Annotated in this window: 44 protein-coding genes, 2 tRNA genes and 1 riboswitch; of the genes, 21 read left to right on the forward strand and 25 right to left on the reverse strand. The window is 46.8% G+C overall.

What is annotated here, in order from left to right:
• Nucleotides 1-2,215 precede the first annotated feature (2,215 nt).
• Both ACTQ33_RS13585 and ACTQ33_RS13590 read right to left on the reverse strand, forming a co-directional pair.
• Nucleotides 2,216-4,960: an S-layer homology domain-containing protein gene (locus ACTQ33_RS13585; protein ID WP_441465131.1), complete on the reverse strand. Its 2,745-nt coding sequence runs from the start codon at nt 4,958-4,960 to the stop codon at nt 2,216-2,218.
• Between the two features lie 116 nt (nt 4,961-5,076).
• Nucleotides 5,077-7,146 carry a VWA domain-containing protein gene (locus ACTQ33_RS13590; RefSeq protein WP_441465132.1) on the reverse strand — a complete coding sequence of 690 codons (2,070 nt, stop codon included), beginning with the start codon at nt 7,144-7,146 and terminating at the stop codon, nt 5,077-5,079.
• A 433-nt stretch (nt 7,147-7,579) separates the two neighbouring features.
• Between ACTQ33_RS13590 and ACTQ33_RS13595 the strand changes: the two genes are divergently transcribed.
• The 4 genes from ACTQ33_RS13595 (at nt 7,580) to ACTQ33_RS13610 (ending at nt 11,343) form a co-directional block, all read left to right on the forward strand.
• Nucleotides 7,580-8,561, forward strand: a protein-coding gene (locus tag ACTQ33_RS13595) for an IS5 family transposase (protein WP_441465133.1) whose coding sequence is annotated in 2 segments (ribosomal slippage) — nt 7,580-8,484 and nt 8,483-8,561 — 984 coding nt in all. Because the reading frame shifts where the segments join, the coding sequence is not laid out codon by codon here.
• Between the two features lie 362 nt (nt 8,562-8,923).
• Nucleotides 8,924-9,253 (forward strand): hypothetical protein, encoded by a 330-nt coding sequence (locus ACTQ33_RS13600; protein ID WP_441465134.1) that lies wholly within the window; start codon nt 8,924-8,926, stop codon nt 9,251-9,253.
• Nucleotides 9,254-9,285: 32 nt separating this feature from the next.
• Nucleotides 9,286-9,702, forward strand: a complete 417-nt coding sequence (locus ACTQ33_RS13605; protein WP_441465135.1) for a single-stranded DNA-binding protein — start codon at nt 9,286-9,288, stop codon at nt 9,700-9,702.
• 60 nt (nt 9,703-9,762) lie between these two features.
• Nucleotides 9,763-11,343, forward strand: coding sequence for a vWA domain-containing protein (locus tag ACTQ33_RS13610; RefSeq protein ID WP_441465136.1), 1,581 nt, complete (start codon nt 9,763-9,765; stop codon nt 11,341-11,343).
• A gap of 56 nt (nt 11,344-11,399) precedes the next feature.
• Here ACTQ33_RS13610 and ACTQ33_RS13615 read toward each other — a convergent pair whose 3' ends face one another.
• Entirely contained in the window at nt 11,400-11,642 is a 243-nt protein-coding gene (locus tag ACTQ33_RS13615; protein ID WP_441465137.1) for a helix-turn-helix domain-containing protein, read from the reverse strand.
• Between the two features lie 119 nt (nt 11,643-11,761).
• Between ACTQ33_RS13615 and ACTQ33_RS13620 the strand changes: the two genes are divergently transcribed.
• Complete coding sequence (locus ACTQ33_RS13620; RefSeq protein WP_441465138.1) at nt 11,762-12,196, forward strand: hypothetical protein; 435 nt, start codon at nt 11,762-11,764, stop codon at nt 12,194-12,196.
• A gap of 292 nt (nt 12,197-12,488) precedes the next feature.
• Here ACTQ33_RS13620 and ACTQ33_RS13625 read toward each other — a convergent pair whose 3' ends face one another.
• The 4 genes from ACTQ33_RS13625 to ACTQ33_RS13640 form a co-directional block, all read right to left on the reverse strand.
• The gene (locus tag ACTQ33_RS13625; protein WP_441465139.1) at nt 12,489-15,644 is read right to left on the reverse strand and encodes a type III restriction-modification system endonuclease; all 3,156 of its coding nucleotides are present in this window, start codon (nt 15,642-15,644) and stop codon (nt 12,489-12,491) included.
• Between the two features lie 217 nt (nt 15,645-15,861).
• A complete protein-coding gene (locus ACTQ33_RS13630) occupies nt 15,862-17,823 on the reverse strand; it encodes a site-specific DNA-methyltransferase (RefSeq protein ID WP_441465140.1) in 1,962 nt (653 codons plus the stop codon).
• Nucleotides 17,816-18,376: a potassium channel family protein gene (locus ACTQ33_RS13635; RefSeq protein WP_441465141.1), complete on the reverse strand. Its 561-nt coding sequence runs from the start codon at nt 18,374-18,376 to the stop codon at nt 17,816-17,818. The genes ACTQ33_RS13630 and ACTQ33_RS13635 overlap by 8 nt, the downstream gene beginning before the upstream one ends.
• Nucleotides 18,345-21,023, reverse strand: coding sequence for an SNF2-related protein (locus ACTQ33_RS13640; protein WP_441465142.1), 2,679 nt, complete (start codon nt 21,021-21,023; stop codon nt 18,345-18,347). The genes ACTQ33_RS13635 and ACTQ33_RS13640 overlap by 32 nt, the downstream gene beginning before the upstream one ends.
• A 121-nt stretch (nt 21,024-21,144) precedes the next feature.
• Between ACTQ33_RS13640 and ACTQ33_RS13645 the strand changes: the two genes are divergently transcribed.
• The gene (locus tag ACTQ33_RS13645) at nt 21,145-21,477 is read left to right on the forward strand and encodes a hypothetical protein (protein ID WP_441465143.1); all 333 of its coding nucleotides are present in this window, start codon (nt 21,145-21,147) and stop codon (nt 21,475-21,477) included.
• Nucleotides 21,478-21,535: 58 nt separating this feature from the next.
• Nucleotides 21,536-21,892 (forward strand): TIGR04076 family protein, encoded by a 357-nt coding sequence (locus ACTQ33_RS13650; protein WP_441465144.1) that lies wholly within the window; start codon nt 21,536-21,538, stop codon nt 21,890-21,892.
• 229 nt (nt 21,893-22,121) lie between these two features.
• Here the strand turns inward: ACTQ33_RS13650 and ACTQ33_RS13655 are convergent, their stop codons facing one another.
• Together ACTQ33_RS13655 and ACTQ33_RS13660 are read right to left on the reverse strand one after the other, a co-directional pair.
• The gene (locus ACTQ33_RS13655) at nt 22,122-22,355 is read right to left on the reverse strand and encodes a hypothetical protein (protein WP_441465145.1); all 234 of its coding nucleotides are present in this window, start codon (nt 22,353-22,355) and stop codon (nt 22,122-22,124) included.
• 131 nt (nt 22,356-22,486) lie between these two features.
• The gene (locus tag ACTQ33_RS13660; protein WP_441465146.1) at nt 22,487-22,810 is read right to left on the reverse strand and encodes a hypothetical protein; all 324 of its coding nucleotides are present in this window, start codon (nt 22,808-22,810) and stop codon (nt 22,487-22,489) included.
• A 253-nt stretch (nt 22,811-23,063) separates the two neighbouring features.
• On the opposite strand from ACTQ33_RS13660, the gene ACTQ33_RS13665 reads away from it, so the two are divergent.
• Nucleotides 23,064-23,854 (forward strand): IS5 family transposase gene (locus ACTQ33_RS13665; RefSeq protein WP_441465147.1). Its coding sequence is split into 2 segments (ribosomal slippage): nt 23,064-23,385 and nt 23,385-23,854, totalling 792 coding nucleotides; the frame shifts between segments, so codons are not numbered across the junction.
• Between the two features lie 176 nt (nt 23,855-24,030).
• Nucleotides 24,031-24,474: a hypothetical protein gene (locus tag ACTQ33_RS13670; RefSeq protein WP_441465148.1), complete on the forward strand. Its 444-nt coding sequence runs from the start codon at nt 24,031-24,033 to the stop codon at nt 24,472-24,474.
• A 206-nt stretch (nt 24,475-24,680) separates the two neighbouring features.
• Here the strand turns inward: ACTQ33_RS13670 and ACTQ33_RS13675 are convergent, their stop codons facing one another.
• On the reverse strand, nt 24,681-25,160 hold the full coding sequence (locus ACTQ33_RS13675; RefSeq protein WP_441465149.1) for a flavodoxin: 480 nt from the start codon (nt 25,158-25,160) through the stop codon (nt 24,681-24,683).
• A gap of 548 nt (nt 25,161-25,708) precedes the next feature.
• On the opposite strand from ACTQ33_RS13675, the gene ACTQ33_RS13680 reads away from it, so the two are divergent.
• The 7 genes from ACTQ33_RS13680 (at nt 25,709) to ACTQ33_RS13710 (ending at nt 31,020) form a co-directional block, all read left to right on the forward strand.
• Nucleotides 25,709-26,962: a hypothetical protein gene (locus tag ACTQ33_RS13680; protein WP_441465150.1), complete on the forward strand. Its 1,254-nt coding sequence runs from the start codon at nt 25,709-25,711 to the stop codon at nt 26,960-26,962.
• The gene (locus ACTQ33_RS13685) at nt 26,959-27,741 is read left to right on the forward strand and encodes a ThiF family adenylyltransferase (RefSeq protein ID WP_441465151.1); all 783 of its coding nucleotides are present in this window, start codon (nt 26,959-26,961) and stop codon (nt 27,739-27,741) included. The genes ACTQ33_RS13680 and ACTQ33_RS13685 overlap by 4 nt, the downstream gene beginning before the upstream one ends.
• Nucleotides 27,742-27,758: 17 nt before the next feature.
• The gene (locus ACTQ33_RS13690) at nt 27,759-28,454 is read left to right on the forward strand and encodes a hypothetical protein (RefSeq protein WP_441465152.1); all 696 of its coding nucleotides are present in this window, start codon (nt 27,759-27,761) and stop codon (nt 28,452-28,454) included.
• A 62-nt stretch (nt 28,455-28,516) separates the two neighbouring features.
• On the forward strand, nt 28,517-28,969 hold the full coding sequence (locus ACTQ33_RS13695; protein WP_441465153.1) for a hypothetical protein: 453 nt from the start codon (nt 28,517-28,519) through the stop codon (nt 28,967-28,969).
• Complete coding sequence (locus ACTQ33_RS13700) at nt 28,953-30,362, forward strand: DUF6094 domain-containing protein (RefSeq protein ID WP_441465154.1); 1,410 nt, start codon at nt 28,953-28,955, stop codon at nt 30,360-30,362. Before ACTQ33_RS13695 ends, ACTQ33_RS13700 begins: the two co-directional genes overlap by 17 nt.
• Nucleotides 30,363-30,381: 19 nt before the next feature.
• On the forward strand, nt 30,382-30,666 hold the full coding sequence (locus ACTQ33_RS13705; protein WP_441465155.1) for a hypothetical protein: 285 nt from the start codon (nt 30,382-30,384) through the stop codon (nt 30,664-30,666).
• Between the two features lie 18 nt (nt 30,667-30,684).
• A complete protein-coding gene (locus tag ACTQ33_RS13710; protein WP_441465156.1) occupies nt 30,685-31,020 on the forward strand; it encodes a hypothetical protein in 336 nt (111 codons plus the stop codon).
• 366 nt (nt 31,021-31,386) lie between these two features.
• Here the strand turns inward: ACTQ33_RS13710 and ACTQ33_RS13715 are convergent, their stop codons facing one another.
• The 9 genes from ACTQ33_RS13715 to ACTQ33_RS13755 all read right to left on the reverse strand — a co-directional run bounded on the left by ACTQ33_RS13715 (nt 31,387) and on the right by ACTQ33_RS13755 (nt 39,277).
• Nucleotides 31,387-31,674 (reverse strand): helix-turn-helix domain-containing protein, encoded by a 288-nt coding sequence (locus tag ACTQ33_RS13715; protein ID WP_171332339.1) that lies wholly within the window; start codon nt 31,672-31,674, stop codon nt 31,387-31,389.
• A 358-nt stretch (nt 31,675-32,032) separates the two neighbouring features.
• Nucleotides 32,033-33,442: an AfsR/SARP family transcriptional regulator gene (locus ACTQ33_RS13720; protein ID WP_427758033.1), complete on the reverse strand. Its 1,410-nt coding sequence runs from the start codon at nt 33,440-33,442 to the stop codon at nt 32,033-32,035.
• A gap of 74 nt (nt 33,443-33,516) precedes the next feature.
• Nucleotides 33,517-33,592: riboswitch (cyclic di-GMP riboswitch) on the reverse strand.
• A 7-nt stretch (nt 33,593-33,599) separates the two neighbouring features.
• Nucleotides 33,600-33,959, reverse strand: a complete 360-nt coding sequence (locus tag ACTQ33_RS13725; protein ID WP_171332342.1) for a helix-turn-helix domain-containing protein — start codon at nt 33,957-33,959, stop codon at nt 33,600-33,602.
• Between the two features lie 203 nt (nt 33,960-34,162).
• Nucleotides 34,163-35,044: a sensor histidine kinase gene (locus ACTQ33_RS13730; protein ID WP_221400432.1), complete on the reverse strand. Its 882-nt coding sequence runs from the start codon at nt 35,042-35,044 to the stop codon at nt 34,163-34,165.
• A gap of 10 nt (nt 35,045-35,054) precedes the next feature.
• The gene (locus tag ACTQ33_RS13735; RefSeq protein ID WP_171332344.1) at nt 35,055-35,897 is read right to left on the reverse strand and encodes an ABC transporter permease subunit; all 843 of its coding nucleotides are present in this window, start codon (nt 35,895-35,897) and stop codon (nt 35,055-35,057) included.
• Nucleotides 35,898-35,907: 10 nt separating this feature from the next.
• Nucleotides 35,908-36,741 (reverse strand): ABC transporter permease, encoded by an 834-nt coding sequence (locus tag ACTQ33_RS13740; RefSeq protein WP_171332345.1) that lies wholly within the window; start codon nt 36,739-36,741, stop codon nt 35,908-35,910.
• Nucleotides 36,734-37,648 (reverse strand): ATP-binding cassette domain-containing protein, encoded by a 915-nt coding sequence (locus tag ACTQ33_RS13745; RefSeq protein ID WP_171332346.1) that lies wholly within the window; start codon nt 37,646-37,648, stop codon nt 36,734-36,736. Before ACTQ33_RS13745 ends, ACTQ33_RS13740 begins: the two co-directional genes overlap by 8 nt.
• Nucleotides 37,649-37,797: 149 nt before the next feature.
• Complete coding sequence (locus ACTQ33_RS13750; RefSeq protein WP_171332347.1) at nt 37,798-38,499, reverse strand: hypothetical protein; 702 nt, start codon at nt 38,497-38,499, stop codon at nt 37,798-37,800.
• 112 nt (nt 38,500-38,611) lie between these two features.
• Nucleotides 38,612-39,277, reverse strand: coding sequence for a response regulator transcription factor (locus ACTQ33_RS13755; protein ID WP_441050113.1), 666 nt, complete (start codon nt 39,275-39,277; stop codon nt 38,612-38,614).
• 495 nt (nt 39,278-39,772) lie between these two features.
• Between ACTQ33_RS13755 and ACTQ33_RS13760 the strand changes: the two genes are divergently transcribed.
• The 5 genes from ACTQ33_RS13760 (at nt 39,773) to ACTQ33_RS13780 (ending at nt 44,012) form a co-directional block, all read left to right on the forward strand.
• Nucleotides 39,773-40,876 (forward strand): 23S rRNA (adenine(2503)-C(2))-methyltransferase RlmN, encoded by a 1,104-nt coding sequence (locus tag ACTQ33_RS13760; protein WP_118408992.1) that lies wholly within the window; start codon nt 39,773-39,775, stop codon nt 40,874-40,876.
• A 369-nt stretch (nt 40,877-41,245) separates the two neighbouring features.
• Nucleotides 41,246-42,076, forward strand: coding sequence for a methyltransferase domain-containing protein (locus ACTQ33_RS13765; protein WP_083655179.1), 831 nt, complete (start codon nt 41,246-41,248; stop codon nt 42,074-42,076).
• 129 nt (nt 42,077-42,205) lie between these two features.
• Nucleotides 42,206-43,384, forward strand: a complete 1,179-nt coding sequence (locus ACTQ33_RS13770) for a hypothetical protein (RefSeq protein WP_171332418.1) — start codon at nt 42,206-42,208, stop codon at nt 43,382-43,384.
• Nucleotides 43,384-43,761 (forward strand): hypothetical protein, encoded by a 378-nt coding sequence (locus tag ACTQ33_RS13775; RefSeq protein ID WP_209345886.1) that lies wholly within the window; start codon nt 43,384-43,386, stop codon nt 43,759-43,761. Before ACTQ33_RS13770 ends, ACTQ33_RS13775 begins: the two co-directional genes overlap by 1 nt.
• A gap of 38 nt (nt 43,762-43,799) precedes the next feature.
• The gene (locus ACTQ33_RS13780; protein ID WP_221400448.1) at nt 43,800-44,012 is read left to right on the forward strand and encodes a DUF6070 family protein; all 213 of its coding nucleotides are present in this window, start codon (nt 43,800-43,802) and stop codon (nt 44,010-44,012) included.
• Nucleotides 44,013-44,103: 91 nt separating this feature from the next.
• Here the strand turns inward: ACTQ33_RS13780 and ACTQ33_RS13785 are convergent, their stop codons facing one another.
• The 6 genes from ACTQ33_RS13785 to ACTQ33_RS13810 all read right to left on the reverse strand — a co-directional run bounded on the left by ACTQ33_RS13785 (nt 44,104) and on the right by ACTQ33_RS13810 (nt 49,147).
• A complete protein-coding gene (locus ACTQ33_RS13785; protein ID WP_171332420.1) occupies nt 44,104-44,448 on the reverse strand; it encodes a hypothetical protein in 345 nt (114 codons plus the stop codon).
• A 59-nt stretch (nt 44,449-44,507) separates the two neighbouring features.
• Entirely contained in the window at nt 44,508-45,620 is a 1,113-nt protein-coding gene (locus tag ACTQ33_RS13790; RefSeq protein WP_441465157.1) for a hypothetical protein, read from the reverse strand.
• A 425-nt stretch (nt 45,621-46,045) separates the two neighbouring features.
• Nucleotides 46,046-47,458 carry a relaxase/mobilization nuclease domain-containing protein gene (locus ACTQ33_RS13795; protein ID WP_002578945.1) on the reverse strand — a complete coding sequence of 471 codons (1,413 nt, stop codon included), beginning with the start codon at nt 47,456-47,458 and terminating at the stop codon, nt 46,046-46,048.
• 62 nt (nt 47,459-47,520) lie between these two features.
• Nucleotides 47,521-47,805 carry a hypothetical protein gene (locus tag ACTQ33_RS13800; RefSeq protein WP_002578946.1) on the reverse strand — a complete coding sequence of 95 codons (285 nt, stop codon included), beginning with the start codon at nt 47,803-47,805 and terminating at the stop codon, nt 47,521-47,523.
• 714 nt (nt 47,806-48,519) lie between these two features.
• Nucleotides 48,520-48,596 (reverse strand) — tRNA-Arg (locus tag ACTQ33_RS13805).
• A 459-nt stretch (nt 48,597-49,055) separates the two neighbouring features.
• Nucleotides 49,056-49,147: transfer RNA gene (locus tag ACTQ33_RS13810), tRNA-Ser, on the reverse strand.
• Between the last annotated feature and the right edge of the window lie 223 nt (nt 49,148-49,370).

Genomic DNA, 49,370 nt, shown 5'->3' on the forward strand with positions numbered 1-49,370 from the left:
GCTTGAAGTTGTGCGCTCTCGCGAAGAAATGCGCCGGGAAGCCTATGGTTTCCTGCCTGATGGGTGATTCGACAGCGCTTGCCTCAGCAATTGTGCGGTGCTGCCTTAAATTTCCATCATTTATAACAAATGGAAATTCTATAAATATAGCATTGCAAACAGATCCAGTTTATGTGAAAGATATATACGCCAGGCAATTAGTGCCTGTATGGCTGAAACCAAAATGTAGGTCCTCACGCTAATTAGGGCCTACTAAAAAACGATGATCATCCTAAAAAATCCCCAAAATTGCACAAACCATCGACGCAGTCTGTAAGCTGTGTTCATGGCTAAAAGATTGAAATGACTACTCTTTTTGCGTTCCCACCCAGCTTGTAAAAAAAGAGCTCAAAGCAGAATTTACGCTTTAGGTTTCCATTGCGTCCCGCGATGGCCTTCCCGCTCACCGCTATCACGCATCATCTGGCATTTTTTTCTCTCAAAGTACCTACCTCGTTTATGTCCAAGTGCCAGACCGCTTAAATGGATGCCAAACTCTAAACAATAGCTGTTGAAATTGTTCCATCTGGTCTGCTCCAGAAAAGTATGACCACCTGCCACAAATAATTGAAGTTTCTTTCTAAATTTTGTGGAAACTGGTTATTTCCCACGGTTGATTGGGCCGATGCAGGGTTGCTAAGCACTGATGATCTGGTCCTCACAGACATGAGCTTTACGATTAAACATATACTTTTGATGCTCAAAAACCAGCAGAATCACAGACAGCCAATCCCAGAGCCAGCTGGGTATTGGATTTAAATGGGCAGACATCTGCAGCAGCAACTGGTTTAGGCATACTCCGGCTCTGAACATCCAATCTAGCTGCTTCCTAATTGCCTTGTGTGCTTAACCCTCCACTTCTTGGATTTGATCAAGCTGAGATAGGATTTCCGGGCATACTTCCGGCTGTAGGGCAGTTTATGGCCTGTACAACGCGTATCGTTCCACAGCAAACCAATTGCCGTTTCCAGATACTCTCTGCATTGGTTCAGTAGATCGATGTGGGTAGATGCTTAACATCCATAGGAAAAATGGTTTCATTCAGAATAAGCCTTCCACATTTTTTTTAGCCTTCTTCTGTCTTATTTGCTTTTCTTTACGGTATTTGAATTTTCCTTTCTATTACCTGGTTTATCACTGGAGCACTTCTAGTCATCGTCGTTCGGATTATTTCAATCCACATAGTGAATTATCTCCAGCCATACACCTTCACACAGAGGCTTGTCGATTTTGGCCACTTACTGCGCGGAAAACAATTACAAAAATATACCATCACCCACCAATGGTTCGAGCAGTGGCACTGTTTGAAACTCCTCCAAGCCCTGAAAATACTGTATGTAGTTTTTTCCTAAGCGGGTGCAACCGTTCCACATCGGTGAAATTCTCCGATTCCTTAATGAAAAGTTCACCAAACGCAATGCAGGCTGGGACTGCATTACGACCATTTTCCCAGCACATAGACTGGGCATATATCTCTTCTATCTGTGCCCATTACATCCAATTTGACATCTACACCCATCGGTTCCCTGCCGACAGATGCGTCCCAAACGACATCTGAAACCATCTTCATTTTTATCTGTTCCAAAGCTCGTTTCTGATACATTCCTACACCCCATAATCGTACATTTCAAAGTAAAAGTGCCTGTTTTGTCTACTTGTAGTATACCACAGAAGTAACCAATTGGGAATGTTCCTTTACATTTTTGCATACAGGTCTCGGTGTTTTGCTAGCGTTGGGAGCTCTCGACCATATTCTATTAAAAGTATCGAACCAAGCATTGTAAAAAACATGCGAGCCAATAGATTATAGTTTCAAAATATCTATAAGGCGACGTATTCTGCGCTCCTCAGGTGTAAAATATCGATTTAGCCCATATAAGCTATAATTTCACAGAAAGAATATTTCAGATCAGAAATTTAATAATTTTCTCCAAATTCACTGGTAATTTCTGCCGGATTGATGCAAATATCTTTCGGTATTCTTTTGTATTTCACAGATTTATTATATCACCAAATAATTAATTTTCCCAGGATCTCATCCGTTTTTTGAAAGCAAGGAGTCCACCCGCTAGGGAGGACTCCTGTTCATTTTGGGCCTGTTTTTCACAATCCCATTTATAAACCTAATGACACCATCAAATCCGCCGCAGAATTTCTCGATTCTGCAGCGGGCCCATTATTTTCTCTTTTTCCGATAAAGCCAACCGCCACCGACGGCGGCGGCAACCACCAGAACGCCTGCTGCAATCGCCACAGCTGGCGCGCCCTGTTCTTCCCTGTCGAAGTCCATTTCCCATGCCGACGCCGCGTCGCCTGCCGCTGTCAACTTGACGGCAGGCGGTTCATATAGCAGCATAAACAGTCGGTACAGCATCAATGCCGCTTCTGCCCGAGTGATCTCTCCCTGGGGATTTAACACGCCGTTTCCCGTCAGGAGTTGCTCTCGAACAGCCAGCGCCGTCGTTTCCAGCGCCCAGTCGGAAATGGCGTCACAGTCGCTGTACTGTAAATACATAGTCGTATCCGTCGGATAACTGTATCCTTTCTGGTCTGCCAGTGTGCGGCTGCACAGGGCAATGAGCTGCTCCCGCACCACATTCTGCTCTCCGCGGAAGGTCTGATTCTCATAACCCAACAGAATATTCCGCTGCTGACCGGATGCCACATACGGATAATATATGCTGTCCGTTTCCACATCCGTAAAATCCGTGGTCAGCCCCCGATCCAGTGCAAAGAACATGCTGACCAGCGCCTTGCTGAAGTCATATCGTTTCAGCGGCCCATCCGGACGAAATGCCCCGGTTTCATCGACGGTAAAATACCCTTTGGATACCATAAACGCAATCGCATTCGCCGTTTCCTCGTCTACCGTCCCCAAATCTGTGATTTCCACCGCATTCTCCACCACCTCATAGGTGCCAGTATAGGGCGTGGAGAAGGAAAGGGCGCCGTTGATCGCGTCGTACTGTCCGCCCCAGTTGTCGCTGCCGCCTGTATAAGTCACCAGAATTGTTGCCGTCTCACTGGCCGCAGGCAAGGAAAGCGTGATGCCCACGGGCAAATGCGCGAGGGCATTGCCTTCACCATCGCTGAAGGTGATCTCATACTTGCCATCAGTCTGCACGATCTGGAGCACCACCACCGTTGTTGATTCCAGCAGCGCCGTCAGCGTTTCCCGGGTGACTGTCACAGTGTGCTGACCATCTCCCAGCAACAATTGCAGCCCGTCCACGGCTTCCATGGCCTCCAGTAAGTCTGCATCCAGTTTCCACGCCACAGGCGTTTCCCAGGATTGGAGCGGCGCAAATATCTGTAGCGTCACCGTCACCGGCTTGTTGAGCATCGTATCACCTAGCACGTCCATCATGGACTGCAACAGTTCCTCCGCCTGCAAGATCGCCTGCTGTAATTGCGCCAAATCCACCTGGATCAGACCGTCCTCCACGGCAGCATAGCTCTGCGTCAACTGACGCAGCATATTTTCCATGTACAGAACAATCTCCTGTTTGGCCGCATCGTTCACTTCCGTACCGTCAATGTTCTCCAGCGCTGTTTGCAATTGCCCGGCAGGGTCTTGGAGCCCGGCATTGAAATCCAGCGTAAGATTTGGCGTTTGCTGATCGGCTGCGGCCTGCTGCTGTAGCTGCGCTTCCTCGACCGGTTCCTCATGGGTGACAACCACCCGTACGCCGTTTACCGTTTCCTTCACCACCGCGCCGCCGCTGACTTGATCTTCCACATAGACAATCACATAATAGAGATCTGGCCCCAGTCGGTAGATCTCCCCTACCGTTCCATTAATCTGCTGCGCCAGTGCCTGCGCGATTTGCTCCACCTGAGCTGGCGTCAAGCTGCCGGATACCTCTTCAAACGTATAACTGGGCCGACCCACCAGATCCGCGTATGAACGCAAAGTGGCGGCAATGTTAGAGGACGCAACATAGCTCTGCTGCATCAGCCCACCCAATGGTTCTGTACTGGGATCGGCATATGGTTCTCTGATATGGTTGCTTGCATATTGAGAAAAAACAGACATTGCATCTTCATAGGAGTCGGTCTGTTGGAGCTGACCGTTGAAAAAGAGTGCATAATAAAAATCGGCTGACGGGTATTCCACATACTCCCATACTGTATTGGGATCATCGAACACGCCCTGCACTTTTTGAAATCCCTTTGCCAGTCCATCCTGCAAACGCATGGGCGCGGTGTCGGCTACCGCATCGTATAGCATTCCGTTCTCATCGCGTAATATCACCAGAGCAATCTCCTCCATCTGTTGGAGCTGACCATTCTGGATCTGATATGCAATTAGATAATGGCTGGCTTCTCCCCAGACTTCAAGATTCTCATCCTGCCGTACACAGACGGTTTCCTGATACTCCGCCACAAAATAGGCGTTGCCATTGGGTGCGACCGCAAATTTCGATCGAGCAAATTCTCCGGAATACCCCATTGCCATTGTTTCCTCGAGTGCCTCTTTGTACGAAGGCCCTTCCGTTATAAAAAGTTCGTCCTGTGGGACAGCTTGACTTCCGTCCCAAGTCCAAATGGTGGGCATGATTTCCGGTTGGCTGCTGCCAACTATACGCCGCCCGGACGCCTCATACTCATAATAGGTCAGGAGAATTGGCATACCGTCTCCTGCCAGATCAATCAAAATTGCCGACGGTTTCATGGTACACGATTCGCCGCGGAAATCAGGAGCAGTACGCTGCTGCATCCCCTCCAGCGCCTCCGCATACCCCTGTGCCATGGCAGCATCCATTCTACAGTTGCTCGCTTCGCCCACATAGGGCAGTTGGTTCAGCAGTTCCACAGCCGCCGCTTCCTGTGCCTCTGCTGCGCCTACCGGCAGCGCAAAACTGCAAAGGTTACACAGAATCCCAATAATCATCAGGCAAGATATCCATCGTCTTTTCATCGCGTCCGCTCCCTCTTTCTCTTTTTACCCACGAACTGTTCCGGCGTGCCGCCACGCACCGCCCTAACAGATATGGCAACTACACAAAAATTGCATCCAATCGGTGGTTGTCCCGTTTACCACTCGGCATCAAATACCTCTGCCGGGCCAAACTGAATGTTACCGGCATACCGAGCAAATTTCCAGCCGCCCTCCTCCGATTGGGTTAGGATGTACTGGGGCATCTGATTGACACGCACCCAAAACCGAACCCGTTGTGTATCATCGACTGTTCCTTCACCATACCGGCTGTCAAGATAGTTTCTTGCTTCGCTGGCAATGGCAGGACTGAGATTCTTTAAATCTTCCAGCGTCTCATAATACTGTGTTTCATAGTTTTCCACCGTGCTCAACAGAATAGAACCGTCCTCCTGCATCTGGATATCCGTAATGGCATAGTCCATCAACGTTTCCTGCTCAATATCGCCAAATCCACCCAGCACCTGCGTTTTCATTTGCCACTCGATGGCTGTTCTGTCCTCGGGATCAGTGGGTACTGCAACATAATCTGCCAACTGGTCGTATTTATGCGCATTCATATCCTGCACATAGCTCCGGAGGAATCCGCCCAGCAAACTATTGAACAACTCTTGTCCCGGCGCAACCTGCACCGTGGCTTCGCCGCCGATATCCTGGTTTTGTACATACAGCGAAATATCGGTGGACTCCGTCAGAAGATCGGGCTGCTGCGTCTCGTATTCCACCACATAATACTGTTTCAGCTCTCGATAAATATGATTGTAGAATTCAGTAAGCTCCGTGCTGAACTGAGACAGATGGAGAAAACGGCCGCCTGAAGCCTGGGCGATCTGCTCCAACATGCGGTCCTCCGCCGCAGTACCGGCATCGCCGATTCTGACAATAAACACCGGGATTTGATACTGGGCCACCACATTGACCACATCCTGTGCGCTGTTGTAGCTCCCCACATCCATGCCGTCTGTAAAGGCCAGCACAACCTTTGCTCCCTCCTGGCCGGAAACATCCTGTACACCATAGATAAGGCTGTCGTATAACTTGGTTTGACCAGACGGCTGGTAGCTGTCAATTTCCCGCTGCAACGACTGCGGATCATCCGTAAAACTTCCCAGCTTTCCAATGGTGCTGTTAAACGGCGTCAGCTTGACATGATCCCCCGCTTGAAACTGCACCGTATTCAGGAAGTCTTTCATAATCTGTTTGGCCGAATCCATGTTCCGGCCTTCCATACTGCCGCTGGTATCGGCCAGAATGTTGATATTCAGCCGTTCGTTTTCATTGATCTGGACGGCCTTTGTCACAACACAAGGCAGATAATTTCCCGTTTTGGCATCCTTCTCGGATACATAGAACATGTTTGGGCTTAGCTCCGTCGGCACCGTACCAGAGGCCGATTCCTCAATATCCAGATAAAGTCGAACGTTGGGATAGGTCGTAAAATCATGCTGCATGATTTGGACGACATACCCGGTTTTCTTCTGGGCCGCCTCTTCCGCAAAGGCTTTCCACTGGGCTACATGGTCGTCCAGTTGCTTGTATTCCCCCGCCTCGATCAAATCCTTCATCTCAGCAGCGTACTCCTCCAGTTTAGCTTTTTGTGCATCCGACGCATAGCCGGGTTCCATACTCTCCATTTGTTCCAGCAGAACCTGCGCTTCGCCTTGCAGTCGCGTTACCAAAATCTCTTCAAACGCGGACAGATCGTTTACCGCTGTGATCTGTGCAGCATAATCGGTTGCATTCAAGGCTTCGGCCCCTTCCAGCAAGAAACCGTACTGTTGCTCCTCGGCCTCGGTCAACAAATAACCCTCCATCCGATCCTGCTGTAATTGTATCCAGCGCTCAAACGTGTCGGCACCATCCAGCGTTTCGGTTAGTTGCTCCTGTAGCCGTGCTTCTTTCAAACTGTTGAGAATCCATCCTCCCCCTGCGATTATCAGCAGGATCATCAATGCCGCTACCAGAAAAATGGTCTGCTTCTTGTTGGTTTTTTTCCCAGCCGTATGTACCGTATCCGTCTCCGGGGTGCTGTCCTCCCACGGAAGCGGCGCCGTATGATTTTCCGATAAAGGCGAACCTGTTTCTTCTACATTCTGTCTTGCGCCGCAAGTAGAACAAAATGCTGCGTAATCCTCTAGCTCCTGTGAACAGTTGGGACACTTTTTCATCTTTTCAACTTTCTTTCATCATAAAATTAAGAGTATGACGCACAATCCATTTTTCTCTTTTCAGTCTCCAACTAGGCGCCATATCTGTAACAGTCAAGGAAGACCTCTAGCAATCAGAATTCCCTTCGTTTTTGCATCGTTCGCTCCCCTCCCTTTGCATTGTAATCTCCGACAATGGAGTTGTCAAGGATGGTATAATACGTAAATATACGGATTTCTATTCACTCTCGCAGAAACATAAGTGTAAGAACATGCCGGAATAAATCCCACTATGGCAGCTCGCTGCACCATTACCTCTACTCAAGCAGATTCCTGCTGGACAATCTGAGCCGGGAACAACTATTTTGATATGATCATGCCAAATAAATCTTAAGGAACCACTGATTTAATGCAAAGAGACAAAAGAAATGGTATCATAGAGGCAGAGGAAAAAATGAAGCAGCAAAGCTTCAGTGATTACGAATACAGCCAGCGGAAGAAAAAGACGCGGCGTGAGGAATTTCTGGAAATCATGGAGGAGATCATCCCGTGGGAGGAATGGGTGTCGCTGATTGTGCCCTACTATCCATCGGGAAAGCGAGGCCGTCCACCCATTGAGATAGAGATAATGCTGCGGATGTACCTGCTGCAGTGCTGGTTTACCCTGTCAGATGAGGGGGTTGAGGACGCCATCTACGACAGCTATGCCATGCGGAAATTCATGGGAATCAACTTTTTGGAAATGGATGTGCCGGACGCCACAACACTGCTGAAGTTCCGCCACCTGCTGGAGGAGCATGGACTGGGGAAGCGGTTCTTTGATGCGATTAACCGCTGCCTGGATCGCGCCGGGCGGATGATGCGGGGCGGAAGCATCGTGGACGCCACGCTCATCAGCGCTCCCAGCTCTACAAAGAACGCGAAAAAAGAGCGTGACCCGGAGATGCACCAGACAAAGAAGGGCAACCAGTGGTATTTCGGCATGAAATGCCATACAGGCGTAGATGCAGGCAGCGGATTTGTCCACACGGTGGAGGTGACGGCAGCCAATGTCCATGATATCACCGTGGCAGCAAAGCTGCTGCGAGAGGACGACGAGGTGGTCTATGGAGACAGTGCTTACCTTGGCATCGAAAAACGGGAAGAGATCCAAAACAACGCGCAATTTTGTTCTATCCAGTACCGCATCAACCGCAGGCCGGGCAGACTGCCCAGAGTTTCAGACAATGCCATCGATTGGGAACGCCATATTGAGCACCAGAAATCCTCTGTGCGCTGTAAAGTAGAGCATCCGTACCGCATCGTAAAAAATATCTTTGGTTTCCGGAAAACAGTCTATCGAGGGCTGAGCAAAAATCTCCCGCCTGTATGTGCTGTTTGCCAGTGCGAATTTGTATATGTTGGTTAGAGCCGGCGGCACTTTGCCGCCAGCATAGGTTTTTTGCGCCCTTTTGCAGAAAAAGGGCGCAAAAACAGCAGAATATGACTGAATTTTGAGTTCATCTTGCACAATTGGGCACGATTGCTGCCCCTTATAAGCTGTAATGCTACATATAATCAGTGGTTCCTTAAAAAGCAGTAAGCATATATGAAATACCATCACAAATCAATAGCTTGACTCTCTGTAGTTTAATGATCGCTGTTTATTTTTAGCATCAACTACCTTGGAGCATCTGATAAGAGAGACATCCTCACCTACCCCTGTTCCCTATTTCATGCTACAATAATTCTGTATTTCAGGCAGGAGTTTCACCGGAACGGAGTAAGTTTGGAAGGAGCGGCAAGAAAGGGGGCAAGTATGCCCTCCGTTCCATGGACACCACTGAAATCAAAATTCCATAAGGTCGATACCATTCGGGCCATGGCGCTGGAAGTACAGCAGGCCTTTGACGAGGCCCGCGCCGATGCGGATCGTCCGTCTGCTGCCAGCAAGGCCCTGATCAAGCTGCGGAGTGAGTGCGTCCGCCTGTACCAGATGCAGCAGGAGCTGGCCGGTCAGGCCCAGACAGCACAGGAAACCGAATTGGTGATGGCGCTATTAGAGGACCTGGAGCAGATCAGCCGCAAGGCCCATGAGGCAGTGGGCTTTACCCCCGCCCCGCTGGCACAGCTGTCAGCGCTGCAATAACCATCTTTCACACGATTTAGGAGGAATTCTATATGTTGAATCGAATCATTCTCATGGGCCGTCTTACCCGGGACCCGGAACTTCGTACCACCGGCAGCAACATCGCCGTTTGCAGCTTTTCCCTGGCCTGTGACCGGGACTTCAAAAGCGACAAGGGCGAAAAGGAAACGGATTTCTTCGATGTAGTCGCCTGGCGCGGCACGGCGGAGTTTGTCAGCAAGTACTTCACCAAGGGCCGTATGGCCATTGTGGAAGGCCGTCTCCAGATCCGCGACTGGGTAGACAAGGACAAGAACAAGCGCCGCACTGCTGAGATCGTGGCGGAGAGCGTCTACTTTGGCGATTCCCGGCCGGAGTCCCAGAGTGCGCCTGCCGCACCGGCTCCCGGCAGTTTTGATGTGTTCCAGTTACCCGCGGACTTTGATCCCACAGCATTTATGCAGCGATAACAACTTAATGAATTTTGGGGAGGGCCATTGCCCTCCCCTTTGCCTTATGGAGGAACCAAAATGAAACGAACCTTTTTGACCATTGATGATGTATTGCACCACAACTGGCAATTTCCCGAAACCACATCCCACCAGACAGACCGGCTGCTCCGCTCCACCCGTCTGGAAGATGCCATCTATACAGATCTGCGGCAGGATGACGCATCCATGGACGCTGTAGAAGCAGCAGCCACAACACAGCTGCCCAGCTTCCCGGCACTGTCCCAGGACGTCTTTCAGTCCTTTTATGCGCTGGCCCCCAAGCGGAACGACGAAGCCGTTCTCTCCTGTGCGGCCCGAAAGTTCCATGCTCATCTGCTGGACCATGTGATGCAGCAAGATGACTTTCCAACGCTGAAAAGCATCTGCGAAGGCCGGGAGCTTCCGGCCTATGATGCTGCTGCGGAATTTCTATCCCGTACCGCTGACCAGCTGGATTCCCTGCTGGCTGATCTGGGTGGAGACAAAGGCGCACTGCACACCCTGGAAAAGCTGGAACAGGCACAGCAAGAAGCTGCTGAGACTTTCTCTGCCTTGATGGAGCAGTATCGTGCCTCTGCTGCCGGCCGGGAACTGCTGGAGCCGAAGCTGCTGGCAGCGGCCAATCAGCTGGCCAGTAAACATCGTCAGCAGGAGGCCGTCTCCAAAAATGTGGATGTTGTTCTGGCCCAGCGGAAGCAGCAGACCCGCTCCGCGGTCTCTGTCGCCCTGGAATCTGCCACAGAAAAAGCCCAGGAGACACAGAACATTCTGGCAGCCTGGAGTCAAACACCAGGCAATGCTTCCCGGTGTCCTGAAAATCTGGAACTGCTGCAGGCAGTGCGCCAATCTCCACAGCTGCTGGAGATCTCCCGCCACCTGGGCCGATTCCGGGAAATTTTTGCCCAGGGGAAGAAAAACAGCTATGCCTATGGTCGTGGTGAGATCTATTCCCTGGAGTTGGGTAATGATATTTCCCGGGCCATTACCTCGGAGTTGGCCATGCTGGCCTCCCCTGCTACCCTGCCCCTGTTTCTGCGGAAATACCAGACGCGGCAGTTGAAGCAGTACCGGCGCCGTACCCCGGTGCATAAGGGCATGGGTGATATTATCTGCTGCCTTGATGAATCCGGTTCTACCCGTGGCCCGCTGGCCGCCCTGGCCAAAGCCATTGCCATGGCGCTGCTGGAAGTTGCCGCAGAATCCCACCGTAAGTTTGCGCTGATCCACTTTGCCAGCCGGGAGCAGCTCCAGCTGGATCTGTTCCTGCCGGGCCACTACTCCCTGGAGGACCGGCTGCGGGCGGCAGAGACATTTCTGGACGGCGGCACCGATTTTGAGGCCCCCATGACAGCAGCTATGGCGCTGCTCCAGGAGCAGTCCTTTCAGTCAGCCGATATCGTATTCATTACCGATGGCGAGTGCAGTGTCTCTGATTCATTCCTGGAGGAATTGCATGAGGAACAGTCTGCGCACCACTTCACTGTTACCGGCATTCTGCTGGACCGCGGACAGATTGGCATGGATTTTAGCTTAAAAGCGTTCTGCCAGAAAATCTACCGGACCAGCGAACTATTAGAAGATGACATTGTGCGAGACTTGATGCGTAATTACATAGGATAAACGTAGCGCCCCATGCAGCAGAGATTGCTCTGCCGCATGGGGCGTTTGCTATGCAATTATTGAATCTCCTGCTCCAGCGCATCAAATTCCGGCGTTGAGAAAAATTCTCCCAACGTGATACTCAGTCCATCACACAATTTCTTGATGGTCACAATAGAAATATCCTTTCGCCGTTCATCCAGCATGCTGTATACCGTAGACGGCGTTACCCCGGCCAAATTGGCCAGTTCATTAGGACGGATAGTGCGCTCCGCACAGATTTGCCGGAACCGCTCCACCACTGCTTGTTTTACTGCCATACCGCGTTCACCTCGGTATGATAGTATCTTTTTATGCGCTATTGCGTATACGCAGTTGCGTACTTTCCATTGAAATGCTAAAATTAAGGCAGCATTTTATTTTTAAGGAGCGTGATCGGATGAACTATCCGTGCTGCACTTTTTTGGGGCATCAAGATTGTCCCTCATCGATTGCACCACAGGTGCGGGAAATCCTACAGCAACTTATAGAACAGGAGTGTGTTCAGACCTTTTATATTGGCCACCAAGGCAACTTTGATTCTCTGGTGTACACTGTATTGCAAGAACTTGCAGCAGTATATTCTAAACTGTCCCTTTTTGTCGTTTTGGCCCATTGGCCTATCCATGAAGCTAATCTGGATCTTTCTAACTGTATTTATATAACAGATATTGACGAGGTTGACTTGCACCAAGCGACTTTCCGAAGAAACCATTATATGCTGGAGTGGAGCGATATTGTCATTACATACGCAGCCAACCATGACAGCGATACAGCATTCTGGGCCGCACAGGCACGTCAAATGGGAAAGCGGGTTATTGAAATTCAATTATAGCAAAGAATAAGGACACTTCCTGCTGCTGTAACTGACTTCTATATAGTAGCGTCTTTTACAGTATTCACGGTAGATTTCCTCATACGCAATCAAAATACCCAGTCCCCGAATCCGGCTATAAATTCTGTCTACAACCATTCGGCATTCTTCCTCTGTAAATGGCATCTTCTCATACGTATTGAAAAACGCATGTGTTTTCTGATACATAAAGTCCCCTATTCTGGCCTTTTGCTTTTGTTTCAGATGCTTGAAATCTTTATTGAGTTGCCCATTTTTTTGCAAATTCATGCACTCACCGCTGCTTCTTAAACTCCGACCAGCTGGTGGCAGTCTCCAGTTCCACACCTGCGTCCAGTGCCTTGAAATGCTCCTTGCCGCAGTGGATTTTCAACTGCTCACTGGTTTTCAGGTGCATAAAGCTAGTATCACCCTTGGTTTCCAGGACGAAGTACAGCTTTTCCTCGCCATTCTTGTTGAGATACACAGCCCAGTCGGGGTTGTACGTGCCGATGGGGGTTTCAATTTTGAATCGGCTGGGAATCTTGAAGAACATCTTCACATCCGGGTCGTTGTCCAGGGCCACGGCCACCGGCTTCTCCACGGTGGAGCTGTCGTAAACCACATAGTCATAGACGCTGTGTTCTACTTTTACGGCGTTCCGATCCAGGTTGGCAAGCATCTCGGCGGTGTCGAAGATCTCCTGCACATAATATTCCTGGCCGTCCAGTTTCACATAGCGGATACCGTCGATAGCCAGGGCGTGGCGGTGGCTGCGAATCAACTCTACGGCCTGCTCCAGAAATGCCTCCGGGTTGTTGAGGAAGTCTCCGCACCGGCCACTTTCCACCAGAATCCGGTTGACGGTAGCTGGGGTCAGCAGCGTCTCATCGCTGATGGCGGTAATAATGTCCGGCAAGGTTTGATAGTCATTGGCAATATCCATCGTCCGCATTTCCCGTTCCATGTGGCTGATTCCCGATTGTTGAATATAAATATCAGCAGTCTGGGACATTAACCGGGTTTTGGGGATATGGGGCATTTCCTGAAAGGCTTTGACGCAGTTCTTCACCAGCTGCTCCGTGTCAATGCTCACCCGATAAGCGGTTTTCTGCTTGATCTTACTCCACAGCTCCAGGAACTCTGGGGAGAGCATGACCTGTTTGTTGAGCCGTACCACCACATCACGGGAGGCATCCCGCACCGGGGGCTTCCGGTCGGCATTGGCGATAATCTGCTCAAACCGCTCTCTGGCGGCTTCATATTTTTTCGGCAGGTCAAGGGTTCCGTTCTTCAAAGCGTTCTTCATGGTATCCTTGACCTTACCGGTGCTGGTGATATACCCCTTCTGCTCAAAATGCTCCAGCAGCTCCGTAGCTTCCTCGTGGGTGACGGTATGTTCCTCTACGGTAGTGATTGTACTGGTGATTCCAATAATTGCCTCTGCTGCCTGTTCAGCGGTCGCACCGTTTTTAATTTGGCGCATGACTTCCGTTACGGGGCTGGGCGGTTCGGTGATTTTCCCTGATTCCAATTCCGCTGTAATTTTTTCTTCCGCTGCCGTCATTTCGGGGTCGGCCATCCATTTGTCAATGGAGCCGTCGTCCATCCAGGTTTTTACCAGCTCGTGGGCCTCTTCTCTGTCAATCGTATGCTCACGGGTAACTTCTTCCTGATAGGTCATCCCAGCAAACAAACTGAGCTGGAGTACACCAAACTTGACGCCAGTTTCGTCCTCGATCTCTTTCTGGAGGGTGGAAGCAAACTCGGAAAAGCTCTCGTTGGCCATGACGTGAAGGACATTGATATTCTTGTCCTCGATGCGTTCACCGTCCTGGTTCACGCACAGGCGCAGGCCACGGCCCACCTTCTGGCGGCAGGTAAAGGTGGACTTCTGTTCGATCAGAGTGCAGACCTGGAACACGTTGGGATTGTCCCAGCCCTCCCGCAGCGCCGAGTGGGAGAAAATAAACCGCAGCGGACATTCAAAGCTCAGCAGCCATTCCTTGTCCCGCATGATGGTGTTGTAGGTGTCATCGTCGGCCTGGGTGTCGCCCTTGGTGTCCTTTAGACGGCCCTTTTTGTCCTGGGAGAAGTAGCCGTTATGTACCTTACTCACATCCGTGGTAAATCGCTCCTGAAGGACGGCATACTTGGGCTTTGCCATAAGCTCCTGGTAGCATTCCTCGAACATGGTGGCATAGATACCGGGTGTGCCGTCCTCATGGCGGTACTTGTCCACCTTGTCAATGAAGAACAGGGACAGCACCTTGATGCCCTTGTCCAGATACCGCAGCTCCTTATCCAGGTGGGTTTCGATGGTGCGCCGGATCTGAGCCTTCTTGACGATGTTCTCGTCTACGTCGCCAATGGCCTTGCCCAGCTTGACCTCCTGAGTGTTTCCGAACTCGATATGCTCAAAATCCGGGGTACAGTCGATTCCGGCGACGGTGTAGCCCTCATAGAGATCTCGCTGCCCGGACAGCAGGAACAAATCGTCTCCCGGCTTGACGGTCACGGCCTTGCGGGTCACGGCTCCGGTCTTGCCCTTTACGTCCAGCTCCACCCTGGCCCGAAAGCCCTTGTCGTTGCTGACGGAAAGGAGCCGCACATAGGCTTGGTTGAAGCCGCCGGCAATCTGATTGGAGGACACGGCGATCTGCTTGACTAGCCCCATCTGGTAGGCGTCTACTGGGGTCAGACGGTAGAGCAGATTGATTTTTTCCCGGTGGGTAGCGGAGTACCGCAGCACACACAGGGGGTTCAGGGTGGCAATGGCTTCCTTGGCCTTGGGGGTGTTGTCTACGCTCTGGGGTTCGTCGATGATGACGATGGGGTGGGTATTCTGGATGAAGCCCATAGCCGTTTCGCCGTTGAGCCGATCCTGGGCCTGATTGATAATGTTCTCCGCCTTCTTGAAAGCGTCGATGTTAATAATCATCACTTCGATGTTGGAGCTGGTGGCGAACTGCCGCACATCGGACAGCTTGGCAGAGTTGTAGATGAAGTACCGGCATGGCACATTGTCATATTGCAGGCCAAAATGCTCTTTGGTGATTTCAAAGGACTTATAGACACCCTCCCGGATAGCCACCGACGGCACCACGATAACAAACTTGGTGAATCCGTACTTGCGGTTCAGCTCAAAGATGGTCTTGGTGTAGACGTAGGTCTTGCCGGTGCCGGTTTCCATCTCAATGCAGAACTGGCAGCCCTCCGCCGATGGGGTCAGAGGAAGGTTGTTCCGCTTCTGGACGGTGTGCATATTGGAGGTCAATGTCTCCTGGTCGATGTAGAGGGCATTGCCCTGGCCCATTTCCGGGAGAAGGGAAGTCTGCCGCTCATCCACCACGGAGAAGGTGCTTTTGGTTTTCTCCTGGCCGGTAAACAAATCCACCACGGCGTTGACTGCCTCCATTTGGAATGCCTGGTTCTTAAACTTCAGTTTCATATCTCAATCTTCCCAACTCTCTGTTGTTGGATTCCACCATCTTTCCTTCTCACGAATCTCATATTTTTCTCGTCCTCTTTTGATGGTTCGTGATGTGCATTCATATACAGCTTTACAGTTTGTGCAATTATGAAACTCAAAGTAGCCCCCGTTTGGCTGACTTACATATTCACTCTGCATAATTTTTCTGCAATATCTACACAACATCCGAATTACCTCACACCAATTTCAATTCAATTCCATGATCCCGCAGGATATAGTAGGCATTGGCCATAGCAGTATCGTCGGCAAAGCTGTCACGGGAGATGATGATTTTCGCTGGGGCGTATTCGGCCATCTGCTCTATGTCCTCCGGCTGCACATCTTCGGCCAGACAGACCAGTAGCAGGCAATCATTACCCACGCCATAGACGGTCTTGTTGTTGATGGAGAACGGAGTCACGGTGTAGGTCAGCGGCACACCCAGCTTCAGCATGATTTCATAAATCATGTCCAGGTCGGTGCGCTCCGGCTTTACCCGGTGGATCATGCTGTTCATTCGCTGGTATAGGAGGTCAAGCTGCTCGTCCTCAATGGGCGTAGCATCCCAGGTTTTCAGATTGGAGGTGTCCAGCTTAAAGACACGGAAGCCCACATCCAGGGGCTGCTTGTCCTCCTCCATGGTGACTTGGGTGTGTTCCTCCAGGATTTTCTTTCCGGCCCGCCGAATTCGCTCCTTGCCGATTTCGCAGATATTCTTGTACCCAGCCTTGTACGCCTCGCTCTTTTCGTCGCACAGTTCGGGGAGCTGCACCAGAATAAAGCGCCGGTTGCCGCCGTCCTCGGCATTGAGCTGCATCACCGCATGGGCGGTGGTGGCAGAGCCTGAGAAGAAGTCAAGGATGATATCACTATCGTTTTTAGCAGTTATATACTCAACTAATTTTTTAATATCATCTACGCTTTTAGGATTTTCAAAAACTCTTTTACCATCAAATATCTTGATAAATTCATTGGTTGCAGTTTGTGCATAGCTAAAATGCACTGAACGCAACACCTCTTTATCCGCTTCAAAAAGATTCATTCTGACACGAGGAACCGTAGTTTCATCTTTTCCAAATACTACATGGCCCTTTTTAATTTCTTCTTGTAATCTTTCGGGTGTCGGATATCTCCATCCACTTACAGGCTTTTTGCACATCTTACCAGTAATAGGGTGTATTACATCGTACATAGGCCCACCGCCACCAGGCCAATTTATATTACCATCATCTCTATATGGCCCTTTCTCATCAACTCGTGTAAACCGTGCTAAGGATTTACGAGGATCATCAGCAGGCCATGTGGCGTATAACGCCTTCAGACCCTCATTTACTTTTGCCCAGTCATCGTTATACAAAGTACGCAGACGCTGAAATTCTTCCTTTACCTCGTCGATTCCCTCTTTTGTTGCCCGAAGAACAATGCCCATTTCGTAGATAGTCGCAGCACTCTTAAAATAAACCAGCATATATTCGTGGCCAACAGAAAAGTATTTTGCGTCATTCTTACGGTTCTTGTCATAAACAAGTGTCGCAACATAGTTTTCCTCACCGAAAACCTCATCACAGATTTTCTTGAGATTATATAATTCTGCATCATCAATGGAAATGAAAATCACACCGTCATCCCGCAGAAGGTTTGCCGCCAGACGGAGACGAGGATACATCATATTGAGCCAGTTGGTGTGAAAGCGGCCCATGGTTTCCGGGTTACTCTTGGTGGTCTGCTGGGTCACTTCCTTGTACCGGGCCATAGGATCGGCAAAATCATCGGCATAGACAAAATCGTTGCCGGTGTTGTAGGGCGGGTCGATATAGATCATCTTCACCTTGCGGTAGTAAGCCGTTTGCAGCAGCTTCAAGACCTCCAGGTTGTCGCCCTCGATGTAGAGGTTCCGGGTGGTGTCCCAGTCCACGCTTTCCTCCGGGCAGGGGCGCAGGGTGCCGGTGGATCGTTTCTGGGCCAGCCGCAGGCAATCTGCCTTGCCCTTCCACTCAAACTTGTACTTCTCAAAGTCGTTGTCAATGTACTCGCCGCACAGAGAAAGCAGCTTGTCAATATCCAACTTCCCCTCGCTAACGCACTCTGGGAATACCGAGTGCAGCTTGTCCAGGTTGGTTTGTTCTATGTTCATGGAAAGTCCGTCCAAGTTATTCATTTGTGCAATCTCCTTCATTCTTGTTAAAATAAAAGTTTGCCAGCACAAATGCGATACCCACAGTAAAACTCAGTGCTTCCACGCTGACAACTACCTTTGCAGGCCAAGAAACAGGGACAATATCACCATATCCCAATGTAGTAAATGTCACAATACTAAAGTATAATAAATCGAACCCTCTAATTATGACATTGCGTGATAGGCCATTGTTAAATTGGAATGCCCTTTCATCAAACATAATAACAACCGCATATAATATTGCAAAAATAACACATATAAGAAATATCAAGGATGAGAGAATATATAGCCTTTCCTTGTTTCTTTTTGGACAAATTTTTCGAAAGTTAGCAATCCACCAAAAGGGACACATTAGCGCTATAATCAAAAATACGCCCAAAACTATTGTTAAAACTATTAAAAAGCAATTTAGGGTTGCAGGACTGGTCAATGAGGCACATGAAGAAAAGAATAACAGACATATATAAAGCAAATCCACTATGGTTGTAATCAATGCAATGTGCCTATTCAATAGCATGTATACCTTGTTTTTCATATATAATCTCCACCACAAATTCTCTCTGAACCTTTGCCGTTAGTTTTTCCTTTTCGGCAAAGGTTTTTATTTTCTCCTCCAGCTCCATATCCAGCCGCATAGCGTCAAAGAACTGGCTTTCCTGCCGCTTCATGTACTCTTGGCGTAGCTGATTGATTTTCTTCTGCGTAGCCAGCCGTTTCAGCCGGTCGCCGGTGACAGCCTCCAACTCCGCCTGTGCCTGCTGCACCTGGCTGTCCAGGGTGTTCAGCTCACGGCTCAGTGCCGCCTTATCAGCCGATACCTGTTGCTTCATCCGTTCCATTTCCTCAGCCTGGACTGGGGATAGACGCTCCAGTTGTGCCTCCAGCAGTGCCTCCTTTGGCACCAGCTCATCCAATGGGTGGGGACGGCTGCTCCCCTTCAGCCAGTGGGGAGATCTCCGCTCATCCTCTGTGCAGCTCTCCACCGGCAGCTCCAGGATGCTGCGGCAAGCTGCATCGTCCAGGGCTTTTCCGCTCTCCGTCAGGCCGCACAGTACGGCGTGTTCTGTGCGGCTGGAGCCTGATACCAGGGTCACGGTATAGAGGGCAATCCGGCACGGCTCCGGCACCGTTGGGATGGTCAGGACGCCCTCGTTGGCACTCTCCAGCTCATGGAGAATCCCACGGCCTATAATGCTGGACAGGGTAAGCTGTCCGGCCTTGGGTTTGAAATCCTTTGCCATGCCATACACCTTCTGGCTGCGATAGGGTCGGTTTCGGTTCCCCGTCCAGTAATAGAACAGTACCGGCAACTCCTGGTACTCCGTGGCCGTAATGGTACGGCTGGCTTCGTCGATCACAAAATGACAATCGTCGTTCTTTTCATTGTAACGGTTAAAGAACCATTTGGCAATCTCCCAAAGGTCGTTGTTCAGCTCCTGCCCACGGCGGTTCATATACTTGGGGCTGATTTTCACCTTGTCGGCCAGCTCCTTGGTGAAGGTGGTAAACAGAATGTCCTCCGCTGCGGAGATGGTCTGCCGGTTATCCGCCTCATGGGTGTCCAGGGTCTGGCGGTATGCCTGCTCAATTTGCGCTCTGGGCCGCAGCCGCTGGGCAATGACGGGAAAGGCCCCCTTCACATCATCGGTAAAGCCACCCAGCACATCGTCGGTGATGCCAAAGACACCATCAGTCACCAGCATCCGCTTGTTGACCAGCTCCAGCTTGCGGACATCGGCAAAGTTGTTTTTGTCGATAAAGGCCACGGACAGCACATCGTTTTCCTGGCCCAGCCGGTGACAGCGGTCGATCCGTTGCTCCATCTTCAACGTGTTATACGGCAGATCATAGTGGATGATGAAAGCGGCCTCCTCCAGATTAAAGCCCTTGGCACCGTTGTCGGTAGAAATCAGCACCTCGCCCTCCTCCTTGAACTGGCGGATCACGGAGTAATCGGCGCTGCCGTTGTAGGCCAGGGTACGATACTGGCCGGAAAGAAGATTCTGGAGCATCTTCTGGGTTTCCACGCTCTCGGTGAAGATAACAGCCTTCCGTCCGGCTCCTGTTTTCTTCATCAAGGAAAAGCCCTGTTTGAGAACAGTCAGCAGCTCACCGGCCTTGGCATCCTGGGAGATACCCTCGGCCACGGCCTGCATCTCCTGCCATTGTGCCAGCTCCTCTGCTGCGTTTTCCAACCCCTGGAGCCGCTTGACGATACCTTTGATGGTTTGCAGAATCGCCGCCGTAGAGGAACCCAGCAGGCCCAGCAACCGTAGAGCCAGGTCATATTGGTTCATTTCGGGAAAGGCTCTCTTTTCCGGCTGGTTGATGTAAGCATACAGCAGCTCATAGAGCTGCCGCTCCGCCTTACTGGGGGTGTACTCCACGGTCAGCAGCACACGCTCCGTCACCTTGGCGTAGTGCTTGGCCTGGGAACGGAGGGTACGGAAACAATAGCGGCTGACCTGTTCGCTGAGTTCCGGGTAGTTCTCCGGTCGGCGTAGATACCGGGCCAGAAACTCTTTTTCTCCCGGCAGCAGTGTTTCGTCGATAAACCAGATTAGGCCGTACAAGTCCATGATGTTCTTTTCGATGGGGGTGCCGGTGAGCAGCAGTTTGAAGGAGTCACCGGCGAGCCGTTTGAGAGCCTTGGCCTGCTTGTTGTCCTCCTGGTAGACCGGAGAGAGGGAGTTGGCTTCTTCAAACACCGTCAAGTCCCAGTTGACCACCTTTGCGGCCTCCTCGTTGTCGGCAGCAAAATCATAGGTGGTGATAACGATAGCATCCTGAATAAAGGCGTTGGGATGGTCGGGGGCGCTGCGGGCCTGCCATTCTTTGCGGCTGGTCAATACCACATAAGGAACGGTATAGAACCGCTCCAGCATTTCTGTCCATTGGTGCAGTAGGTCGGCATTGGGAATAACCAAAAGAATCCGGCTGCATCCCTCCAGCCACTTTTGATTGATGACCAGCATGGCCTCGTGGCTCTTGCCCATACCGGCTTCATCACACAGGACAGCCCCCTTCTGGTAGGGGGAACGCAGGGCAAAGCTGGCCGCTGCAATCTGGAACGGATAAATTTCAATGTCCGATGATGCAAAAACCGGGATGAACTGTTCCTCCTCCGGCAACTGCTCCAACAGACGAGCCTTGTAATAGGCGTGAAACGGTGTTTGCAGCATGGCGTATGTCCTCCCTCATCCCGGTTCTCCGTTATTATTATTATGGCAGATATTAGGGGAAAAGGCAAAGTTGTTTTTTACATCAATGTGTGCTATGCTTACCAAAAGGTGGGTGATTATAATGTCCGATACTGTAAATAAACGTGTGCGCCGTACCACAGAGGAACGAATTGCTGAAATTGACGCCAAAATCGAAGAATGCGGGAAGCAGATCAAAGTGATCGAGGCCAAGAAGCAGGAAGCCATTGCGGTCTTTGATGGACGGATCAGCAAGGTGCAGGGTAAGATCAAAGAGTTAGATAAGCAGAAGGCTGCAATCCTGGCTCCTAAGCCTCCGCGCAAACCCAGAAAGACCAAAAAGCAGAAAATCCAGGACTTGATGAAGCAGGCGCAGAAGTCCGGTCTAAAGCCGGAGGAAATAGCTGAGCGGCTGGGTCTTACAATGAATGAGTAATATGGGATGTTACAATCTGTGGTAGATTTACCAGATAGTACGATAAGTTTTTTCAATTTTGCTGTATAGAAAAGAAGTTGAAGGGGGAATCATTATAAAAAAAGTAATGATTACGGTACTGCGTAAAGAGTTTTATCCAGAATATGCAGATGAATATTTAACTGAAGGTAAAATGGTAGGCGCATGTCCCCTTTTGGAAGTTGGAGATACATTTATTTTCGAGGGTAATGCAAAAATGCCAGATGGTTTTTGTCCATGGGCATGGATGGATATTTATCCCAGTGTTAGTGCAATATCTGCCGGGGCAAGTTATAAGCCTTGGAATAAAAAAGAGGGGCAAAGCATTGTATGCTGTACAGATGGGGTACGTCCGGTAGTATTTAATATTCAAACATTGGATGATATGAATCAATGATATCCAAAGCAAAGTTAGTCGTGGACGCTTGGTACATAGTGAATAGTAACATCTAAACAAAATAGGGCCTGTTGCAAAAACAAAATTTTCCAAAATACACCCAGATAAAAATTACCGTGAAACTCCAGTTACGAAGTTTCACGGTAATTTTTATAATGCAATCATTTTCCAGTTAGACGCAAAAACCGTATCTTGCAACAGGCCCCTTTTTTTGACAAACTGGGATTTATTACTCACTTTGTTTGTCACTTTTTCCATCAAAATGAGTGTTTTTGTCTAGCTTCGTGACTATAATTCCAGTACAAGTCACAATAACAATACAAAGATACATACAAATACCCAAAATACAGCCGAAGCCATAGCTCCCCAGCCCATTAAAAAAGTCACCAGCAAAATCTGATACAAACATTCCACCAATGGCCACTATGACACCAGCAAAAAAATATTGCCAAATATTTTTCATATTCTTAGCTCCTCAAATTCATATTTATTGATTTCATTATACCTAAAACCATGAACAATTCAAGCACAGAGAGCGGCGACAAAGCCTTTAACTTCTGCTACCGGGGCGAGGGTGAAAGATTGGTGGACGATTTATTCTATAGCACCTGCAATACATTTATCAAACATATACATTTCTATACTATTTATTTTCTGTTCATTATTAGCAGTATAGGCATATTTTACAACTGTTCTATACCCTAATCCCTTATATTCAATTAGACCTGCTTCCTCATAACGACCAATGTTAAATATAGGCTCTCTAAAACTTTCAACTCTGTTTATATCGATGGAAAGCACAGCACAATATATTGTTGCTAAAACAATAATGGCAGATAGTACGACTTTTAGTGTTTTCTTGCAAAGCTTTACAACTAAAAGCATTGCTATTAACAATAATATAAAAATCCCTGTCATAATTTACCTCTTTGCAATTCTGATTTCTTCTTTGTGCCGGTGTAGATTTGGCAAGGCCAGCATTGCACTGAGCAGCTTTATTTTTCTCTTAATTTGAACATGATAAATGCTCCCATTGTAATTACAGTCAACGCCACACCAAATCTCGGTAACTTTACTGCTGGCGTATTGCAAGCATATTCCCAATAAGAGTGCCTAACAAAACCTGACAAATATAGAGCTATGAGGTAAAATACTAGTGGGGGTGACGGATATGCCCAAGAAACTAGTAAGCGACGAATTGTGGAGTCTGGTTGAACCGCTATTGCCAGAACATAAGCCCACATCCAAAGGAGGCCGTCCACGCATATCAGATCGAGCAGCTTTGACCGGAATTATATTTGTCCTCAAGACTGGGATACCATGGGAAGACCTGCCACAGGAGATGGGCTGCGGTAGTGGTATGACCTGCTGGCGCAGACTTCGGGATTGGCAAAAAGCTGGTGTTTGGGAGAACCTGCATCATATTATCCTACAAAATATGCACTATACAAAAAAGATCGACTGGAGCAGAGCCAGTATTGACGGATCTGTCATCCAGGCAAAAAGGGGGGCGAACTCACAGGACCCAACCCGGTAGACCGAGGTCGCTCTGGGAGCAAACATCATATCATTACGGATCGGAACGGCATCCCGCTTGTTGTCGGCCTCACTGCCGCCAATGTTCATGATTGTAAAATGCTAGGGTATATGCTTGATCATTTGCCATCTCTGCGAAATTTGCATGGGAAACCTACCTGCCATCCTCAGAAACTCCACGCAGATAAAGGATATGATTACCCATTTTGCAGACAGGCGTGTACAGCACGGCATATCAGACACCGAATTGCCAGACGCGGTGTGGAGAGTTCTACTCATCTTGGAAAACATCGTTGGGTTGTCGAGCGCACCTTTGCCTGGCTCCATCGATACAGGCGTTTGCTTGTTCGATATGAACGTAGGGCTGATATCCATTTGGCCTTCCTCTCACTTGCTGCTGCTTTAATTGCTTTTCGGTTTTGTTAGGCGCTCTAAGATATGCAGCAAAAGAAAAATGCTTAAAATTATCATTCCCGGAGTGAGACAAGCCAACGGGAGTATGCTATTATATAATTATTTTTTGGAACTTTTTACCGTTTTCCCCGTCTACATAGATAATGAAACAGTTATCAGACTTGAATTTGACAAAGGACTGTGATTGTATGAAGAAGTTGATAGTATTAGTTTTAGCTTTGGTTTGTATTTTTTATTTAATTGGTTGTAATCAGCAGTCCACAACTGAGCAGAATATCCAGGCAAACAACTCAACCGAATCTGATGAAAATACGGAACTTGAAATTGTAGAGACCCACAATTCGATACCCAATTTTTCTTACACTGAAGATAAAGAAATATATGCAGAAGGCGAACCTGGTGTAAAGACTTCTGGATTTGTAAATACAACTGAAACTGAAATAACTTTTGAGAATGTAGCCGAACGCGCCAAGAACGAATGCACCGTCGAGTATGATAGTGTTACGACATATTTTGATACAGATGAATGTGTATGGAAAGTACATTTCTGCACAGACGGAATGGTTGGCGGCGACCAGAGCGTTTATTTGGATTGCGATGGAAAAACCGTCTTAATCGTATATGGTGAATAACTGGCCAATTTTAATTTGTTGAACTAAATACTATCCGATAGGAGCAGGGTCAAAATTATACCTTGCTCCTTTTCTTGGCATTCACAAAAATGAATATGAAGGTCGATTATACATACCAATACTTATCTCGGACAGAGATTTTCGTAAAATATAAAATGCGTTGGCCCTGGGGGCTATCAGCATCTATATGAATATATAATTTCTATTCATTCTGTCTGAGATGCTGCCCAGTTATGTAGCTCTGAGCTGCTGACACCAGTCCAAAACACCTTACCCTCCGCCAACATTGCACTGGGGCAACTTGATCGAAGCTTTTCATTCACTTTCCCCATATCGCTGCCACCGGATGTTGCAAATGGAATCACCGTCTTGCCGGTCCAATTATAGCTTTCTAAAAAAGTATGGATAATCATAGGCGCTGTATACCACCAGATGGGAAAGCCCACAAACACTACATCATACAGGTCCATATTGTCCCGTTTCACAGCAATAGCAGGACGATAGCCTGGATTTTGCATCTCGACAGAACTGCGTGAGTGCTGATCTCGCCAGTTTAAATCTTCCTGAGTATACGGACAGGCTGGCTCAATCTCATAAATATCTGCACCGATGGCGTCCGCAAGCATCTCCGCCACTCTGGCCGTGACACCAGTGGCCGAAAAATAGGCAACCAACTTGCGTCTCATAGAACTCCTCCATTTTGTTCATGTACATATTTTTATTTATGATACCACACCATACGCCGCCCTGTACAGATTGTAGTTATACAACATATAAAGGCAGTCCCATTGTAAAAGCACCGCAGCCGCAACTTTAACATTTAACTGCTACTGTAGTATTTTTTCGTCATATTCCTATCGTGTGGTTCACTGTAGTCTCTGTTGTGATGCCAAAATCTTTTTCTCGATTTGAGAGTTGGTTTCGGCGAAGACAACTTTTTTCCTTGTGGAGTCATCCAGCTTCCAGTTTTCCGCAGATTGGAATGGCACATTAATATCAGTTGAAACATCTTCACCTACCCCCTCGCCGGATTCTGTGGTACACTATCCTTGTATTTCAGGCAGGAGTTTTACCGGAACGGAGTAAGTTTGGAAGGAGCGGCGAGAAAGGGGGCAAGTATGCCCTCCGTTCCATACAGGATCTGAAATCACAAAACCATATTGACAGGAAAACCGTAATGGCCAGTTGGCGATTACGGTATTTTTTTGTCCAAAAATGAAAGGAGCACCAACCTATGAGCGAATCTGCAAACAACACATGGGCCTTTGCCGACCTGTCCCCGGAGGACAGTCTCGACATCGACCAGATCTTCGGCAGCACACCGGTTGCCGACCACAACCCCTTTGACACGCCGCCAGCAGAACAGCCAACGCCTGCAAAAGTGACACCGCCGACAGAGTCGCAGCCGGCTCCCGCCGCGATGCCTCAGGAAAACCCCATCGCTGCTGCTTTCACCCAGAAAGCCGTGGAAACCGCACAAAAAGGACTGCTGGAAAAGCCGCCGGTCTTTTACCACAAGGGCGCCAGGGAAGTCATTGAGGATGCCTCCATCACCTTTGAGGAACTGCGCATCCAGAAATCCGCCGATTTTGCCGACCTGGAGGAAGGCAAGTTTGTCAGCTGGACCATGGATTACTGCGGCATCCGCAAAGAGGTCAAGGACCCCAAAGGGACCACCATTCAGTCCATGAAGGAGACCATGGAGCGCTCCCGGGAGTTCCTGGAGGCGCTGAAAAAAGCCAAGGACAAGAATCCCGACTGCTTTGTCAAGCCCAAGGTCGTCATGAAAACCAAGGGTGTGGCCGCCTACAAGGGCCACTTCTCCACGGTGGAAGACGCCCGCGCTTCCGACAAGGTCATCTGCCTGATCCCGGCGCGGGATGGGCAGATCTATGAGCTTCGTAAAACCGCCATGGGCGAGTTCCTCGCCCCAAAACACAACATTGTTGAGTTTCCCTCCATCAGAGCCGGGTTTACCCCGGCTCTGCCCCGCATCCCCCGGGCACTGCTGGAGCAGATCATCGCCTTCTTCCGTTCCTTTCTGCAGGAACAGGGGGCCTATGAGGCCCTGGTCCTGATCTACTGGGATACGGCGCTGCAAAACTTTTTCGCCTATATTCCCCAGCAGGAAGTGGGCCGGGAGCACATCCAGGCTGATCTGCGAAGCTGTCCCTACGACGACGATCCCCGCTACATCCGCTATGCCGATATCCACAGCCATCACTGCATGGAAGCTTACTTCTCTGCTGTAGATGACCGGGATGAACGGGAGACCGGTCTCTATCTGGTCGTCGGCCAGCTGGATCGGTTCTATCCGGCTCTGGAAGCCCGCTTTTTCTGCGGAGACTCCTTCATTCCCCTGGACCCGGCTGACATTGTGGAGGGTTTCTCCCCTGCTTTCCCCGCCGAGTGGTCCCGGGCTGTGACCATTGCGCCAATCCGCACCCGTTTTCGTGGGGAACAGCTGTCAACGGAGGGGATCTCATGAGATTTCCCACAGACTTACCGGTAAAGATCGTCCTGCTGGGCGCCGGCGGCACCGGGGGCCATATCGCGCCCCACCTGTACCGGTTGCTGTATGCCCTGGATCGGCCGTCCCGTCTCATCCTCTGCGACGGTGATATTGTGGAAGAGAAAAATCTCATCCGGCAGAATTTTTCCCCGGCAGACCTGGGCGAGAACAAGGCCCGGGTGCTGGCAGAGCGTTACGCCGCCGTTTTTGGCCTGGAAGCCGAATACGTTTCCGGTTTTGTGGAATCGCTGCCGCAGCTGCTGGAGCTGATCACGCCCAAACAGTGGGTCACGCCCAGCCGCACCTGGGAGCGAAACCCGGAACTGGTGATCTTGATCGGCGCCGTGGACAACAATCGCTCCCGGCAGCTCTGCCACCAGGCGTTCTACGCCTGCCGTGATCTCGTCTACATCGACAGCGGCAACAGTGAATTTACCGGCCAGGTGGTCTGCGGCGTCCGCCGCAACGGTCACACGCTGTCCAAACCCATCGGCGGCGTCCACCCGGAACTGCTGAAGGCAGCGGATCTCTTCCCTTCCGAGCGTTCCTGCGCCGAAGCGGCTCTGGCTGATCCACAGAGTATGGCCGCCAACCTCACGGCTGCCACTGCTGTCCTGGACATTCTCTACAACATTCTGACCCATGGAGAAAATTACGTCCGCCAGACGGACTTCTCCACCAAATCTGTCAAATTGCAGTCCGTACTGGATAAACGGCGGGTACCGCCTGTCCGTTCCCGCAAACGGGCTGCGTAAAAGAAAGGAACGATACCATGAAAACATTTTACATCCCCGCCGGAGAACGGGTCGCCTATGAGTCCCTCTACACGGAGCATCTGGTCCTCAACGGCTGTCTGACCATTGCCAGGGATCTGCGGGCCAAAACCATCAGCGGCACCGGCGTCATCTGCGCCGGCAGCATCTCAGCCGATGAGATCCGCATGGATGAGCTGGAGGCCGCGTCCATTACCTGCGCTCATCTGCTGGCCAAGCGGGTGGTAACGCCGGAACTGGTGGCCTCGGAAAGTGCCGCCGTTTCGTCGTATCTGTCCGCCACCGTGGTGCGAACGAAAAAACTGACCGTTGCCGTCAGTGAAGTGGATCAGGTCCTGGCAGACCAGGTGGTCCACTTACCCGCAAAGCGGCGCGGCCTGCTGCGGCTCCTTCTGGCCTCGTCCCTGCGCTCTTTCTGGATGAATTTCGGACGGCCCCGCTGGGAGGATGACTGGGAGGATGATGTGGCGGATACGTCGGAAGGCGAGGAATCCGCGTCGCCGGAAACAGTCTCTCCCCAGGAGACGGCTCCCACCGGCTGCGACACCGAAGATGAAGAACTGAACCGCATCGTCAATCTGTTCAAGCTCACCCGGGAGGCCGGTTATACCTTAAAACTGGTACCCGGCACACCGGAGGCCAACGCCCCGGTCTTTGATTTTGAGCAGGAGCGCATTGTGCGGCCAGTGGCATAAACCAAACGGCAAGGAACATCCATTCCTTGCCGTTTTGCATATCGAAAAAGGAGGCAAACACCATGTCCATTTCATCTCAGCAACACCATATGCAGCGCCTGTGCGTTCTGCTGGCCCGGGATCTTTCCGATCTCCACGGCCCCCGGGAATCCGGCCCCAACGGCGCCAAGGATGCCTTTCTCCATGTGGGAAAGACGTTCCTCCAGGCCCTGGCCAAAGATCTGGGGCTCCGGGAGGTCAAGGTCTTGTCCAATCCCGGCGGGATCGGCGTGTCCGGCTCCTGTACCCTTATGGGAATGTGGGAAACCGGTGGGCTCTACCTCTGTCTGGAACAGTCCGGCTATGACCGGCAGCGCATCGCCCTCTATCGGTCCATTCGACACATCCGGGACTACAAGGGCGGCTACAACCAGTTCCTGACGTTGACGGAGCTGCAAAAGCTGTCGTATCCCCAGCTGTTGGAACGGCTGAGTATGCTGCGAAAGGATGGTACTTTCCATGGAGCAGCCGCATGAATCTCCGATGCAGCAGTGCTATGCCCAGGAACAGCTATCATCCCTGCAAACGAAAATTCTCCGGCTGGCCCAGGCCCTGGTCGTCCAGCGGGCCAGAGTGGAGAAGGCCCGGCAGCAGGATCAAGCCGCCGCACGGGACGCCTATGCAGAATTGCAGAAAGTCCGGCAAAGCCTGGCCGAATCCATCGGCGCCGCCCAGTTCCTGCTTCTGGAGCTGGAGGAACCCCGGTTGGCTCTGACTGCCGGGCAGTTGCAAGCGGGACTGCTGCGCTTCGATCTGATGAGTACCGCCTATAAGCCGGTATTTGACGCTCTCTGCCGCTTTGCGGACGGATTTCCCGTGGGCGGCAAAGCCAACGCCGCCGTCATCGGACGACTGATGAACCATGTAAAGATGGGCTACTACCCGACTGACCCGGACAACATCGCCGCCATGCTGCGGGGCATCCAATTTCCCCAGGGTGTCACCACCAATCTGCTGGACCCCTGCTGCGGCTGCGGTCAGGCCCTTCGGCAGCTGGCCCAGGGCAACAACTGCTTCACCTACGGTGTGGAGCTGGATGAGCATCGGGCCCAGCAGGCCCAGAGCCGGCTGCACCGGGTGGGCTTCGGAAGCTTCTTTCACAGCCGCATCAGCCACGAAGCTTTCCATCTGCTGTTTCTCAATCCACCCTATCTGTCGGTGCTCAACGCCGGTGGTGGGCGGTCCCGCCATGAAAAACGCTTTCTCATAGAAAGTATGTGCCATCTGGTCTATGGAGGGTTGCTGCTCTACGTCGTGCCGTACTACCGGCTGACGCCGGATATCTGCCGGATCCTGAGCGACAACTTTTCCGACCTCACCGTCTGGCGTTTCTCCGATCAAGAGTTTCAGCGGTTCAAACAGGTGGTTGTCATGGGGCTTCGGAAGCACAGAGAAGCCGATGCAGATGCCGGTCACCAGTTGGAGCGACAGGCCGTGTCTCCGGAGGCCATTCCCCCATTGTCGGCCCTGCCGGAACACTGCTATGCCGTTCCCGCCACTGCCTGTTCCGTTGCCACCTTCAAAGGAGAAAAGTTCAACGAGAAAGAGCTGGAACAGCAGCTGCGGCGCTCCGACAGCTTTGCCCAGATGATGGCCCGCAGCGCCCTGGACAGCGGCGTGAAGCGTCCCCTGCTGCCCCTGTCCATCGGACAGATTGGGCTCATCGGCGGGTCCGGCCTCATCAACGGCCTCATCGACTGCGACCATCCCCACATCATCAAGGGGCGTGTTGTGAAGGTCGTCCGCACAGAACGGGAAGAACGCCACAATGCGGCCGGTACTCATACGGGCTCCGAAGTCAAAGAAACCATCACCAACAAAATGATCTTCAATGTACTGACGCCCAACGGCTTCCGGTCATTGACATAGCTGCAAGGAGGAACTGTATATGAACACCGCATCCGTACCCAGAAGCTTTTCCATTGGCCGTCTGGTGGCCACGCCCCGCGTACTGGAGGAGATCCCCTGCTGGGATCTGTATCGCGCCCTGTCCCGCCACACGGCCTGTGACTGGGGCGATGTCTGCCCGGAGGACCAGCGGCAGAACGATGACGCGCTGCGCCATGGTCTGCGGCTTCTGTCTGCCTATCACAGCGCCGATGGGAAGAAGTTCTGGATCATCACCGAGGGCGACCGCTCTGCCACCACCATCCTGTTCCCAGATGAATACTGATCAACGGAGGTATCCCCCATGAAAACCACTTCTCTTGTTCTGGTACTCTCTACAGACGGACTGACCGGCGACGATGCCGCTCTGCGGACAGCGCTCTGGTCTCAGGTATCCGAGCTGCTGCAGCCCACACTGGGCCGTGTTTGCAAACGGTTTGAACCGGCCGTTGAAGCCTGGCGCCAGAAAATCGATCAGGACTACGGCATTCTGTTGGGCCGCAGTGATCCAGCGCTGTTTCTCTACTTCTATTCTTCCGGCCGACACCGGCAGGAGGAAGCCGTGCAGTACCATCTCCATGGCATGCTGGACAGCAGCCAGATCAGCGACAGGCAGGAAACCGAAACCACACGGGAGTAGGAGTCTAACCTCTGCCGGGTTCTCCGCCAGCTCCGTAGAGAAGTATCTTTAACCCTGCTGTTTTCATTGCCGTACTGGTAGCTGCCCAGTATTTACAAGCCGATATTGATCGCTGATACCGGAGGAGAGACAACTGCTTTAATATAGGAAGAAAGTCATTCTGTTTCTCTTTCCGATACGTCACGGCGTACCGCTGATGTGGCTGATGCTCTCGCACCGACAGCAGGAACGTATTCGATGATTGTCTATGCAGTTTTCAAGGAACAACACAACCAGGGGCAACCTTGATTGCACTTAAATTGTACCTTTTCTAAACTCAGCTTTTTATGACCTCTCACGGCGGATTACCCGCCGTGCTACGGTGGGTTAAATTTTTTGCTTTAAGCGAATCAGTTGTCTAATCATCGAATCTATATCTTCTTCTGGTGTTGTCGGTTGAATTGAGCAACCCAATAGTATGTAGTCAGTACCCACTCCGAAAAAGATTCCTATCTCAATCAGCAGATCGATTGATAAACCCTGGAGCCCTCTTTCGAGCTTTCCAAGGTTACTTGTGCTGATATTAAGTTGTTCTGCCAGCTGCTCTTGCGTCAGCCCTTTTTGTTTTCTTAACTCGGCAATTCTCATGCCACTGTCTTTCTGATCGTAAAACATTGTTTTTCCTCCGAAATCTTGAAATTTGAAAAATCGAAATTCCAAGCTCGGAGGGGGCGAACGACAATGTTCAGATAAAAAAAGAAAAAGGGAGCAGCCGCCTTTGCTATCTGCAAAAGCGACCGCTCCCTGATGGTTATGCGGACACAAAATAAGAACCTCCGTAAGCTATGTTTCTAAGGCAAATTTGCTTTTGCCCGGAAACCATACTCTACCGAGGTTCTATGGATATTTTAGATTGTTATACAGTTGTTATAATCACGGGGGTTCCCGTTACATGAGAATTCTGACAGCGTTATATGGTTGTTATATGGCGAAAATCGTGTTTTATGATTGTCACACAGGTGTTATATGGTTGTTATATGGACAGTTTTTCGTTACGAAACAGGTTGGAAGGCTCTGTAATCTTAGCTTTTTTCAACGCTTCAACCAATTCGTAATATTCCTCATCGGTCAATGCTCGTTTAGCCGCTTCCAACTGAGTATCTGCCATTTCGTCTGCACCCAGATTAAACATGGCAACAATCAGCCAGTAATGCGCTTTTACATTGCCAGGAGCAACAGCCAGCGACTGTGCCGCATACTTATGAAGATTCTGATAGTCCTTGGCATCTTCAAGAGTTTTCAGAAGTTCGTTGACCACACCAGTATATCTCAGATCGTAATGAGATGCTGTCAGCATAATCCAATGCTCAGATTCAGCGCTTGCAAGCACCTTGCCCTTATACAGATCAACAGCTTGCTTCAAAATTTCTACTCTTGTAGATGTAGAACCTGTTTGCTGCGCCATGTTCCAGTATTTATCGAATAGCTGAAGGTCTGTCATAATATGAAGGTCTGGATTGAAACGGTATCCATTGGTGGTTGTTTCAATCAACTGATGAGGAGAAACCAATGCAAACGCCTGACGCAAACGGAATACCAAAGCTCTTAGGTTCTTTCCCGGATTATCAGATTCTGCTGCTTCCTCAGGCCAGATTGCTTCAGCAATCTCCATAGCCGGTATCGTGACTTTCTTATTCAAAAGCATATATGCCAGCAGACGACAACACTTAGGAGATTTCAAATCACCTTCACGAAGAACACCACTGGAGGTATAGATTTCCAGATCTCCAAACAGGTTAATGATGATGTCAGCATCGTTTTCGATGTTTTCAGGAGAGAACGACATCTTCATGCTTTGCATCAGCTTTTGCTCGTTTACGCAAGCCAGAACCACAAAGGCAAGCAGCTGAAGCATACTGCTTCTGGTCAGGTATCTCTGCGGATTTCTGATAACCAAGAATCCCATTGGGCGAGGTTTCACAGGAACCGCCAAAACGGATTTTGCCATTAACCTTTGATACACTGCATACTCACCTGGGAACTGCTCTCGTACTTCTTCCATATCCGGCACAACAATCGCTGTATTGTCGTGCATAGCAGTAACCCATCTATGAAGAAACTCAGCTGATTCAAATTCTTGTAAGAGATCAAGCGTTTTGTCGTTTGGGCTTGGATTATACCAGTGGGTAGGAGTCCACAATCCCAATTCCAGATCGACTTCAAGAAAGCCAATCCAGTCACCCTTATAGAAATCAAGAGCTGTTTTCATAACGCTCTGCATGATCCATGACGGGTCATCACTTTCGTGAACACCTGCTTCTAGTCTGCTTAAAGACTGTTCCAATTCCTGAGCATATTGTATGTATTGTTGTTGTTCGATTTCTTCAGACTTATGCTGAACAGGCTCGTTACTACCTATGAATCTTTTGAGCTTATTTAACATTGAAATTTCTCCTTTCCCCCAAAATGCACAAAGCTGCCAGACACGAAATGGCCTGACAGCTGGGTATCCAAAAGCTTTGCAACTGGCTGCCATTTTACAGGCCCTATAGCTTTGCGTCACTGGCTTTCACCAGTTTTGCCCTAACTCTCGGTCATTATTAAGTTGTGGTCGCACGGTTTTTGCGTAGAACCTTTTTGGTAGACTGAATAATCTCCAGGAACGCCTGAAGCTCGATATTATCACAGTCTTTCAGTTCTTCCGCAATTTTCTTATCATAAACGTGCTGTGTTTGCACTAAGCTGTCACATAACAGCTCATCCGTAGAAACAGACAAAGCATTAGCAATCTTTACGATAGTCGGTAGAGCCAGCTTGGTCTTTCCTGTCTCTATGTGGCTCACATAAGCACTATTCAGCCCAGCACGAAATGCAAGTTCTGCTTGCGGCCATCCTTTTGCGTTACGAGCTTCTCTTATACGTAGTCCGATTTGCACGTAATTCAATTCACTTACGCCCATCGCTCCGATCACCTCCAGTCTGTTTGATACTTTTATTCTAAGGTCATTTTGTCCAACTGTCGATTTGCCACGCAGTCATAATGACCTTGTAACAATATTTTCAGAAAAAATATTTTTGCTGTACGGTCATTTTATATATATTTTCGCAAAAAAGAAGCCCATAGCGATGCCTTCGCATCAACTACGGACTTCCTCATACAACATTACATCTTGATAACAATATTCAATTTATGTTCCGCATATTGTGCAGAAATTGTTCCACCCATGCGCTCGATCAGTAGCTTGGCAATAGACAATCCCAGGCCCGTTGAATTACGGCTGGATTCTACTGTATAGAATCGGTCAAATAATCTGCCGACAGTTACAGCATTTAGGTTGTGCGCCGTATTGCTGAATGTAACGCAACCATTCTTATCCATGACTACAGACAAATCGCCATCAGAGTATTTCAGCGCATTGCTGATGATGTTAGAGAAAATTCGGTTGATTGCACCTGTATCCAGTTCACGGAAAACTGGTTCTTCTGGCAATTTGATTTCCGGTTGGATGCCTTTCTCTTGCATAACCGCATAGAAAGATAGCAGACTTTCCTCCAGCGCCCGGACAACATCCATGTGTTCCAATTTCAGATCCTGCGAAGATGTGACCACACTATATCGGAACAATTCTTCGGTCAAATTCTTCAAAACCTCGGTTCTGTTTTTAATTTGGGAAAGATAACGCTGAACATTCTCGCTCTTTTCCTCACGCTCCAACAGGTCAAGATAACCGTTAATTGCGGTCAGCGGGGTTCTCAGGTCATGGGAAATATTTGTGACAGCTTCTTTCAGTTCCAAATCGCCCTGTTGGTAACGATGGCGTTCCTTGCGGAGCAGACGAAGCTGCACATTGATGTCTGCCGCCAACTTTCGCATATACGGGTCACGGGTGGAAATATCAATGAGAGTATTGGTGTCTACTGTCAATCGGTCACGGAACGCTTCTGCAATCTCCTGTGCCGATTTGCGCAGGAAATAGACCTTTGCAACAAGCACAAAGATAATCAGAAGCAATATTCCGATGATGATTAACAGCAGATGTTCCATAACAGTCCTCTTATTTTATATCTTTTTTCTTGAATAGTGATACGCCTGCGGCAGTGGTCACAATAGATACACATAACTGACAAATTATCGCCAGCGGACTAAATACACCTTCCGAACGGGCGATATTCAAGCCTTGCGTAGATGGAATACAGGCTTCTACAAAAGTGTACACTGTTCGAACAGTCCCTCGAATATAATTGCTATTGGGAATGCCTTCCTGACGCAAATAGCTGCCATCCTCCTGCATAATCATACGAGTAGTGAACTCCGGTTCCTGCAAAGCACTGTAGACGTACAAGCCCCCAATAATAATTACCAGAGCGAACACAAAACTAATGATCAAACTTCGGGATTTATTGCTGTCCTGCATAGCAATGAATGTGAAAACAGCGGAATAACACAGGAGCATGACTATTGCAGTGGGAATACGCCATCCCACAGGAGCAAGTGCCTCCCACATCAATCCACCAAGGAATGGTAAGCCAACAACAACAGATGCCGCAATATGCGTAATCGTAAACAGGACACTGGATGTGACTACGACGATCAAGTTCGTCAAATAAATACTGTTTCGGGTACATCCAACATTCAATTTATTGCGAATCGTCCCTTGATCGTATTCCGAACCAATATAAAAAGCGCTGAACACCGCCATGATAGCCCCTACAATAACCAATCCGATAAAGAAATAGTAGTTACCGCTGGCAAGATACCAGTTTTCTCCGATATTCTTCGTGTTGATAATTGCCAGAATGTAGAATACTGCACCTGCAATAGCAGAGAGAGCTTCCAATACCCAAAAGATTTTGCTTCTCCAAAGTCGTGAGAAGTTGGCAGATAATAGTTTTCTCATAGCTGCCACCTCACTTAATATCTTTCCTGCGGAACAGCATACTGCCCACAAGCAATGTCACAGCAGTAAATACAACACTCAAAGAAATCGCACGGACAGGATACTCAATGGCAACATCACTCAGCAGAAGTGCCTGTCCAGTAGGAAGTAATTCCAAAGCCACTTCACATACAGTGCGAGTCGCACCGGACAGATACAACGGATTCGGTGTCGGTTCCATTTCCACAAACTGATTACCTACAATCGTCATTCCCGTGTGCATCTCTGGCTCACTCAGTCGGTCATATAAAGCGGAAGCAGCCATTACAAGAATGATAAATACCGCAAATGTGTAGATGATGGTCATTGCCTTATTGGAAGAAAGACTGCCTATCACGGTATAGAGAGCCGCAAAAGAGACAGCAAAGCCAACTGCTACAAAAATGCAGCCAATAAATTTAGATACCTCCATCTCTAATGGCCCAATCAATCCAAAAAGTAGCCCACTGCTCAGTAGCCACACCACAGTTAGAACGATTGACGCAAATGCACAGGAAATAAAATTAGATAAGAATATCTCATCTCGCTTATGTCCGATACATAATTTGTTGCGAATGGTTCCTTCGGAAAACTCAGTCCCCAAGAACATACTAATCAGTAAGGCAAGAAATGCTCCGATGAGCGGTGCCTGATTGAAATAGTATTCGTCCAGACTCACGGCATAACCACTGGCCGCCATTGTCTCAAAAGAACCAACGCTATTGAATACATTTCCAAGAGATAGAATCACGACGATTCCCAGAACGCACCATGAAAACCGATCTTTACTGAAACGATGAAAGTTTGCTGTAATCAACTTACGCATTGCTGCCACCTCCCACAAGGGAGATATAGTAGCTCTCCAGACTTTCGTCCTTTTCCTGCATGGAAAGCACTTCGCAGTTTTCTTTTGCCAGTGCAACGGTCAGTTGGGTTACGTTGATTTTTGCGAATACATCGGCGGTTGTTGCGGAAATGATCTTATATTCCAGATTCATGGAATCCAGAACACGAGCCAGAGCTGCGGTGTCGGTCACTTCCATGCGGACGCATTTGCGGCAGGCTGCGTCCAACTCCTCTGCGCTCAATTCCTTTACCATGCGGCCGTTGTCGATGATACCGTAATGAGTAGCCAGACGGGAAAGCTCATCCAGAATGTGACTGGAAATCAGAACAGTGATCTGTCTTTCACGGTTCAGCTTCAAAATCAACTCACGCATTTCCACGATGCCCTGCGGATCAAGACCGTTTACAGGTTCGTCCAGAACAAGGAAGTCAGGATCACCGGTCAATGCGATGGCGATACCCAGACGCTGCTTCATGCCCAGGGAAAAGTTCTTTGCTTTTTTCTTTCCGGTGTTCTCCAAGCCCACCAGCTTCAGAAGTTCAGGAATACCCTCATAGGACGGCAGACCGAGAATCAGATACTGCTGCTTCAGATTTTCTTCCGCAGTCATATCCATGTAGATGGACGGTGTTTCCACCACGGCACCCATGCGGCGACGGGATTTGATAATATCCTTGCTGTCATTGCGGATGCCATACAGCGTGAAATCGCCAGAAGTCGGCTCCTGCAATCCGCAGATCAGTCGGATCAGGGTTGTCTTACCAGCGCCGTTCTTTCCCACGAAGCCATAGATAGAGCCTTTGGGAACGTTCATGGTAAGACCGTTCAGAGCCTGAAAGTTTTTATACTTTTTTGTCAGGCTGTTTGTTTGCAAAATATAGTTCATAGTGTGTTACCTCCTTTGATGACCCAAGTTTACAAAACAAAAGTCAAGAAAGTGGTCAAGAAAAACGTCAAGATTTCGTCAAGATTTTTGATCAGTCATTATATACATACGCAGAATTTCAGCCAAAGGTTCATTTCAACCTCTATCAATCAAAAAGCGTTCCAGATAAAGCAAAAAGCAAATACGCAGCCCCAAGCGTTACCTGTTTTCTTTTTTACTATTAACATTCCGTATATTGCAATGAATGTGGTAATTATTTCTACAATTCCCCAAAAAGAAGTGCTAAATGGGTGAAATAGTATACATACGATTGCGCAAATAGCAGCTCCATAATCTAACCATTGATTTGTGGTAGGATACCTCTTATTGATTTTGTCGCAAATAACAACATAATTAAATCCTTCAAAAAATCCCCATACAAGAACGATAAGAGCCATTCCTAATATTGAAAATGGAATACCGCTTGCAATTACATCATCTGTGATTAAAATACTGAAAGGCTGATAACCATTAAATTGACCTGATAAAAAAATATAACAGGTCGACGGAACAAAACATATAATCGTCCAGATGATTGTTTTGAAAAGATTTTTTCGTGTCAACCCAAAATACGTGAAGTTTTCTTTACGAAAAATGCAAACGATTGTAATTCCCAATCCAGCTATGCCAAATTGTACTCCTGCATTAAGTAACAATCTTGGAATAACTGAAATGCTGCTGTTTGCAACGAAACTCATTAGTTGTTTCCCTGTTACAGTGTAAAATAGGAAAACTCCCAATGTTACCAAAATTATAATCCAAAGATCTGTGTCTAATCTTTTTTGCTCATCCGTAAGCTTCTGTTTTGCCATATTCATTCTTTCTCCTTTTCGATGTCCTGTTTTTGACATTTGTTTTTATATGCTTCGTCCTCATTGGGATTATTAGGCATGATACAATAAGAAAAAACAGTTTTGGTCAAGGTTATGGATCTGACAGCTTGAAACCAATTCCCCAGACCGTTTCGATATAATCCACTCCGTTGACATCTTGCAGTTTCTTACGAAGATTGCTGATGTGCTGTTTCAGGGAACGCTCGGTACAATCCGGTGTATCCAGACTGATACGGTCAAGCAGAACACTTTTGGCTATGACCTGTTTCGGATTCTCCATCAGCAGCTTCAAAATGGCATATTCTGTTCGGGTCAGCTTCACAGCCTGTCCCTGTACCGTCAGAGAAAGGGAAACCATATCCAAAACCAGATTGCCAACGGAAAGGAATTTGGTTTCACCATGTTGTTCTGCCTTGCGGAGCTGAACGGTGATACGGGCAAGAAGCTCCTTTGTATCAAAAGGCTTGGTCATGTAATCCGCTGCACCACTGAGCAGAAGATTTACCTTGTCTTGCACATCTACTTTTGCGCTGAGAACGATAACGGGAATATTCTCAATGTGCGGCAGAACTTCCTCACCAGACAGTCCCGGCAGCATCAGATCCAGCAGTACCAAGTCGGGCTTTTTTTGTGAAAGAAGATATAGTGCTTCTGTTCCGGAATATGCACGGAGAACAGCATAACCCTCCTGTGTCAGCACTTCGGTCAGCATATCTCCAATATGAATATCATCATCTATGATTGCGATTGTTTTCATTATGGGTCTCCTTGTATGATAAATTGCAGTCAGGGAAACTCCCATCTGCTTATAATAATACTTACTAATTATACTGTGAAACCTAACCTGCTTCAAGGCTGTAATTGTGAACATCGGAAAGAGAAAAGGCTCCCACCATATAAAGTGGAAGCCTTGTACATATATTCAATTCAAATACGCAGGTTAAGATATCCGGTTACTCAACATCGTTATAGACTTCAATGCCCAGGATTTTAATTATCGTTCCTTCAAGGTAATCATCTTCGGAGGTGGCTTCTGGGTCTATTCTACGCACATCCTCAACTTGATACAGAATGGCATTATACACAACTGTACCGCCATCTTTTAGCCGCATAGGAATAGGTATCAAAAGAATAATTACCAACAGGATACAAAGACCAATGTAGATTATTGATTTTTTGTTTTAGAAATGTTATTATAATAATGGTAGTTTATCGTATTTTGTAATTATATTTCTCGAAAGGTATTGATGATATGAAAAATAAAAACACAATAATTATCACTGAAGAAATGATAAATTCGGACCCATACGGTTATACATATAAAGAAATTTGTGATTGCGTTGGAGAAAAAAAAGCTCGATCGCTTATGCATGCCCTTTATAAGGAAAAGCCCCAAAAGAAATATCAAACAATGAGCATTAATGATATTTATAATGGCGGTGACACAAGAAAATACTCTTTCAAATTAAAGGATGGTTACTGCGTTGAAACTGTTTGCATAAAGAGAAAAACAGGTGTAACTGTATGTGTTAGTACAATGGTAGGATGTCCTGTCGGTTGTATTTTTTGTGCATCTGGAAGTAATGGATTTATAAGAAATTTAACTCCTTCCGAAATTGTGCAACAAGTAACATTACTGAAGGAAAAAGTCAACAGAATTGTATATATGGGAATGGGTGAACCATTTTTTAATTATGATAATGTAATTAAGTCAATTCATATACTAAGAGATAGAAATGGGCTTAATTTCCCCACAGATGGAATTAATATTTCGACAGTAGGTCCTTTAGAACAATTAAAAAAAATAAGAGAAGAACATCTGAAGATACAACTCACCCTCTCTCTTCATGCAACAAATCAAAGAACAAGAGATATAATTATACCTCACATGAAAGGTTATGACATAAATAAGATTGTTGAATCTGTTTTATCATATTCGGAAAGACATAACAGAAAAGTAACAATTGCTTATTTATTGATTCCTGGTCTAAATGATAAAGCAACTGATGTACGTCAATTAGGAAGATGGTTTCGTGAGAAAAATGTTTTGATAAATCTTTTGCAATATAATGATACCGCAAATTGCAATATTAACAGGCCAAACAAACAACAATTAGTTGCATTTAAATTGCGACTTGAAGCGGCTGGTTTAGAAGTAAAAATGAGAGAATCACGAGGTAATAACATCAAAGCTGCCTGCGGTCAGTTGGTTAGTAACACAAACGAGAAGAATAAGCAACACAATTCAATGGGGAAGGATTTAGGTTTTCACAATCGTTCAAAAAGCAAGAAAGAGAATCCTAAAAGCAAGCACAAAAATACATTTTCTAAAATTAATTACAAAACAAAACACTAAATTAACCGTATTTTGTTTGTGATGCATAGGCGATCTGTTTTTTTGTCTATCAACAATTAGAGTTACAAGGAATCTATTATGGAATATAAATGTTTATCCGATTTTTTGTTTAATCTCTGTCCGAGATAAGTATTGGTGAATAAAAATATTCCTATAGGTAGGATAATTATCGACAAAGAAATTTTCTCTGGAGTGGGAAAAGCAGACCAAAGTATGCTATAATGCAATAAAATAGTTATACAAACTTGAATTTGAGGAGGTGATAAGATGACAGCATATATGAGATTAAGATAATACCGCGAGTTGTGTTGCGGTACATCCGTATTACATAACTCGCTTTCGGGCAAGAATGTAATAATGGAGGATGTCATGAATAAAATTATTAGATTTAATGACAGCGAAAAGCTTTTTCGTTGTCCAATATGTAAACGAAAGTTAAAGATGGTAGGCAATAGTTTGCTGTGTAGTAATAAGCATTGTTTCGATATTTCTAAATTAGGATATGTGAATTTTGCATTAAATCAAAAGCAATCTAAGCATTATAGCAGAACTTCTTTTGAAAGCAGAATGGATATTTTAGAAAAGGGATACTATTCACATATTCTTACGGAGATAACACATATATTGAGCAAGCTTGAAAACATAACAACTATTCTTGATGTCGGATGTGGTGAAGGATATTATTCTAGAAAAATCAAAGAACTATTTCAAGCAGATATAGTTGCTTTTGATATTTCAAAAGATGCCATTTCCCTTGCTTCAAAAAGAGACGGTAGTAAGTCTATAAAGTGGTTTGTGGGTGATTTGGAAAATATGCCAATTAGAGACCACTCAGTAGACTGTATACTGGACATATTTACACCAGCTAATTATTTGGAGTTCAATAGAGTTCTGACGGATAGCGGCTATATTGTAAAGGTTATTCCTGGGAATAAACATCTGATGGAGTTCAGAAACATTGCAAAAGAACATTTGAAAAATCAAGAGTATTCCAATGAGAATGTGATTAACTTATTCAAGAAGCAGTATTCTGTTATTTACCAAAAAAGAGTTTCAGAATCATATGAAATGCCGTTAGAGGATATTAAAATTTTTGCAGACATGACCCCACTGCTCTTCCATGTAGATAAAACTGAGATTGATTTCAAAAAGCTAAAAACTTTGACGATTGATGCAGAGATATTTGTGGGAAGTCTATAACGCTTGAAACTTTCAGTTTGACGGAGCAACAAATTCCAATTTGTTGAACTGAATAGCACATACTGACCGATAGGAACAAGGATGAAATATACCTTGTTCCTTTTCGTTTACCCAGGGCATTCATAGAAAATGAATAAACAGGTCAGTTATGCATACCAACACTTATCTCGGACAGAGACTTTGTTTAAAGGAGAAAATAAAAATATTAATATAAGTGTGAGCAAAAATAGTCCAGTTAATGCCTCCTTAAGTTTGGATGGATACAAACATTCAATGGTTCAAATAATAGCATTAACTATTGCACTCAAAATGAAGACTGTTATTGTTAATCCACCTATAGTAAGTGATACATATGTTTTTATCGCAATAATAAATGAACTAGGTGGTACTGCAAAAATATATAACAAACGTTTGTTTATTGACGCAAGTACCATATGTAATGCCAACATTCCTTTCTTTTTAGGAAAGTGTATTCATGGTTCTATGTATTTGTGCCCGGCGCTATTAATTGCATTAGGAAAATTTGAATATTATGGTTCTGGAGGTTGTCAAATTGGTGATTCGATAGATTCACATAATAGACCATTTTCTCATATTGCTTCAGTGATTGAATGTTTTAATCACAAAATAAGTATAGAATCTAATAGAATAATAGGTAATTTTGGTGACAATAGCGATATAACCGAGTTAGATATAAAAAATTTTTCATACTCTAGCGAAGATTTGAGTGGACCGCTTGTAGGAGGGGCCACTAAAACGGCATTACTTTTATCTGTTAACAAACAAAAATTTATCATAAAAAATCCATATTTAAAAACGGATGTCTATGATATGATTGATTTTTTGCGCTTAATAGGTAAAAAAATTGACATCTCTGATAATTCTATTGTCTGCAGTGGAAATGTTATGGCTTCTTCCAATCAGTATATTGAATTTAATCTAACTCAATGCATAAGTGAAATTATAACATATTCCACGTTAGCTTTAATAAATAATACAAATTTGACATTTTTAGATTTAAACAAGAAAACAATTTCGCTAACTTTAAAACCTGAGATAGATATTCTATTGGCAATGGGAGTATCTATAAAATGGGAAAGAAACAATTTACATATACAAAAAAAGGGCGATATCAAAGGCTTAAACATTGAAGTAACCCCTACAACCATCCAAAGTGATCATCAACCTTTTTTTGTTCTGCTTTCTTTATATGGTTCAACTGATTGCTACATCATTGTAATAACTCCGTTTTTCCTGGTGCAAAAAACTTACCAGAGAATCAAGCAATTTTTGAATATTACGATTTAATGCTTCAAAGTATCTCTTCGTACTCTTTTCAAGCCATGGCCCACTTAGATTTTCCTCGAAGGTATTTTGATAGTTGGGAAATTCCTGAAAAAACAATTAATTCAATCCTTGAGCTAATGATAAAGAAAGAGATTTTATTAGAGATTAATACCTCTTCAATTTCTAATGACTGTACAGAACCATTGCCATCATATAATATTATAAAAAAATATATTGAGTTAGGCGGAAAAAAAGTTGTGTTAGGGTCAGATGCACATAATTGTTCGTTTTTAGGCAATGGATACGATTGTATTAGAAAAAACCTGCCTCTAGAATTAGAAATCGGGTATTTTAAAAACCGTGAATTTGTTGGGATAAATTCAAACACTTTTGAATAGAAAATTGTTTGTAATTTTATTTTAGATTTTGGTGAGTTATAACTGAATATAAAATCAATTCTGATGGAACTCTTACCTTAACAGTTGCCATGTTGTCAACAGATCTGAAGACGGACTGTCTATTTGCGCATGAAGTTACTGTACGTCCATTAGAGAATGGGAGGTTCCAATATGTAGGAAACAAAGTAACTTACCAGACGGAATATGGTTTGCCTTTCTGTGAGCCACGAATAACGTGGAACGAACGCTGATAATCCTATCCTGGAAATAATCTAAAAATTGACAAAAATAAAGCTGGCAGTTTTGAAACTGCCAGCTTTATTCTATCTTCTACTATAAGCACTACTGTGTTTCACGATTCGCAGGTGTTCTTAATGTAATCGCATACACAGTTTCCGCTTTTTCATCGATTATGCTTCCGTCGTAATATACAACAATTTCGTCGCCACTCGATAAATCCAAATAACTGTCCTTAAGTTCCACATCTAACGATACTTGGATATTTGGATGGTCAGAATATATTGCATCATCGTCATTGACATTGACCAGAACATATTCATCCGTTACTACCTCAACTGTTCCAACGAATGATGGTTCATTCCCTATGACGTAATTCATACTTTTTGAACAACCTGCTAATGAAATCATCAGTAACACCATTACAAGCATGCTAAAAAATTTTTTCATCACTCCTCACCTCCTTTTTTCATAATTCCTTATCTCTAAGCAGTAAAATATTCGGTCGGTCAAGCCACCCAATACTGTGTTGCGGAAATCCAAGTAGAACCAGAATTGCAAAGATAGAATTTAAGTGTCGTATCATTCCAACCATCTACAACTCTCATATAACTACCGCCAGAATTATATGCTCGATAACCTACACAAATCACCCAATGCCAATCAACAATAGCATTTGCTAATAGGATACCACAAGGACGATCATTTCCGATTGCAGTCTGAATACCAGAGAAACTACCAACAGAACTAGTCTTTAACGTATAACCACGATCAGTGAAATATTCTTTTGCTTCATCGGCAATAGTCATAACCGGACCATTGCCAACAATCTTGTGAACAGCAACAAATGTATCATAGACAGAAGAATTGATTTTCAGATTTGAATAACCGCAATTTGCAAAGTACAATGCAAAATTTGTAACCGCAGTGGCACCACAGTGGTTTTTTGCAATCGAACTAAATTCACCTGTGGTTGCCCAATCTGTGGATGCTGCATTTGCAACCATATCCCAATCATATGTACCGGGGGGCATATCTCCCCAATCAATAAAACCGTAATCACCATCGCTACACACACTGGCATCAGACTGAACAAATTGTCTAAGCTGTGCCAATTGAGCAACGGCGGCATAATTGGCTTCTTCCAAAACAGGATAATAGTCATACAAGTCAGAACTTGCATTAACAGTTCTGGCTTTTACATTGGCAGAGTAAACCTCTGTGGGGTTATTATAAATAATATGTGGGTTGCTTTCAACTTTCAAAATGTCATCAATAAGCTGATTTACACCCTCACCAAACTCAATCACGGATGGATTTTCGATGTTGTTGTTTACAACAGCATAGCCTGTCGGCTCGAAAGACACGTAATAGGCAACGATCTCACCAAATGCATTGTAAAGCGGAAGCACATCATTCTCAGTTGCGCCCGATACAAGAATATCATTTGCAATGTCAGGAGCATTCAACATGGAACTGGCAATGAGTAATGCATCAATTTCTTCAATGGAATTGTCAATCAGCGACACTTCATCGTTTGCATCAATTTCTGCCGCAAACGCAGAAACGCTCATGGAGAAAGCCATAATTACGGCGAGCATCAAGCAAATAATCTTTTTCATAACGTGTTCTCCTTTCATTCATATGGTGTGGAATATCTATGAACCCATATTAACAAAACATTGGAACCCTCTCCTTATTTATGGTTTAACTATAATAACGATTGAGGGTACTAATTTTGGACAGAGGGAAACAATTATTTTAAGAAACTTTTGAAGTTCACAAATTGGCAAGCAGTGTAAACCTGTACAGGTTCACTCATTTTCTCGATTTTCCCTTCGGTGCAATCTTCGCAAATTTGCTTGTTGGGGAAGCATCCCCAATCCCCTTTGAACATCATCTGCCGATGATGGCTACACGATTTTCAATCGTTTCTCAAAGAACAGTAGAATAAAAATTTGCCCATGGTTGAAAGCACCGAAATCGAAAAGCAAAAAAGCAGCCACGATCCGCACCCTTTGGGGAGTGCAGACCGTGGCTTTTTGCTTTAACGGAAGTTCTTCTTTTCCTCTTTCTCTTTCTCTTTTTCCTGCTCTTTCTGCCTGTCGATATTCAAAATCGTTTCAACCGTCCGTTTGGCAATCAGCAGTTCTTCTTTCTCTTTTCTGATCTGACGGTACTCAGCGTAGTCCTGCTTTTTCTGGACTGCCAGCTGATGAAACTCCTCATACAATGATTGCATGGACGGGAGCTTTGTAATCTGCAATTCATCAAAGGCTTGCTTCGCCGCTTTATGAATTGTGATTTCCTGACGGTGTTCTTCAAAGAATTTTTTGCTATATCCAGACTTGCGGTACTCGATATAAATTTGCCTTGTGTTGCGATAATTTTTGATGTGCTGCTGCAACGCCTGAACCTCAACCATACGTTTCTCTGCGACCTTGATAGAATCAGAAAGCGCATCGAACCGGGCAGACAGATTTTCAATATGAGCAGTCAGATCGTCGTAGTTGCCCAAGCCTTTTTCTTTCAGTAGGATTACCGTTCGGGCAGCTTCTTTTCGGTTGAACTTCTTCGCCCACTTTTCATAACCGACCGTCTTGCCCTCGGCCATCTTTGCCTGAATATCAATCAGCATCTGGAACTGCTTCGGGGCAGGAGCCTTGGCAGAGCCGCCTTTTGATTTGTGCAGGTTCTTGCCGGAGATAACCGCTTGAATTTCCTCTTTGCTATATCCTTCGCCCAGGGAACGCAGCCGAATGAAACGCTTCTGATTCTCGCCCTTGAACGCAGGCTGCTTTCCATCCTTGAACTCAAATCCCATGTCAGCCAGAGCCTGAACAAAGCCATCAAAGCTCTTTGGTTTCTGCTTCAGCACCGCATCAATCGCATCACATAATTCGTCACGCTGGGTACGCTTCTTGGGATAAACAGTTCTTTTCTGGCGCTCCCGATACGGCTTCGGTGTAATAATGGACAGCCCGTGTTCCAGGCAAACCATATCACTGAGTCTTTGCACCGCCAGACCGGAAAGAAAGAAGTTTTTGAATTTCCGTGTGGCATCCAGCGAGGTCGAATTATAAATGATATGATTGTGAATGTGGGATTTGTCGATGTGGGTCGCAACGATGAAAGCGTGTTTTCCCTTTGTCCATCGCATCGCTGTTTCATAGCCGACTTGGTTCGCTTCTTCCGGGGTGATTTCTCCCGGCTTAAAGGACTGGCGTATCTGGTATGCGATGATATTGTTCTTCTGCTGTCTGCCGGTAATATGCTGATACTGCCGTTTGGAAAGCAGAAATTCCTCATCTGCTGTCTTTGGATCACACTCATAGGAACTGATAAATTCGCCATCATTGGTTTTTGCGGCATTTTGTGAGTAGTCGGTTCTGTCTGCCAAACATTGAGCGACCGTCTTTCCCTTATTCACATGGAGTGCAATCAATCTTGTCGCTGCCATTCCCATCACTTCCTTCCCAAAAAGAAAAAGCCACCGGTCGGTGACTTTTCTCTGATATTATCTTATGACCTGATAAATGCTCCCAGACTTTCTCCAATATTCTCGACTTTCATAACAGCCCAGACGAGCAAGAACACCGCTGCTATTGTCGCAATTCCAAGAACCACAAGAATAAGCAGGGACTGCCACAAAGCCTTTACAATGCAGTAAATCGCAGATCCGCCAATGACCAAGAGCAATAAACCAATTACATAGGACACAACATTTGTAAGCAGATTTCCAAGAATGCAAATCACTTTTACAACGAACAGCACCGGCAGTGCCAATATCTTCAATACCAGCTTCATAGGCTCAACCCCTTTCTTTTAATTATATTGTACAAGGGTAAGGTCGCAGAACACCAACTGGGTCAATTTGTCAGCCTGACCGTCCTGCCAGATACGCAGGATATTTCCCACGCAGGCATTGAGCTTGCTGTCAGGGTCATCGGGTAGGGACAGCCATCACATTCCGACTTGGGTTTCGGCGGCAAAGAGATTAAGTAGTAGCAATTATTTCTACCCAGACGGCAGCCCTTTCTGCCATTCGTCCAGAAGTAGCAGTAATGACAGTCGCTCGGCTTGTCTGCGGTATAAACAGGCTTGCTCAAATAAAACACCTCCAATCTCTTGTATTTGCCCATGGGTTTGGGCATAAAAAAAGAGCGCCTATCCATCCCCAATGCGGGGCAAATAGACGCTCTATGTACATAACGATATTTAATTTTATCTGCTATAACTGCATGGTATTCAAAACATCCGCCTTTTTTGATTAGCTGGATTTTTGGCACGATTTTGGGGCTGATTAGCAGGAAGGGCATTTTCATTAGCAAGAACAGCCCGTTTTCTGCTAAAAATTAGCTGGCGATTTTGTCTTATAACAACCGTTCGATTCTGGAGGGGTTGTCAAAAATCAAATTTTGGAGTAGAATTTTATCTCATACAGTGAAAGAGCTTTTTCGTAGCTTTTTATATAAGAAAAGCCGAAAACCCTTGAAAACAAAGGCTTTCGGCGTTGTTCACTGGCGTCCATAAGAGGATTTGAACCTCCGACCCCACGCTTAGGAGGCGTGTGCTCTATCCAGCTGAGCTATATGGACGTGTCTGATATATGATTATAGCCCGATCAAAGTCGAACTGCAATCCCTTATTTAGTTTTTTTTGAGGTGGCCGTTGTAACGCAACCTTAGGAGGCGACCGCTCTATCCAACTGAGCTACGGGGGCGTATACAGAAAATATTCACTTTTACAGGGCTCCAGGATTCGAACGATTCGATTTTTAGGAGGCGACCGCTCTATCCAACTGAGCTACGGGGGCTTATACAGAAAAGTTGTGGCATATCCCCTCCTCTGCTGCATATACTGAACAAGTATGCTGCAAAAGGAGGTTTCGCTATGATCTGGTTTAACACCACTCCCCTTCCCAATGATAGCAACGATCAGGGGGATGTGGATGCTTTGATTTTTTCCAACGAAGAATATTATGTCAGTGATCGCTAAGATCACTGATTTTTTATAGCAGATAAAAGAAATCCCGGCTGTTTATACAGCCGGGATTTTGGCGGAGTAGGAGGGATTCGAACCCTCGAGCCGCTCAACACGGCTACACGATTTCCAGTCGTGCTCGTTATGACCACTTCGATACTACTCCAGGTCATTTGACAAGTTTTTGTTTTATTTTCTTGCCGCTGTCTCAGTCAGCTCCTATATATTACACTTCTTTCCGAGAAAAGTCAAGCATTTTTTAAAAATTTTTTCGACTTCGCAGATTGTAATATTAAATGCGAAAGAACAACCACTATGTCAAATGACTAGGGCTTGCTCAATCGCATTTATTTTTTTCTGCAAAGGAGGCGACATTTAATGGCTAATTC

The organism is Candidatus Avoscillospira sp. LCP25S3_F1 (genome assembly GCF_052117125.1).
GTDB lineage: Bacteria > Bacillota > Clostridia > Oscillospirales > Oscillospiraceae > Avoscillospira_A.

Bases quoted from the DNA above. Each gene is read 5' to 3' on its own strand.
- ACTQ33_RS13605 (WP_441465135.1), top strand. From the start codon at position 9,286: ATGTTGAATCGAATCATTCTCATGGGCCGTCTTACCCGGGACCCGGAA.
- ACTQ33_RS13670 (WP_441465148.1), top strand. From the start codon at position 24,031: ATGAAGAAGTTGATAGTATTAGTTTTAGCTTTGGTTTGTATTTTTTAT.
- ACTQ33_RS13620 (WP_441465138.1), top strand. From the start codon at position 11,762: ATGAACTATCCGTGCTGCACTTTTTTGGGGCATCAAGATTGTCCCTCA.
- ACTQ33_RS13720 (WP_427758033.1), bottom strand. From the start codon at position 33,442: ATGTTAAATAAGCTCAAAAGATTCATAGGTAGTAACGAGCCTGTTCAG.
- ACTQ33_RS13690 (WP_441465152.1), top strand. From the start codon at position 27,759: ATGAAAACATTTTACATCCCCGCCGGAGAACGGGTCGCCTATGAGTCC.
- ACTQ33_RS13630 (WP_441465140.1), bottom strand. From the start codon at position 17,823: ATGAATAACTTGGACGGACTTTCCATGAACATAGAACAAACCAACCTG.
- ACTQ33_RS13745 (WP_171332346.1), bottom strand. From the start codon at position 37,648: ATGAACTATATTTTGCAAACAAACAGCCTGACAAAAAAGTATAAAAAC.
- ACTQ33_RS13735 (WP_171332344.1), bottom strand. From the start codon at position 35,897: ATGAGAAAACTATTATCTGCCAACTTCTCACGACTTTGGAGAAGCAAA.
- ACTQ33_RS13640 (WP_441465142.1), bottom strand. From the start codon at position 21,023: ATGCTGCAAACACCGTTTCACGCCTATTACAAGGCTCGTCTGTTGGAG.
- ACTQ33_RS13585 (WP_441465131.1), bottom strand. From the start codon at position 4,960: ATGAAAAGACGATGGATATCTTGCCTGATGATTATTGGGATTCTGTGT.
- ACTQ33_RS13675 (WP_441465149.1), bottom strand. From the start codon at position 25,160: ATGAGACGCAAGTTGGTTGCCTATTTTTCGGCCACTGGTGTCACGGCC.
- ACTQ33_RS13600 (WP_441465134.1), top strand. From the start codon at position 8,924: ATGCCCTCCGTTCCATGGACACCACTGAAATCAAAATTCCATAAGGTC.
- ACTQ33_RS13770 (WP_171332418.1), top strand. From the start codon at position 42,206: ATGAATAAACAGGTCAGTTATGCATACCAACACTTATCTCGGACAGAG.
- ACTQ33_RS13725 (WP_171332342.1), bottom strand. From the start codon at position 33,959: ATGGGCGTAAGTGAATTGAATTACGTGCAAATCGGACTACGTATAAGA.
- ACTQ33_RS13765 (WP_083655179.1), top strand. From the start codon at position 41,246: ATGAATAAAATTATTAGATTTAATGACAGCGAAAAGCTTTTTCGTTGT.
- ACTQ33_RS13635 (WP_441465141.1), bottom strand. From the start codon at position 18,376: ATGAAAAACAAGGTATACATGCTATTGAATAGGCACATTGCATTGATT.
- ACTQ33_RS13800 (WP_002578946.1), bottom strand. From the start codon at position 47,805: ATGAAGCTGGTATTGAAGATATTGGCACTGCCGGTGCTGTTCGTTGTA.
- ACTQ33_RS13710 (WP_441465156.1), top strand. From the start codon at position 30,685: ATGAAAACCACTTCTCTTGTTCTGGTACTCTCTACAGACGGACTGACC.
- ACTQ33_RS13705 (WP_441465155.1), top strand. From the start codon at position 30,382: ATGAACACCGCATCCGTACCCAGAAGCTTTTCCATTGGCCGTCTGGTG.
- ACTQ33_RS13660 (WP_441465146.1), bottom strand. From the start codon at position 22,810: ATGACAGGGATTTTTATATTATTGTTAATAGCAATGCTTTTAGTTGTA.
- ACTQ33_RS13685 (WP_441465151.1), top strand. From the start codon at position 26,959: ATGAGATTTCCCACAGACTTACCGGTAAAGATCGTCCTGCTGGGCGCC.
- ACTQ33_RS13760 (WP_118408992.1), top strand. From the start codon at position 39,773: ATGAAAAATAAAAACACAATAATTATCACTGAAGAAATGATAAATTCG.
- ACTQ33_RS13655 (WP_441465145.1), bottom strand. From the start codon at position 22,355: ATGAAAAATATTTGGCAATATTTTTTTGCTGGTGTCATAGTGGCCATT.
- ACTQ33_RS13680 (WP_441465150.1), top strand. From the start codon at position 25,709: ATGAGCGAATCTGCAAACAACACATGGGCCTTTGCCGACCTGTCCCCG.
- ACTQ33_RS13590 (WP_441465132.1), bottom strand. From the start codon at position 7,146: ATGAAAAAGTGTCCCAACTGTTCACAGGAGCTAGAGGATTACGCAGCA.
- ACTQ33_RS13695 (WP_441465153.1), top strand. From the start codon at position 28,517: ATGTCCATTTCATCTCAGCAACACCATATGCAGCGCCTGTGCGTTCTG.
- ACTQ33_RS13700 (WP_441465154.1), top strand. From the start codon at position 28,953: ATGGAGCAGCCGCATGAATCTCCGATGCAGCAGTGCTATGCCCAGGAA.
- ACTQ33_RS13775 (WP_209345886.1), top strand. From the start codon at position 43,384: ATGCTTCAAAGTATCTCTTCGTACTCTTTTCAAGCCATGGCCCACTTA.
- ACTQ33_RS13790 (WP_441465157.1), bottom strand. From the start codon at position 45,620: ATGAAAAAGATTATTTGCTTGATGCTCGCCGTAATTATGGCTTTCTCC.
- ACTQ33_RS13740 (WP_171332345.1), bottom strand. From the start codon at position 36,741: ATGCGTAAGTTGATTACAGCAAACTTTCATCGTTTCAGTAAAGATCGG.
- ACTQ33_RS13610 (WP_441465136.1), top strand. From the start codon at position 9,763: ATGAAACGAACCTTTTTGACCATTGATGATGTATTGCACCACAACTGG.
- ACTQ33_RS13755 (WP_441050113.1), bottom strand. From the start codon at position 39,277: ATGAAAACAATCGCAATCATAGATGATGATATTCATATTGGAGATATG.
- ACTQ33_RS13785 (WP_171332420.1), bottom strand. From the start codon at position 44,448: ATGAAAAAATTTTTTAGCATGCTTGTAATGGTGTTACTGATGATTTCA.
- ACTQ33_RS13645 (WP_441465143.1), top strand. From the start codon at position 21,145: ATGTCCGATACTGTAAATAAACGTGTGCGCCGTACCACAGAGGAACGA.
- ACTQ33_RS13615 (WP_441465137.1), bottom strand. From the start codon at position 11,642: ATGGCAGTAAAACAAGCAGTGGTGGAGCGGTTCCGGCAAATCTGTGCG.
- ACTQ33_RS13795 (WP_002578945.1), bottom strand. From the start codon at position 47,458: ATGGCAGCGACAAGATTGATTGCACTCCATGTGAATAAGGGAAAGACG.
- ACTQ33_RS13625 (WP_441465139.1), bottom strand. From the start codon at position 15,644: ATGAAACTGAAGTTTAAGAACCAGGCATTCCAAATGGAGGCAGTCAAC.
- ACTQ33_RS13730 (WP_221400432.1), bottom strand. From the start codon at position 35,044: ATGGAACATCTGCTGTTAATCATCATCGGAATATTGCTTCTGATTATC.
- ACTQ33_RS13715 (WP_171332339.1), bottom strand. From the start codon at position 31,674: ATGTTTTACGATCAGAAAGACAGTGGCATGAGAATTGCCGAGTTAAGA.
- ACTQ33_RS13750 (WP_171332347.1), bottom strand. From the start codon at position 38,499: ATGGCAAAACAGAAGCTTACGGATGAGCAAAAAAGATTAGACACAGAT.